Below are 55,903 nucleotides of genomic sequence, written 5' to 3'. Positions count from 1 at the left end.
GTCGGCCGACCAGGCCAGCCCGTTCGAGCTGCGAAACCCGTCGCTCATCGCCTCACCCCTGCCGTCAGAGGTGACGCGATACAAACGCGAAACCGGTGCGCTGTCTTTCCGCCCGTCCATGCTGCCGACCCAGAATGCCCCGTCGGGTCCGACCTTCCCGTCGTTCAGACGCGAGGTCGGGGCCTCGTCGAACCCGTCCCACAGCGTCCGAAGATCGCCCGTCGCAGGGTCGAACAGGGCCACGCTGCGCTGCAGGCCGACAACCAGCTGACCGCTTTCGCAGAGCCCCAGCGAGGCGACGAACGGAACCTCCAGCGCCCAGCTGTGACACTCTCCATCCAGAGAAACGGAATGGATCCGCCCCGCCGGAATGTCGCACAGAAAGATCACCTGCCGCCTGTCATCCCAGACCGGGCTTTCCAGAAGATCGCCGTCCAGATCGGCAATGCGGCGAAAGGGCAGACGCGCGTCTTCCATGTCAACGGCTCATCTGAAGACAGACGGCAGCCACAGCGACAGCGCAGGAATGTAGGTCACCAGAAGCAGCACGATCAGTCCGGCCGCATAGAACGGCCAGATGGAGCGCATCGCCTCCCATATGGTGATGCCCCCCACGGCGGCAGCCACGAACTGCACCGGCCCAAGCGGCGGCGTGTTGAGCCCGATCCCGAGGTTCAGGATCATGATGACGCCGAAATGCACCGGATCGACGCCAAAGGCCGCCACGACCGGAAGGAAGATCGGCGTGGTGATGATGATCAGCGGCGACATGTCCATGAACGTGCCCAGAACCAGAAGCACGATGTTGATCATCAAAAGGATGACGAACGGGTTGTCCGAAATCGTCTGCATCCAGTTCAGCGAGATCTGGGCCACATGCAGATAGGCCATCAGCCAGCCGAACGCCCCCGCCATACCGATGATCAGAAGGACCATCGCCGTCGTGCGCACCGCCTGTTGCGTGGCATGGATGAAGTCGCGCCAGCTCATGCTGCGATAGACGACCAGCGTGACCAGAAGCGCGTAAAGCACGGCGATGCAGCTGCTTTCTGTCGCGGTAAAGATACCCGAGCGCACGCCGCCGAAGATGATCGCGATCAGCAGAAGGCCCGGCAACGACATCAGGAAGAAATGCCCCACGCGGGCAAACCCCGGAAACGGTTCGGTCGGATAGCCGCGGCGGCGGGCGACGATATAGGCCGTGACCGACAGCGCCAGCGCCAGAAGAAGCCCCGGAATGATGCCCGCCGTGAACAGATCGGCGATAGAGATCTTTCCGCCGCCCGAGATCGAATAGATGATCATGTTGTGACTGGGCGGCAGAAGCAGCGCGATCAGCGCGGCCATGGAGGTGACATTCACCGCATAATCGGCACCATAGCCGCGTTCCTTCATCTGCGGGATCATGATGCCACCGACGGCTGCCGCCTCGGCCACGGCGGACCCCGAGATGCCGCCGAAAAGCGTGGAGGCGGCAATGTTCACCTGCCCCAGCCCACCGCGCACATGGCCGATCAGCGATCCGGCAAAGCTGACGATGCGGGCCGCGATGCCACCCCGGACCATCAGGTCACCGGCGAAGATGAAAAAGGGAATGGCCATCAGCGTGAAGACATTGATGCCAGCCGCCAGCCGCTGGAACACGACCAGCGGCGGAAGCCCCAGATAGACCACCGTCGCCAGGCTTGAAATGCCAAGGCAGAAGGCGATCGGCGTTCCGATCAGCATCAGCAGGGTGAAAATCCCGAACAGGACCAGATATTCCATGTCAGACCTCGGTCATCAGAATGTCGTCTGCATCGGGCTGACCGTCCCGCCCTGCCCCGCCGGCGATCCGCTTCACCAGATGCTCCAGCGCGAACAGGGACATCAGCACACCCCCCGCGAACAGCGGCATATAAGTGAACCCGCCGGGCAGACCGATGATCGGCACGCTGGAACCCCAAGTGCGTGCCATCAGCTGCCAGCCGTAGATCACCATGCAGACCGAGAACAAAAGCACCGCCGCATCCGACAGGATCTGCAGCCAGAGGCCGAACCGCGGGGGCAGGAAGTACATCAGCACCTCAAAACCCATGTGAAAGCTTTCGTGCACCCCGACGGCCGCGCCCAGAAAGATGAACCAGCTCATCAGCAGGATGGCCACCGGCTCGACCCACAGAAGGCTGTCGTTCATCACATAGCGCATGTAGACCTGCGCGAAGACGATGATGGTCATCGCGGTCAACCCAAGTCCGGCCAGCCAGAGGCTGGCGCGGCACAGCACGATATTCAGGCCCGACAATGCGGCAATGGCTTTGCGCACCGCCCCCTCCTCTTCCCCAGCAGCACCCGCAGCGCCGCCCGTATCGGTTGAAATGACCGCGACCCCGCCGGGGCCGCAGCCAACGGCGGTTACTGGGTGTCCTGGATCCGCTTGACCAGATCCTTGGCTTCATCGGTGGTGACATATTTGTCGTAGACGGGGACCATCGCCTCGATAAAGGCGGTCTTGTCCACGTCCTTGATCACCTCGGCCCCGGCCGCGATGACTTTTTCCTCCGACGCCTTTTCCTGCGCGGCCCAAAGCCCGCGCTGCACCGTCGCGGATGCCTCGGCCGCGGCGCGCAATACGGCCTTATCCTCGGGCGACAGCTTCTCCCACGAGGTTTTCGACATCGCGACAAGTTCCGGCACCATCAGATGCTGGTCCAGCGTGAAATACTTGGCCACCTCGAAATGGCCCGAGCTGTCATAGCTGGGGAAATTGTTTTCGGCCCCGTCGATGACCCCGGTCTGGATCGAGGAATAGACCTCTCCATAGGGCATCGGGGTGGCGTTGGCGCCAAGCGCGGCCATCATGTCGACGAAGACATCATTCTGCATGACCCGGAACTTCATGCCCTTCAGGTCGTCAACCGTCTGGATCGGCTTCTGGCTGTTGTAGAAGCTGCGCGAGCCGCCATCATAATAGGCCAGGACGATCAGGTCCTTTTCGGCGAAATCCTTGGCAATCTCTTTGCCGATGTCGCCGTCCATCACGGCATGAAGATGGTCTTCGCCGCGGAACAGATAGGGCAGCGACATCAGCTGGGTCACCGGAACGATGTCATTGAACGAGCCGAAGCTGGCGCGAACCATGTCGATGACGCCAAACTGGGTCTGTTCGATCGTGTCTTTCTCTTCGCCCAGCTGGGACGAGGGGAAGACCTCGATGCAGATGCGGCCTTCGGTCTTTTCCTTCACCTCGGCCGCCATCGCCTTCACACCCTCGACCGTCGGATAGCCGTCGGGGTGGGTGTCGGACGAGCGGAGCGTGATCTCGCATTCGGCGGTTGCGGCGCCTGCCAGTGCGGCGGTCGCCAGAAGTGCGGCAAGCGTGGTGTTCAGAACCTTCATTTCATCCTCCCATGATGAAGTCTGTCCGTCTGTGCTGGTCGCCGGTGAGGGTGGAAGAACATGCATCGCCTCCCAACGACTCATGGTTTTTTGATGGGTAGTCGACTAATATGCCAGTTGTCAACAATGGCCTCTCGGGCGATAGTCATGCTAACCCGCCCGCGCCCGCGCCGTAGAACGAGATCTGTTTCATGACCCTTGTCGCCTCTGATCAACCGATTGCCGCCCTGCCCCCGATCGGCGATCTTCGGCAGCCAACGGTGACGGATCTGGTCTTTGATGCGCTTTATGCCCGGGTGGTGAACCTGTCGCTGCCGCCGGGCGCCAAACTGTCCGAGGCCGAGGTCGCCGCGCAGATGGGCGTGTCACGCCAACCGGTCCGCGATGCCTTCTACCGGCTGTCGCAGATGGGGTTCATCCAGATCCGCCCGCAGCGGGCAACGCTGGTCACGCGGATTTCGAAAGAGGCGGTGATGAAGGCGATGTTCATCCGCTCCTCGCTGGAGGAGGCCTGCATTCGCACCGCGGTGACGAAGCTGACCGATGCGCATCTTGACGCGCTGGACGAAGTGGTCGACCGGCAGGACGCGGCGGTCAAGGGGGACCGGCGGTCCGAGTTCCACGCTTTGGACGACAGGTTCCACCACGACATCTGCAGCTTCTCGGGGTTGGGCTTTGTCTGGGCTTTGGTCAAAGAGAACAAGGGCCATATGGACCGCACCCGATTTCTGAGCCTGTCTGCGGGGGCGCCCTCGGCCCATGCCGATCATCTGCGCATCATGGAGGCGCTGCACGCGCGCGATACCGAAGCCGCGACGCTTTCGATGCGTCAGCATCTGGGAAAGATCGAAGGCATCCTGAACAGGCTGAACAGTGACCAGCCGGGAATTTTCTGCGACTGACGCAAGGAAGGGGCAGGTCGGTTCGGACCGGATCCTCGATCCAGTCCGGCGAACGGCCCCCGCTTCGACGGCGCAACCATGAACCCTCCGGCAGATGCCCGGGACGGGCTTCTGTCTGAGATGAAACCCATCTGCGCCTGCTGAACTGCCGCCAGGCAGCGGCGGATCGTGGAACGATGCGGCCAACGCCATACCCGTCCGCGGTCCCATCGGTTGCCACCCCGCCCGGAAAACCGCGGAGCGGAACGATTTATGAACGTATCATCGCAGCGTGAAGACACGCCTGATTCGCCATCAGGCTTGACGATGGGGCGGCAAGGCCGCGCAACCGGTTCCGGGCCCGGATCCGCTCATATTTCGTCTATATTTTGTGCATATTCGCCGTGATGTGCCCAATACTGGCACAATAAACATTTCGTCAATTTGGGAATTCTAGTGGTATACTGAAATTGCCTTTCGACTGCTGCGGCCCTGATGTCTGTATGATGTCGAATCCGACGCCGGAGATGCGCGCCCGACCCTCAGAAGTCTCTTGTCAGAACTGGATCGAATGTGACGCAAGACGAACGAATTCTTCCCGCCGCGCAGGGGATTGCTGTCCCTCTGCGCCGGGGCCAGTCGATCCGGGTGATCAACACCCATGGCACGCAGGTGGTGGACACATGGGTCCTGTCCGCCGATGACGCGCTGGACTATGGCGCGATGGAGCATACCCGCTCGGTCAACAGCGGGATCTATCTGGGCGAGGGCGACCGGATCGTCAGCATCCACCGCCGGCCGTTGATGACCCTGGTCGAGGACCGCTCTCCCGGCCGCCATGACACCCAGCTTTGCCCGTGCAGCGCCGAGATCTATGCCGAGCTTGGTCATGTGCCGCATCGCAGCTGCACCGACAATTTTCACGAGGCCATCGGACGGCTTGGCCTGTCGCTGCCCTTTACCCCCGCGTCGCTGAACCTGTTCATGAATGTGCCGATCGACGCGCAAGGCAAGGTGACACGGGTGCCCCCGACCAGTGCGCCGGGCGACAGTGTGACGCTGCGGGCCGAGACGGATGTCGTAGTGGTGCTGTCGGCCTGCCCGCAGGACATCACCCCGATCAATGGCGCGGAATGCACCCCGCGCGACGTGGCCTATCTGGTGCTGGAGGGGAAGGAATCGTGACGGACACAGCAGAAAAACCGCTTCTGCGCCTGCGCGGTATCGTCAAAAGCTTTGGCACGCTGCAGGTGCTGAAGGGCATCGACATGGATGTGACCGCGGGCGAGGTGGTGTCGATCATCGGGGCCAGCGGCTCTGGCAAGAGCACCTTCCTGCGTTCGATCAATGCCATCGAACCGGCAGACGGTGGCACGATGGAATTCCAGAACTTCAACTTCGACTTCAAGGCGCGTGCCCCGGGCCATCCGACACGGCGCCAGCTGCAGGCGCTGCGCGCGCAGATCGGGATGGTGTTCCAAAGCTATAACCTTTGGCCGCATCTTACAGTCCTGCAGAACGTGGTCCATGCCCCGGTCCGGGTGCTGGGCCGTCCGCGTGCCGAGGCGGTCGAAGTGGCCGAGGCATTGCTGGCGCGGATCGGGCTTTATGAAAAGCGCAACAGCTATCCGGCAAAACTGTCGGGCGGACAGCAGCAGCGGGTGGCCATCGCACGTGCATTGGCGATGAAACCAAAGCTGATGCTTTTCGACGAGGTAACTTCGGCGCTGGACCCCGAACTGGTGCATGAGGTTCTGACGCTCATGGCCTCTCTGGCGACCGATGGCATGACCATGCTTCTGGTCACGCATGAAATCTCTTTCGCACGGGATGTGTCGAACCGGGTCCTGTTCTTCGAAAACGGAGTGATCGCCGAGCAGGGGCCACCCGGCAAGGTGCTGGCCAATCCCGACAGCCCGCGGCTGCGGCAGTTCCTGCACCGCATTCTGCATGACGATCTGGCGAAATCCGCCACCACTGCGGAGGGCGCGGCATGAACCAGTTCTGGTCGGATGTGGCGGTCTACGGGCCCGGTTTCCTCAAGGCGTCGTGGCTGGTGCTGTGGATCACGGTGCTGACGATCCTTGTCAGCTGGGGCTGCGGGCTGGCGGCGGCGCTGGCGCAACGCTCTGCCCTGGCACCGGTCAAGGGTCTTGCGAACTTCTACATCTGGTTCATCCGCGGCACACCCGCCCTGATCCAGATCTTCATCATCTATTTCGGCATGCCGCAGCTTGGCATCCGCCTGTCCCCCTTCACCGCCGGGGTGCTGGCTCTGGGCTTCAACAGCGGCGCCTATGTGGCCGAGATCATCCGCGCCGGGCTGCAGGCCATTCCGCGCGGACAGACGGAATCGTCTCTGGCCTTGGGATTCAGCGGGTTCCAGACCATGCAAAGCATCATCCTGCCGCAGGTTTTCCGCATCATCCTGCCGGCCGTCACCAACGAGGCGATCTCGACCCTCAAGAACACCTCGCTTCTGTCGACGATCACGGTGGTGGAGCTGACGCTTTATGCCCAGACCCTGATCTCGGCGACATTCCGGCCCTTTGATTTCTACATCGCCGTGGCGGTGATCTATCTGGTGCTGACGACGGTGCTGACGCAACTCGCCAACTGGCTGGAGCGTCGGTACGGCAGGCTGAGCTGATGACCGCCCCGCCGATTGCACCCCTCTCGGCACCGCGTTTCCGGACCTGCCGCCTGCCGGCGCCGGTTCGGGCGAACCCCATCCCCTGCATGACGGTCCGGACCGGATCACCGCCCGGTTCGGAGCTTCCGTCATGGCCGCGCTTCGGACCACCCCGGCCGAGGCGCGGCGCGATAAGCGGTCAACGACAAAAATCCAACCCTGACAGAGAGACCATGAAATGACCCTGAAAACCCTGGCGCTTGGCGCCGTCGCCGCCATCACGATGGCTTTCGCAACCGCCGCCGTGGCCGAAGGAGAGCTGGAACTTCTGGTTCCGGGTGAACTGAGCGCGGCAACCGAAGGCACCTATCCGCCCTTCTCGATGCGCGCCCCGGATGGCGAGCTGGACGGGCTGGAAATCCGTGTCATGAAGGAAATCGCCCATCGGCTCGGGCTGGCATACAAACCCGTGCTGGTGAAATGGGAATCGGTGCTGATCGGGCTTGAGGCCGATCAATATGACATCGTAAGCGTGGCCATGGACATCACCGCCGAGCGGCAGGAAAAGGTGACCTTCGCCGATGGCTGGCTGGAATCGGGCGGCCGCGTGGTGGTGCGCAACGACAGCGACATCACCGGGCCCGCTGACGTGAAGGGCAAGGTCGTGGGGGCTCTGGTCGCCTCGAACTGGTCGAAGATCGCCGAGGAACTGGGCGCGGAAGTGAAGGTCTACAAGGCCGAATCCGACGCGATGCAAGATCTGGCCAATGGCAATGTCGATGCAATTATCACCGATGCGATTGCCGCGGCCTATGCGATCAAGGCCTCAAGCCTGCCGCTGAAACTGGTGGACGAGCCGGTGAGCGCGATCCAGAAGGGCTTTGCCATCAAGATGGGCAAGCCGAACCTGACCAAGGCCGTGAACAAGGCACTGGCCGAGATGGTGGCTGACGGCACCTATGCCAAGCTGACGAGCGAGATCGTCGGCTTCGACCCGGCGCCGAAAGAACCGATCCGCTCGATCCTCAAGTAAGCGCGCCTCTGGCGTGACCCATGGCGGGCGGCCCCGGCGGCCCGTCTTTTCCAGACCGAAAGTCCCAGCATCATGCGCTATTTTCCGATCGACGAATATCAGGACCGCTGGACCCGCGTGCTGATGCTGATGCAGGAGCAGGGGTTTGAGACCGCGGTGGTTTTTGGCCGGGGCGGCGGCACGACCGACAATTGTGGCGATATTCTTTACCTGACCAACCATTACTCGGTCAGCGGCGGGACGGATTCGCTGATCTGGTCGGCACGTTCCTTCTCGGGCGTGATCCTGCGGCAGGGCCGGGCGCCCCAGCTGCATATCGACGAGCCGGAGCCGAGGACCGATCTGGTTTCGGTCACGGACGTGCATTGCGACAACCATCCCTTCGTCAGCATCGGCCGGGCGCTGGTCGCGCAGGGCGTGCAGGGCCGCGTGGCCTTTTGCGGCAGCCAGTTCGTGCCGGTGAAATACTGGCAGCAACTGCTGGCCGAGACGCCGGGCATCGACTGGGTGGTCTGCGACGATCTGGTGCGCCGGGCGCGGATGATCAAAAGCCCGCGCGAGCTGGACGCCTATCGCATCGCGGGCGAGGCCGCGACCGAGGCGATGGACGTTCTGATGCAGGGCCTGACCGGCGGGATGACCGAACGGGAGGCCGCGGGCGAAGCGGCCCGCGTGGTGGTGCGGCGGGGCGGACGCCCTCAGGCCATCGGCACCAACCATGGCGACACCATGGATTACGACTACCGCTTTCCGCTGACCGGATCCAGCGGCGACACCCCCCGCCCGGGTGACATGGTGCGGGGAACCGTGCATGCGGCCTATTTTCAGGGCTATTACCTTGACCCCGGACGCACGGCGGTCGTGGGCCGGGCCACGGCCGACCAGCAGCGTCTGATCGGCGCGACGGTCAGAATCGTGCAGCACCTTTCGGCGATGATGCGGCCCGGCGTGCGGCTTCTGGATGTGGCGGCCGAGGGCGACCGGATGACACAGGAATTCGGCGGCGAGGTCTCTGCCCTGATGAAGAACTTCCCCTTTTTCGGCCATGGCATCGGCCTGTCCTTCGAACAGCCGCGGATTTCCACCGTCATGTCCCTACCGACCGATGTGGTGCGCGAGAACATGGTCTTCGGCGTCGAGGCCTTTCTGGCCAGCGAGGGCGTCGGCTCGGCCTTTGTCGAGGATATCCTGATCATCGGGCGTGACAGCAATGAATTGCTGACCCGCTCTCCCTATCACATCTGACCTGCCCCGCCGGGCAGGCCCTGGTCGCTGGTGCGGGCCCGGCAGGCCGCGACAAAGGCCTGCTGTGCGGCGGTGCGCGCGCCTGACAGCGTCCAGAGCACGCCAACCTGCCGTCCGCCCGCCCCGGGCAGCGGGTGGCGGCGCAGGCGCAGCCCTTCGGGCCAGGGTGGCGCCCAGTCGGGCACGATGGCAACGCCAAGACCTCGGCTGACCATACCCGCAATGGCATCAAGCGCATCAAGCTCCAGCATCTCGCGCACCTTGAGCCCGTTCTGCCGCAGGTATCGGTCGACGATCTGCCCGCCCCACTGGTTCCGGTCATAGCGGATGAAGGGTTGCGCGGTCAGGATCTGCCGCGAGTCGATGTCCGGCAGATCCTCGGGCACGATCAGGATCAGCGGCTCATGCCGCAGGGTCAGCCAGCCGGCCGATTTGTGCACCGGGAATTGCGGCTGCACCATCAGCGCGGCATCCAGCTCTCCGCCAATCACCGCCTGATAGAGATTCATCGAGGAATCCGGCCGCACATAATAGTCGATGCGCGGATACCGCAGCCGCAATCCGGCAATGATCTCGGGCAGAAGTCCGGTCAGCGAGGTGGCGATGGCGCCAAGCCGCAGCTGGCCTGCCGGTTCGTCCTGCGCCGCAATGGCGCGCAGATCGCGGGTACTTTCGATCAGGCGGCGGGCCGGATCAAGCACGGCCAGACCCGCCGCCGTGGGCCGCACCCGCCGCCCCGCCCGCAGCACCAGCGGCTGACCCAGATCCTGTTCCAGCGCGCGCAGCCGCTGCGCCAGTGCCGCCGGGGTAAGGTTCAGCCGCCGCGCCGCCTCGGCGATGGAGCCGCCGTCGACAACAGCCAGAAAGCTTTCCAGAAAGCGCGTGTCCATGAATGGTTTTTCTATCTTTTGAAAACACAAAAAGCCATTACTTGTTTTGATTAGATGGATATAGACCCGGTGCCGGAGCGGCCCCTTCAGGGGCCTGTGCAAGGGGCCACAGCATGTCGATTGAAACGAAATTCGCAAAACTCGGCACCGACAATGCGCCGGGGCAGGAAGTCCGCCAAAGCGCCGAAGGGCTCGCCGCACTGATGCAGGGCGAGGCTCTGACCGGCCGGCCGGTCGATTTCTCGCATGGCGATGTCGACGCGCATGAACCGACGCCGGGCGCGTTCGATCTGTTCTCGGCCGGGGTCGCGGCGGGCGGGGCGCAGGCCTATACCGAATATCGTGGCGACATCGGCATCCGCGAGATGCTGGCCCCCCGGCTGGCGGCTTTCACCGGCGCGCCGGTCGATGCAAAGGACGGGATGATCGTCACGCCCGGCACCCAGGGCGCGTTGTTCCTGGCGGTGGCGGCCACGGTCACACGGGGCGACAAGGTCGCCATCGTGCAGCCCGATTATTTCGCCAACCGCAAGCTGGTGGAATTCTTCGAAGGCGAGATGCTGCCGGTGCAGCTTGACTATGTGTCGGCCGACGAGACCCGCGCCGGGCTGGACCTGAGCGGGCTGGAAGCGGCGTTCCGGGCCGGGGCAAAGGTGTTCCTGTTCTCGAACCCGAACAACCCGGCAGGTGTGGTCTATTCGAAGGAGGAGATTGGCCAGATCGCCGCACTGGCGGCGCGCTACGGCGCGACGGTCATCGCCGATCAGCTCTATTCGCGGCTGCTCTATTCGGGCGTGACCTATACCCATCTGCGGGCCGAAGCAGCGGCAACCGACAATGTCGTCACGATCATGGGGCCGTCAAAGACCGAGTCGCTTTCGGGCTACCGGCTGGGCGTGGCCTTCGGCCCGGCCCGGATCATCGCGCGGATGGAAAAGCTGCAGGCCATCGTCAGCCTTCGCGCGGCGGGCTACAGCCAGGCTGTGCTGCGCGGCTGGTTCGATGAGCCGGCGGGATGGATGGCCGCACGCATCGCCGCGCATGAGGCGATCCGCGACGATCTTCTGGCCGTGCTGCGGGCCTGCCCGGGCGTCTTTGCCCGCGCACCGCAGGCCGGAAGCTATCTTTTCCCGCGCCTGCCGAAGCTGGCCGTCGCGCCCGCGGATTTCGTCAGGATCCTGCGGCTTCAGGGCGGCGTCGTGGTGACACCGGGCACCGAATTCAGCCCGCACAGTGCCGCCTCCGTCCGCCTGAATTTCAGCCAGGATCACAAGGCCGCGGTGGCGGCGGCCGAACGCATCGTCGCCTTGGTCGAGCGGTATCGGGCATGACCCCGCTGCCGCAGCCGGTTCCGCAGGGTGATTACATTCCGGCCCGGCGGCACGGCGGGATGATCCACACTTCGGGCATGACGCCGCGCCGGAACGGTGTGCTGCTGGCGCAAGGGCCGGTGCGGGCGGACGTTCCGATTGAGACCTATCGCGATGCGGTGGAACTGGCCTGCGGCAATGCGCTGGCCGCTGCGCAGGGCCTGCTCGCCCCGGGTGAGGTGCTTGCGGGCGTGCTGAGCCTGACGGTCTATGTCGCCGCCGAGCCGGGGTTTACCGCGCATTCGAAGCTGGCCGATTTCGCCTCGGCAGTTTTGCGGCGCGCCTTGGGAGAAGCCGGGATCGGCGCCCGTGCCGCCGTGGGGGTGGCAACGCTGCCCGGCAATGCGCCGGTGGAAATCCAGCTGATTGCCTTCGTCTGACCACCGGGAAAGATCACCCGGAATGCAGGGCGCAAGCGGATGCCCTCACGCCTTTCGGCGGGCACCCCCCTGCCCGAGATTGCCCTGACGGGCACCCGGTGCCCGGACCGAAACCGCACTGCCCACAGATTGCGGTGCGGCCGGACGGGTCCGCGCCGTGCTGCCTCTGATCCCGGCCTGCGGATGACGCGGTTCAGGCGCCCTGCCCAAGGGGCGCCTGAGTGAACATCCGCATGACGGTCGGGATGTGGCCCGCGCGGAATGTCCGGGCTGACACGCCCCCGCTCAGATCGCGGCCGCGCGGCGGGTTTCGATGTAATAACGGCGCAGGTCGCGGGTCAGCGCACCGGGGGTGCCGGTTCCGATGGTCTCGCCGTCGATGGCCACCACCGGCACCACAAAATTCGTGGCCGAGGTGATGAAAGCCTCCCGCGCCGTCTTGGCCTCCTCTGGTGTGAAGGCACGCTCCTCGACCCGTATCCCGTGCTCGGCTGCCAGCGACAGAACCGAGGCGCGCGTCACCCCGGGCAACAGCGCATGCGACAGGTCGCGCGTCACCAGCACGCCGTCTTTCGTGACGATATGCGAGGAGGCAGCACTTGCTTCGGTGACAAAACCATCCTCGACCAGCCAGGCATCGTCGGCCCCGCGCGCCATGGCCTCCATCTTGGCCATGCAGGGATAAAGAAGCTGCACCGTCTTGATGTCACGGCGGCCCCAACGCAGATCAGGCAGAAGCGCCACCCTGATCCCCGCTTCGGCGGCCTTGTTCTGCAGCACATTCTTCGCCTGGGTGAACATCAGGAGCGTCGGCGGCGTGCCCGCAGGCGGATAGACAAAGTCGCGGTCCGCCGCCCCGCGGGTCAGCTGAAGGTAGATCATCCCCTGATCCATGCCATTGCGGGCAACGATCTCACGATGCGCGGCCAGAAGCTCCGCCTCGTCCAGCGGCAGGGACAGGCCCAGTTCGCGGGCGGAACGCTGCAGCCGCGCGGCATGGCCTGCGTAATCCACCAGCTTGCCGTCCAGCACACAGGTCACTTCATAGATGCCATCGGCCATCAGGAAACCACGGTCAAAAACCGAAATCCTGGCCTCGGCTTCGGGCAGCCAGTCGCCGTTCAGATATACGATGCGGGTCATTTTGCAGGTCACTTCATTCCAGAGATGCAGACGTCAGGGGGTGATGAAAGGCGCGATCGTGACGCCATTCGCCTCAAGCGCGCTGCGCAGGCGCCGGGCAATCTCGACCGCGCCCTTGGTGTCGCCATGGATGCACAGCGTCTCGGGCGTGACGGGCAGTTTTTTCCCGCCCGTGGTGGGAATCTGTCCGTTCACGACCATTTCCAGCACCTGATCAAGGCTTTGTGCCGGGTCGTGGATCACCGCGCCGGGCTGGCTGCGCGGGGTCAGCTCTCCCTGATCGGTGTAGCTGCGGTCCGCATAGATCTCGCAGGCGATTCTCAGGCCCGCCCTCTCGGCCGCGCGGAAGGTTTCGGAATAGGGCAGCGTCACGAAGACAAGGCCGGGGTCCACCGCCCTGATCGCCCGCACGCATAGCGCCGCAAGGTCGGGGTCCACGGCCGCCATATTGCCAAGCGCGCCATGGGTTTTCACATGGGTCATCGGATGGCCTTCCAGCGCGGCCATGCCCTGCAGGGCCACGATCTGGAAAATCAGCTGCGTTTCAAGGTCTTCCGGACGCTCACCTGATATGCGCCGCCGTCCGAATCCGTAAAGGTCGGCAAACGAGGGATGCGCCCCGACCGCCACCCCCTTGGCCTTTGCCATACGGATGGTGCGCCGCATCACCACCGGATCGCCGGCATGAAATCCGCAGGCAATGTTTGCCGTGGTCACAAGGTCCAGCATCGCCTCGTCGTCACCGATGACGAAAGCCCCAAAGCTTTCGCCCATGTCGCAGTTCAGGTCGATCGTCCGCGTCATCTTCTCTCCTGTCGCCTGCTTTTGGGGCAGTTCCGCCCGTCAGCCGCCTTATTTTGCCATCTTTCAGCGTCCGATTGACAGAAGATGCTGCTGCGCTTCATATTAGAATACAGTTGGTATACTGAAATTCAAGTTCGTTCTATCCAACCAAACCCGCGAAAGGGAAAACATGAAACAGGGAAATCACTTCTTCTTCGGCGCCGCCTTTGCCCTTGCAACGGCCACCACCCCGGCCTGGGCCGAGACACAATGGGACATGTCGATCGTCTGGCCGGAAGGCAACTTCCACACCCAGAACGCCATGGCCTTTGCCGAGGCGGTGAAAGAAGCGACCGATGGCGAGGTGATGATCACCGTCCATTCCGGCGGCTCGCTTGGCATCAAGGGGCCCGAAGGCATGGCCGCCGTGCGTGACGGCCTTGTGCCGATCGCCGAGGTCCTGCTCAGCCAGCAGGTCGGCGAAGCGCCGCTTCTCGGGATCGAGACGCTGCCCTTCCTTGCGCCCTCGCTGCCCGAGCTGGCCCTGCTGCACAAATTCTACCGCCCGAAGCTTGACGAAGTTGCGGCCGGGATGAACCAGAAGATCCTGTATATGGTGCCTTGGCCGGGTCAGGCGGTCTATTCGCCGAACCAGATCGACACGCTGGCCGATCTGAAGGGCCTGACCATCCGCGTCGTCGATGCGAACGGCAATGATTTCTTCGCGGCCCTTGGCGCCACGCCGATCCAGATGCCCTGGGGTGAGGTCGTCCCCTCACTGGCCGCCGGCACGATCAAGGGCGTGACCACATCGTCTTCTTCGGGCGTCGACGGCTCCTTCTGGGAATTCACGCCCCATATGAGCACCTTCGACTGGCAGGCCTCGTCCAACATCATGTCCGTCAACCTCGACGCGTGGAATGCCCTCCCGCGGGAAACCCGCGACAGGATCGAGGAGACCGCCGCGACGATGGAGGCGCAGTTCTGGCAGAACAGCCGGGCCGAGGATGAGAAGAAGCAGGCCACGCTGCGCGAACACGGCATGACGATCACCGCGCCTTCGCCGGAACTGAAGGCCGAGCTTCTGGAAAAGGCCAAGCCGCTTTGGGAGGCGTTCAAGACCCGTGTGCCGGAATCGGCGCCGGTCATCGACGCCTATCTGTCGATGCGCGGCTGACCCGCCCGTGCCGGGCCGCGACGGGGCTTAGGCCCCGTCTACGCCCAGGTTTCACCAGCCCGCATCCGGGCTGACACCCCCATGACGCACGATAGGGTCACATGTCTTCATCCCATTCCACACGCTTCCGCCGGACCATCGCCGCGATCGACAGCCTGACCGAGCTTGGCGGCATTCTGGGCGCACTGTGCCTGCTGGGCATCCTCGCGCTTATCGCGGCCGAACTGATCTCACGCAACATCTTCGCCTATTCGCTGCATTTCTCCTGGGATCTTGCAGGCTATCTGATGGGCGGCTGCTTCCTCTTGGCCAGCGCCAGCGCGCTGAAGGGCGGCAGCCATGTCCGCGTCACCGCACTGGTTGAGGTTCTGCCCCGCGCAGTCAGCCGCAGGCTTGACCTTTTCGCCTGCCTTCTCGGCCTCGCGATCTGCGGCTATCTCGCCTGGGCGCTGATCGAGATGGCCTGGCTTTCGGGCCAGCGCGGCTCGACCGCGGCGACGTCGTTCCGTGTGCCGCTGGTCTATCCGCAGGGCGCCCTGGCCCTGGGTGCGGCCATCCTGACGCTGCAATGCCTGGCCCAGGTCCTGCGCCAGTTGCGCGGCGAGGCGATGGCCACCGGCCCCGGTCTGGACTAGGGGGCGCGGAATGGGAAAGATCATCGCCACCCTGCTTGGCCTCATGACGTTGCTTCTGGGCAGCGGTCTCTGGATCGGGCTTGGCCTCATCGCCATCGGCGCGGGGCTTGTCGCCCTGTTCCGCCCCGGGATGCCGGGTCTCAAACTGCTGGCACAGCAGGCCTATAACGTTGTCGTCTCGCCCGAGCTGCTGGCCTTGCCGCTGTTCATCCTGATGGCGGAGATCCTGTTCCGCACCCGGATTTCCGAGGCGCTTTTCACCGGCCTTTCGCCCTGGCTGCGCCGGGTTCCGGGGCGGCTGAGCCATCTGACCGTGCTGGGCTGCACGCTCTTCGCCTCGGTCTGCGGCTCTTCGGCCGCCACCACGGCCACCGTCGGCCGCATCGCTGCGAAAGAGCTGATCGACCGTGGCTACAACCGCGATCTTGTCACCGGATCGCTGGCCGGGGCGGGCACGCTGGGTTTTCTGATCCCGCCGTCAACCATCATGATCATTTACGGGGTCATGGCAGAGGAATCGATCCTGCGGCTGTTCATCGCGGGCATCGTGCCGGGGCTGCTGCTGGCCGCGGCCTATATGGGATATCTTGCCCTGCGGGCCTGGATCGACCCTTCGGTCGTGGGTGCCGCGCCCCCGCCGACCAGCTTTGGTGAAAAACTGCGCGCATTGCGCGGACTGGGTCCACTGCTCCTGCTGATCGGCGGCGTCATCGGCTCCATGTATGGCGGCATCGCCTCACCGACCGAAGCAGCAACCGTGGGCGTGGCCTTTGCCATGCTCATCGGCTTTGCACAGCGCACGCTGACCCTGCGCAACCTGATGACCGCCGCCCGGCAGGCCGCCGAAAGCTGTGCGATGATCGGGCTGATCATGATCGGCGCGGTCTTCCTGTCGACGGTGATCGGCTATCTGGGGGTGCCGCGCGCCATTGCCGAGACGATCCAGAGCTGGGGCATGTCGCCCCTGATGCTGATCGTCGTGCTGCTGGTGTTCTACATCCTGCTTGGCACGGTGATGGAGGGTCTGGGCATCATCGTGATGACCCTGCCCATCACGCTGCCGCTGGCGCTTGCGGCGGGCTATGACAAGATCTGGTTCGGCATCTTTCTGGTCATCGTGGTCGAGATGGCGCAGATCACCCCGCCCGTCGGCTTCAACCTGACCGTGATCCAGCGGCTGACGGGCGACAGCATGGCACGGATCACCCGCGCAACCATGCCCTTCTTCTTCATAATGGCGGGGTTCGTGATGGTGATTGCTGTCTTCCCCGAGATTATCGACTTCCTGCCCAAGCTCTTGCGTGACTAAACAGAAAGGACCGGCGGCAAAGTATTCTGTCGCCGGTCCGCAGCGCCCCGGAATGCAACCCTGATGATCGACCCGATGCCCCCCACCCTTCTGTCCTGCGGCGATTGCGCGCTGGTCCTGCAGCTTGGTGAGACGGTGGATGCCACCGTCAATGCGCGTGTCATCGCGCTGGCGGCGTGCCTTGAATCTTCTGTTCAGGCCGGCGTGATCGCCGGCATCGTGGATATCGTGCCCACCTATCGCTCGCTCCTCGTGCGCTATGATCCCGAACAGGTGCGGGGCGCGGCGCTTGGTCAGCAGCTGATGGCGCTTGCCGCCCGCCCACTGGATCACAATGCCACGGGCCGTCGCTGGCGCGTGCCCTGCCTTTATGGTGGCGCAGTTGGTCAGGACCTGGACGAGCTGGCTGAAATGAAAGGGCTTTCCCGGGACGAGCTGATCGCCATCCATTCCCGCGTCGACTATCGTGTCTACATGATCGGATTTGCTCCGGGCTTTGCCTATCTCGGCGGCCAGCCCGAGATCCTGCACACCCCCCGCCTGCCCAAGCCGCGCCAGATGATCCCGAGCGGTGCCGTGGGGATCGGCGGCCAGCAGGGCAGCATCAATTCCGTCGCCGGTCCGTCGGGCTGGCGTTTTCTTGGCCGGACGCCCGTGCGGTCCTTCGATCCGGCCCGGACCGAACCCTTCCTGTTCCGTGCGGGGGACAATATCCGTTTCTTCCCCATCACCGAGGCCGAGGCGCAGACGCTCGACGCACGGACTGCGGCGGGAGAGATGATCATCGCCCCGGAGGAAGCGGCATGACGCTTGAGATTGTTTCTGCCGGACCGATGCTGACCGTGCAGGATGCCGGACGTTTCGGACTGCGCCATCTGGGTGTTTCCTCCGCAGGCCCGATCGACCGCGCCGCCATGGCACTGGCCAATGTGCTGGTGGAGAACGACCCCGCGGCCGCCGCGCTGGAATTTGCCGGCCCCGCGGGCAGTTTCCGCTGCACCCGTCCGCTGCGCTTTGCCGTGGCCGGGGCCGATTGCACGATCCGCATCGACAGCCGGGTGGTCCCAGCGGGGGAAAGCCATCGGCTGAACCCGGGCGAGACGCTCACCATCGGCCTTCCCGACAGCGCGACCTGGGCCTATCTCGCCCTGTCGGGCGGGATTGCAACCCTGCCCGTCCTTGGCTCGCGCGCCACGCATCTGCGGTCGGGCCTTGGCGGGATCGGCGGGCGGACACTGCGCGCAGGCGACATCCTGCCCCTTGGCGAGGACAGGCCCGGTGCGGCATGCCTGCGCCCCGAAAGCCGCCTTGTGGCCGCGCATCCTTTCCCTGACCGTGGCCCCATCCGCCTGATCCTTGGCCCGCAGGACACGGCCTTCGCCCCAGAGGTCATCGCGCGGCTTACCGAATGTCCGTTCACGGTCACACCGCAGCGGGACCGCATGGCCATGGTGCTGGGCGGCACCACACTGCCCGCCGCCGCAGGCCATGACATCGTTTCAGACGGCACCGTCCCCGGCTCGATCCAGGTTCCCGGTTCGGGGATGCCTCTGGTCCTTCTGGCCGAAAGCCAGACCACCGGCGGCTATCCGAAGATTGCGACAGTCGCTTCGGTTGACCTTGCCCGGCTGGCGCAGCTGCCCGTGGGCAGCGAGGTCCGCTTTGCCCTGATCACCGCCGCCGAAGGGGAGGCGCTGTGGATCGAACGGCAGGCCCGCCTGCGCCGCATCCTCGCCGCGCTTGCCCCCAAGGCAGAAGGCGTGCTGACCTCGGATTATCTCTTATCCTGTGACCTTGTCGGCGGCATCTTCGACCCGGAGGAGGTGATGCGCCCGATCATGCCACGCAGCCAGATGGAGCAAGCCGGATGAACAACGGCCCTGCCCTGCCCCCCGCCCCTGCCGCGCCCCGCGCCCTTGCGGAAGAGGCGCATCAGCGCATCATCTCGATGATCTTCGAAGGGGTGCTGAAATCCGGTGATCTGTTGCAAGAGGCCGCTTTGGGCGAAGTCTTCGGCATGTCGCGCACCCCCGTGCGCGAGGCGATCAAACGGCTGGAATCCGAAGGCCTCGCCGTGGTCGAGGGCCGCTTCACCCGCGTGCGCACCGTCACCCCGGCCGATGTCGAGGAGGTCTTCTTCCTCCGGCTGGAGCTTGAGCCGCAGGCCGCCCGCTTTGCGGTGCGGCTGCCCCCGGCCCAGATCGACGCGATGGAGGCCAAGGTCCGCAAGCTCATGGTCTCGGACCCGACCGTGAACGACCTGCACCGCCAGACGGATTATGAATTTCATGCCCTGCTGGGCCGCGAATTCGGCAATTCCGCAGTGACGCAGACCATCGCCGCATTGCACCGGCGCACCTGCGTCTTCGACCATACCCAGGTGCCAGAGCGGTTCCTGGTCGGCTGTCAGGAACACCTCGACATTCTTGACGCCGTGCGCAGCGGCAATGCCGATACGGTCGAGGCCCTGCTGCGCGTCCATCTGGAACATGCCCGCGATGCCGTGCTGAACCGCCTTCGGCGCGGAGGTGCGGCATGAAATGCCTGATCGTCCAGCCGATCCACGAGGCCGGGCTGGCGGCCCTGAGGGCAGCGGGGATCACCCCGGTCCTGTCGCCTGCGCCCGACATGGCAACCGTGGCCGGTCTGATCCCCGGCATGGATGCGGTCATCACCCGCGATGCGGGTCTTGATGCCGGGGCCTTTGCCGCCTCTGACCGGCTGCAGGCGGTGGTGGTCCATGGCGCGGGCCATGATCCGGTCGACAAGCCCGCCGCGGCGGCGCGAGGCGTGATCGTCGCCACCACACCCGGCGCAAACGCCCGTTCGGTCGCCGAATTGGCCGTCGGTCTTGCGCTTGCGGTCGCCCGCCGCATCCCCGCCGCCGACCGCGCCCAACGCGAGGGCCGCCCCGGCTTTCGGGAAAGTACCAGCTTTACCGAATTGCGCGGCAAGACCGCGCTGATCATCGGCTGGGGCGCGATCGGCCGCGAAACCGCGCGGATTCTTGCGGCTGCCTTCGACATGCGCATTCTGGTCCATTCCCCGCGCGTCGCCCGGATCGAAGGCGGAACCCGGGTCGCCACCCTGGCCGAAGGGCTGGCTGAGGCCGATCTTGTGTCACTGCACACGCCCCTGCGCCCGGAAACCCGCAATCTCATGGATGCCTCCGCCCTTGCCGCCATGAAACCGGGTGCCATCCTTCTCAACCTCGCCCGTGCCGGGCTGGTCGATGAAGAGGCCCTGCGGGACGCGCTTGCCTCGGGCCATCTTGGCGGTGCCGGGCTGGATGTGTTCTCTCCGGGGGCCGCAACCGGCCCGCTGGCCGCGGAAAACGTCGTCTTCACCCCGCATCTGGGCGGCACCACCGAAGAGGCCCTACGCCGGGTCGCGCTGGAAGCCACCCGCCATGTCATCGCGGCCCTTTCGGGGCATATCCCCGAAACCACGATCAATCCCGAAGTCCGAAAGCCCCAGACAGAATGACCGCGCTTGCCCCCCTTTCCCATCCGGTCGCTGCCACGATCCGTGCCACGATCCAGCGCGTGCTGACGCAGGTGAACGCGCTGTCCGCCGGTGGCCCGGGCTGGACCCGCCCCTCGTATTCCGATCTTGAAAGTCAGGCCCATGCCTTGATCGAGGCCGAGGCCAAAGCGCTGGACATGCAGGTATGGCGCGATGCCGCCGGCAATCTCTTTGCCCGTCTGCCGGGACAGGATCCGTCCCGCACACCGCTTTACTGCGGGTCGCATCTTGATACCGTGGCCGAGGGCGGTGCCTATGACGGGCAGGCGGGGGTCGCCGGGGCGCTGGCCCTTGCTGCCGCCCTGCGCGCAACCGGCACCACCCCCGCCGCCGATTTCATCCTGACGGTGACCCGGGCCGAGGAAAGCGTGTGGTTCCCGGTGTCCTACATCGGATCGCGCGCGGCTCTGGGCCGACTGGCGCCCGAAGACCTGACCGCAAGGCGTGTCGACACCGGCCGCACCCTTGCCGACCATATGCGCGACCAGGGCTTTGACCCCGAAGCGATGCTGCGCGCCACACCGCCCGCGCCGGCCCGTTTCCTTGAATTTCATATCGAGCAGGGCCCGGTTCTGGACCGTGCCGCAGAACCTTTCGCGTTGGTGTCAGCCATCCGCGGCGGGCTGCGCTACCGCGCCGCGCACATCACCGGCGCCTGGGCACATTCCGGCGGTGCCCCGCGGGAGGGCCGCGCCGATGCCGTCGTGGCTTTCGCAGATCTGGTGATGGCGATGGACCGGGTCTGGGAGCGTTTTCTGGCACAGGGCGCCGATCTGACCGTCACCTTCGGGCGCGTCGATGCCGCCAGCCCCGCCCATGCCATGGCCAAGGTCGCGGGCAGCCTTGATTTCTGCCTTGACCTGCGCTCGGACGATCCTGCCACGCTGGATGCGGCCGACCACGCCTTCCGCGCCGAGATCGCCCGCATCGAAGCCGCCCGTCCCGGCGTCACCTTCGACCTTGGCGCGCAAAGCCGGTCGGCCCCGGCCCGGCTTTCGGACCGGATGCTCGACTGGGTCGCCGGGGGTGCTGCCCGGACCGGCGCCACACCCCGCCGGATGCTGTCGGGCGGTGGCCATGATGCCGCGGCCTTTGCCGCTGCGGGATGGGACAGCGTGATGGTGTTCCTGCGCAACTGGAACGGCAGCCATTGCCCCGATGAAGGCATGGACCCCGCGGACCTTGCCCTTGCGGTCGAGGCTGTTCTTGCCGCGCTTCTGGACGAGGCCGCCGCATGAGCAGCGAAACCCTGGCCCAGAGCGCCTATCGCCAGTTGCGCGACGACATCGTCGAGGGCCGCATCGCCCCCAACACGATCCTGTCCGAACGCGAACTGGCCGACCGGCTGGGCATCTCGCGCACGCCGCTGCGCTCGGCACTGTCGATGCTGGAACGCGAACAGGTGATCGAGCGTATGGGCAATGGCGCGCTTCTGGTGCGGCGCGTCTCGGTCGAACATCTTCTGGATATCTTCCAGCTGCGCCAGATCCTTGAACGGGCCGCCGCCGCCCGCGCCGCCGAGTTCGGCATGACCCCCGCGCTGGAGGAGGCCCGCGTCCGCCAGATGCGGTATCTGGAAGAAGGCCGCACCAATTTTGAAACCTTCTGGCAGGATGACGGCGATTTCCACCAGTCCGTGGCCGCGGCTGCCCGGCTCTCGCTTCTGCCGGGGCTTCTGGCGGAACAGCGGGCGATCGTGCGGCGCAGCACGGTGATCCGGAACGACACGACCTTTGCCGATCAGGCGCTGGAACATGTTGCGGTGATCGACGCCATTGCCGCCCGCGATCCGCAGGCCGCGCTTGCCGCCATGTCACGCCATTTCGACCAGATGCGCGCCCGCACCCTGAGCTGGCTTGACAGGAACTGACCCGATGACCCTTTCCGATCCCTTGCGCGGCCGTGAGGCCGTCTTTCCCGAGGCCGAATTCGCGGCCCGCCTTGATGCCCTGCGCCATGCCCTGCTGCCCACAGGGGCCGAGGCGCTGGTGCTGTTCGGGCCCGAAAACATCTTCTGGGCCACCGGCCGCCAGACTGCGGGCTATTTCGCATTCCAGGCCCTGCTGGTCCCGCTGTCCGGCCCGCCGGTCCTGCTGGTGCGCCAGCTGGAAACCACCGGCGCGCGCTGTGCGACCTGGCTTTCCGACATCCGCGCCTGGCAGGACGGCGAGGACCCCGCCCTTGCCTTGGCCGGGCTGATCCGCACGCTCAATCTGCGGCATGTCGCGCTGGAGCGGAACAGCTGGTTTGTCAGCCACACGCTTGCCACCCGGATCGAGACGCTGCTTTCGGACCTGCGCCTTTCGGATGGCAGCGGTCTGGCCGAGGGTCTGCGTGCGGTGAAATCCGCTGCCGAGCTTGCGGCCATCCGCAAGGCCGCCACTTACGCCCAGGCCGGGCTTTCTGCCGCCATCGACACGTGCCGCAGTGGCGTGACCGAGAATGACGTGGCCGCCGCCATGGTTTCCGCCGCAATCTCTGCCGGGTCCGAGGCCATGGCGATGGAGCCGCTCATCTCAACCGGTCCGCGCTCGGGCGTGCCCCATGCCACCTGGCGCCGCCGGCCGCTGGAACCGGGCGACGGGGTTTTCCTTGAGCTTGCCGGCAGCCATGACCGTTACCATTCTGCGCTGATGCGCAGCGTCTGGATCGGCCCGCCCCCGCCGCAGGCCCAGACCATGATGGACACGGCCGAACGCGCGCTGGACGCGGCCCTTGCGGCGATGGAACCCGGCCGCCCCTGTTCCGCCCCGCATCTGGCCGCGCAGCGTGTGATTGACCACGCAGGAATGACCGAGGCTTTCCGAAAGCGTATCGGCTATTCCATGGGGGCCGCCTTCGCGCCCGATTGGGGCGAGGGGGCGATCCTGTCGCTGTTCACCGGGATCGACCGGCTGCTGGAACCGGGCATGGTCTTTCATCTGCCCGCCACCCTGCGCAGCTATGGCGCGTTCACGGTCGGCGTCTCGGAAACCGTGATCGTCACCGCAACCGGGATCGAGGTCCTGTCCGACCTGCCCCGCCAGATGACGATCCGTTAGATCCTGCCGACGCGCAGACAAGATTGACCCCCATGCCGGCGTCCCTTGCGACGCGGCGACCGGGGTTGCAGCTCAGCCGTTTGCCGCATCGTGGAATGCAGGATGGCGGCTGCGTCAGCAGGCCATGCCATTCTGCATGACCCGAACAGGCTGGACTTGCACCAAGGCGAACCCCATTCTGACCATATTTTGAAACTGAATCATTGTCTGTTCCGCCCTGATGATCCGCGTCCCACCGGAGTTGGGGCCCGACAGCACGGGGGGACGTGTCGTGGTTTCTTACGCACATTCGGGCAGCAAGGATGACCGTAGCGACTGGCAGCTTCTGGACGATCATGCCCGGGCCGTGTCCGAACTGGCCGCCCTGCGGGCAAAGCAGCTTGGACTGTCCGAAGCGGCGCGGCTGACGGGTCTGTTCCATGACTTCGGCAAGCATGATCCGGCCTTCGACCGGGTGTTGCAGGGCAAGTCGGAACGGGTGGATCATTCGACGGCCGGGGGCATGCTGCTGATCGCCCGGTCGCCCGATCAAAACCGCTTTGCCGCCGATCTTCTGGCGCAGGCAATCCTTGGCCATCACGCGGGGCTGCCGGACAGCATTGGCGATGCCTCGCTTTCAGCACGGCGCGAGGCCTATGTGGACCGCGTCCCCTCCGGCGTGACGGCGGCGGCCGTGGTGGACCTGCTGCCCGCCGCGCGCGAGCTGGTGGCGAAGGTCCGCCGCGAGACCATGGGTTTCGATCTGTCGCTGGCCGGGCGGATGGTGTTTTCCTGTCTGGTCGATGCCGATTTCCGCGACACCGAGGCGTTTTATGGCAAGATCGACCCGCAGGCGCGCGACTGGCCCCCGCTGGCTGAGGTGCTGCCCGGGATGCAGGCGGCGTTTGACCAGCGCATTGCGGGCTTTCCCGACGGCGACCTGAACCGGCTGCGGAGTGAGATCCTGCGCCACATCCGCGCGAAGGCCGCGCTTCAGCCCGGCCTCTTCACCCTGACCGTTCCCACCGGGGGCGGCAAGACGCTGGCTTCGCTGGGCTTTGCGCTGGACCATGCGCGGATCCATGGCCACCGGCGGATTATCTATGCGATCCCCTATACCTCGATCATCGACCAGACGGCGGCCACCTTCCGGGGGATGTTCGGAGAGCGGCTGGTGCTGGAGCATCACTCGGCCATCGACAGCGAAAAGCCGGGGGCAGAGGGCCGGGACAAGCTCCGGCTGGCGATGGAGGACTGGGCGGCGCCTTTGGTCGTGACAACCAATGTGCAGCTGTTCGAAAGCCTGTTCGCGGCCCGCCCCTCGCGCTGCCGCAAGCTGCACAACATCGCGGGCAGCATCATCATTCTGGACGAGGCCCAATGCCTGCCCCGCGGCCTGCTGGCGCCGACGCTGAAGATGATTGAGGCGCTGGCGGCGCATTATGGCTGCACTATCGTGCTGTGCACCGCCACCCAGCCCGCCTTTGACAGCGCCGAACTGGACCGGGAGCGGAAGATCAGGAACCTGCCCGCCATCGGCCTGCCGCTTGAGCAGAAACGGGAGTTGGCGCCCGATCCGGAGGGCCTGTTCCGCCAGCTGCGCCGGGCGCGGGTGGTCGATGGCGGCCCGATGGATGACGCGGCGCTGGCGGCGGCGCTTCAGGATGCGCCGCAATCCATGGTGATCGTGAACAGCCGGGTCCATGCGCTGTCGCTGTTCCGCAAGGTGCAGGACCAGCCCGGCGCCCTGCACCTGACCACCCGGCAATACCCCGCCCACCGGCGCGAGATCATTGCCGGAATCCGCCAGCGGCTGCAGGACGGCGCCCCCTGCCGCCTGATCGCCACCAGCCTGATCGAAGCCGGGGTCGATCTAGATTTCCCGAAGGGATGGCGGGCCGAGGCGGGGTTGGACAGCGTGATTCAGGCTGCTGGCAGGGTAAATCGGGAAGGACTCCGCCCGCTGGACGACAGCACCCTGACGCTGTTTTCTGCCCCCGATCATCCCGCCCCGGCCGAGGTGCAGACGCTGGCCAAGGCCATGCGCGCCACGCTGGCGGCCTTCGGCGCGCCCGCTCTGGGTGACCCGGAAGCCATCCGTCATTGGTTCCAGGAAGTCTATTGGCGCGCCGGAGCAGATCAGCTGGACCGCGAGAGCATTCTGGAAAAGTTCCGCTTTACCCGAAGCAGCCCGGTGGATTTCGCCTACCGGACGGTGGCCGCGGCCTATCGCATGGTGGACAGCCCGCTTCTGCCGGTGATCATCCCCTGCGACGGCTCTGCCGAGGCCATCCGTCAGCTGGATTTCGAACATGTCCCCTCGGGCAAGATCGCCCGCGCGGTGCAGCCCTATACCGTGCAGATCCCCTCCCGTTACCGCGAGAAGTTGCGCGCCAACGGCAAGGGCGATTTCGCGGCCCCCAGACATCGGGGCGACCAGTTCTTCGTGCTGACCGAAACCACGCTGTACCGCAGCGATATCGGCCTGTTCTGGGAAGGGGCGGATGAGTTGAGCGAGGACCAGATGTTCATGTGACAGCGCCCGGTCCATGACGGACCGGGCGCCGATGGTCTGCGAACCTCTTAGTCAATGTTTCTATCCGCGCAGCACCGGCGCCACGACATTTCAGACCGGGACCAGCGTTCCGGTCCATGGCTCTATTGTGCCAAATCATTAACTTCTTATTCAATGAAAAATTTGTTGCTGGACCATTCACCTCATGGCACATTTTTTTAGCTTCGATTCTCCCTCAGGTGGTCGTTCAATAGTTTGAGGAATTCCATGTCCTACGGTATCCGATTGCACGTCCGCGGGCGGCATGCCCTTTTCACGCGCCCCGAACTGAAGGTGGAACGCGCGTCCTATGACGTGATGCCGCCCTCGGCCGCACGCGGGATATTGGAGGCGATCCACTGGAAGCCCGCCATCCGCTGGGTGATCGACCGCATCCATGTGCTGGAGCCGATCCGGTTCCAGTCGATCCGCCGGAACGAGGTGGGCCACAAGGCCCCGGCGGGCAAAATCAAACAGGCGATGAACCGGGGCGACCTTGGCGGGTTGCAGCTTCTGGTCGATGAGGACCGGCAGCAGCGCGCCTCGACCGTGCTGGTCGCGCCCGCCTATGTGATCGAGGCGCATTTCGTGCTGACCCCGCGGGCCGATGCCACGGACAGCGAAGGCAAGCATCTGGACATCTTCAACCGCCGTGCCGCCCGGGGACAGTGCTTTCACCAGCCCTGCCTTGGCACCCGAGAATTCGCCGCCGATTTCACCCTGATCGCCCCCGGCGCCCCCCTACCCCCGCGCAATCCCGATGCCATCGGCCCCGAGCTGGGCTTCGGAACGCCGCGCGATCTGGGCTTCATGCTCTGGGACATCGACCACGCCAAAGCCGGCCGCCCGTCACTGCTGTTCCGCGCAGGACTGCGCGACGGCGTGATGGAGGTACCGCAACCCGGCAGCGCGGAGATCAAGCAATGAGCCTGCTCGCCTCTCTTGTGACCGCCTATGACCGCCTGCCCGACGCCCCGCCCTATGGTTTTTCATCCGAGAAGATCGGCTTCTGCGTAATCCTGAATGCGGATGGCACCATCGCCGAAGTCGCCGACCTGCGCGCGCCGGACAAGAAACGCACCCCGCGGGGCGTGATGGTGCCGCAGGCCAAGAAGCGCACCGTCGGGATCGCGCCGAACTTCCTGTGGGACAAGACGTCTTACGTTCTGGGCGTCACATCCGAGAAAGACATCAGCCCCCGCCCCGAAGACACGCCTGAAGCCGCTGTCGCCCGGGAGAGGGAGCGCAACAAGCGCCTGTCGCGGGTGGCCGAAGAACATGCGGCATTTCGGGAGCGACATCTCGACTGGCTGGCCGACAGCGACGATGAGGGGCTTTCTGCCCTGCGCCTGTTTCTATCGCTCTGGTCCCCGGAACAGATTGCCTCTCCCCTCTGGTCCGAGGATCTGCGCGACCAGAACCTTGTGTTCCGTCTGGCCACCGAACCCGGCTTTCTGCATGACCGCCCCGCCGCGCGGGCCCTCTGGCGCAGGATCGGGGCCGAGGGGGCATCGGACCCGCAGACCTGCCTTCTGACCGGCGAAAGCGCGCCGGTCGCCCGGCTGCACCCTTCGGTCAAGGGTGTCTGGGGCGCGCAAAGCTCCGGCGCCAGCCTTGTGTCCTTCAATCTGGATGCCTTCACCTCCTACGGCCACGAACAGGGCGACAATGCCCCGGTGTCCGAAGCCGCAACCTTTGCCTACACCACCGCGCTGAACCTGTTTCTGGCAGACAAGACCCACCGCCTGCAGATCGGCGACACCTCGACCGTGTTCTGGGCCGAGGCGGGGAATACCAGGGTCGCCGAAGAAGCGGACCTTTGGGGGGGCGTGATGCTCGGTGCTTCGAGTTTTTCGGGTGATGCCGAAAAAACGGCTGAGGCGCAGATCAGGGAGAAGCTCGCGGCAATGCGTGACGGCAAACCTCTGCGCAGCATTGCTCCACATTTGGCTGAAGGCGTACGGTTCTGGGTGCTGGGTCTTGCGCCTAATGCTGCCCGGCTTTCAGTGCGCTACTTCTGGCAGGATGACTTCAGCATCCTTGCTCAAAACTATGCCGACTGGTTGCGTGATGTGGCGTTGGAACCCGTCGCCGACCGGCCCATTTTTTCGATCCGCGCGGCCAGCCTGCGCAGTGCCCCGGCGGAACGCAAGAACGGCAAACTGACCTTTGACGCCGAGCGCGTCTCGCCACTTCTGTCTGGCGAGTTGACACGCGCCATCCTGACCGGCGGACGCTTCCCTCGGGCACTGCTTGGATTGCTGCTTTTGCGCATCCGCAGCGATCATGTGCTGGATCGGATCCGCCTCTCTCTCATCAAAGGGCTGATCCTGCGCGACATGCGCCTGGAACGGCGTCTTCCCCTTCGCCCTGATGGCACCGTGATGGAGGATTACCTCGTGCGACCTGACCCGAATGACCCGGCCCCCGCCCGCCGTCTGGGACGCCTTTTTGCGCTGATTGAAAGAGCGCAGGCCTCGGCGCTTGGAGATGGCATCAACACAACAGTGACTGACAAGTTCCTGAGCGCGGCATGTGCTACCCCTGCCCGGCTTTTCCCCATGCTCATCAAGAACGCCCGCGATCACCACATCAAACGGTTGCGCAATGGCCATTCGGATGCGGACTGGATCACCGACAGCGAGCATGCCCGACGCATCGCCTTTGGGCTTGAACGCGACATCGGCCTTGCTTGGGCAGATCTGGGAGGAGAGGTCGCCGCACAACATTCTGCCGAAGAACAGGGCCTGTTCCTCGTTGGCTACTACCAGGAAAAATACGCAAAACGCGGTAGCGCTACTCCCGAAGCGACCGATACTGTTGACCAAGAGGATTGATCAGATGACTGCCCTTCAGCACCGCCACGATTTTGTCTTTCTGTTTGACATCAAGAATGGGAATCCGAACGGCGACCCTGATAATGGGAACATGCCACGTACGGATCTTGATACGCAGAAAGGACTGGTGACCGACGTCGCCCTTAAACGGAAAATCCGCAACTATATCGATCTCAAACATGGGGGTGAGCCACCCTATGCGATTTACATGCGCGAAAAGGCTGTTTTGAATACTGTGCATGATCAGGCCTACAAAGCCTTGGATTTAAAACCCGAAACCAAGAAACTTCCAAAGGACGCAGACAAGGCACGCGAACTGACCCGCTGGATGTGCGACAATTTCTATGACATCCGCAGCTTCGGCGCCGTGATGACAACAGAAGTCAATGCAGGTCAGGTACGCGGCCCGGTGCAACTGTCATTCTCAGAATCGATTGACGCCATTCTTCCGCAGGAAGTGACGATTACCCGGTCCTCGGTGACGAACGAAAAAGACGCCGCCAAAGAGCGCACCATGGGGCGGAAATACATTGTACCCTATGGCCTTTATCGCTGCCATGGCTTCGTGTCGGCCAATCTCGCAGGCGATGCGACCAAGGGAACCGGGTTTTCCGAAGACGATCTGGCGCTGTTGTTCGAAGCCTTGTGCAACATGTTTGAACATGATCGCTCGGCTGCGCGAATGGAAATGAACGCCCAAGCGCTGATCGTTTTCCGCCATGAGAGCGCTTTGGGCAACGCCCCGGCGCAATCGCTTTTCAAGCGGGTGAAGGTTGAGCGAAACAACGGCGTGAAAGTGCCTCGCAGCTTTGACGACTACAATGTGACTGTCGATCAAGACAATTTGCCCACTGGTGTATCGGTCCTGTTCCCCTGCAACCTGTAATCGGGTCATGGAACCCATCCCCCTTTCTGCCATTCAGCATGCCGTCTATTGCCTGCGGCAGGCGGCGCTGATCCATCTGGAGCGGCTTTGGGCCGAGAACCGCTTCACGGCCGAAGGGGATGTGCTGCATGCGGTGGCCGACAAGGGTGGCGCGCGGCGCATTAAGGGGGTGCGGCGGGTGTTGTCCCTGCATCTGGGATCGACGCGGCTGAACATCGCCGGGGTGGCGGATCTGGTGGAATTCGCCCCCGACGGCACCGCGCTGCCCGTGGAATACAAACGCGGCAAGCCCAAGCTGCACCGGGCCGATGAGGCGCAGCTTTGCGCGCAGGCGCTGTGTCTGGAAGAGATGACCGGCCGCCCCGTTCCCGAAGGCGCGCTGTTCTACGCTGAAACCCGGCGTCGGGTGGCGGTTCCCTTCGACGCAGAGCTTCGCGCCCTGACCGAGGCCACCATCGCCGATCTGGCCCGCGTTCTGGCATCCGGGGAAACCCCGCCACCCACGCCCCAGAAATCGCGCTGCCGGGCCTGTTCGCTGGCCGAACTCTGCCGTCCCGAGGTCTTTGGCCGCCCCGCCCGCGCCTGGCGCGACCGGATGATCGCAAAGTCGCTGGAAGGCGCAGGTCCATGAAGAAGCTGCTGAACACGGCCTATGTCACCTCGGAAGGGGCTGCCCTGCGGAAGGACGGCGAAAATCTGGTGGCCGAGATCGAGGGCACCGAAAAATCCCGTGTGCCGTTTCATATGCTCGCCTCGGTCGTGGTCTTCGGCCCGGCGCTTCTCACCCCCGCCCTGATCGGGGCCTGCGCCGAGCGGGGCATCACCCTTGTGCTCCTGGATCGCGCGGGCCGCTTTCAGGCCCGCGTCGAAGGCCCGGCGCAGGGCAATGTCCTCCTCCGTCGCGCCCAGTATCGCCACGCCGAAACCGGGGACGAGAAGGGGACCGACATCGTGCGTTCCTTCGTGCTGGGGAAAGTTGCCAACCAGCGCGCCGTGCTGCGCCGGGCGATGCGCGATTATGAGACCACCCCCGCGCTGGACGAAGCCTCTGACCGGATGGCGCATATCCTGCGCCGCGTGCAGCTCATGGACAAGACCGTTGATCAGCTGCGCGGCTCGGAAGGCGAGGCGGCCAATCTCTATTTCGCGGTCTTCGACCAGCTGATCCGCAGCCCCGATGCCGAACTGCGCTGGACCAGCCGCTCACGCCGGCCGCCGCTGGATGCGATGAATGCGCTGCTGTCTTTTCTCTATACGCTGCTGACCCATGACTGCCGGTCGGCCTGCGAGGGCGTGGGCCTTGACCCCGCCGTCGGCTTTCTGCACCGCGACCGTCCCGGCCGCCCCTCGCTGGCGCTGGACCTGATGGAGGAGCTGCGCGCGCCTTTGGCCGACCGTCTGGCCCTGTCGCTGGTGAACCGCCGCCAGCTGCGCGCCGGGGATTTTCAGCAGATGGACAGCGGTGCCGTCCTCTTGACCGATGAGGGCCGCAAGACCGTTCTGACCGCCTGGCAGGAGCGGAAACGCGAAGACCGCCAGCACGCCTTCCTTGACGAGAAGGCGCCCCTCGGCCTCGTGCCGCATCTTCAGGCCCAGCTTCTGGCCCGCCACCTGCGCGGCGACCTTGACGCCTATCCGCCCTGGTTCTGGAGCTGAGATGCTGGTTCTTGTCACCTATGACGTCAACACGCTGGAGCCGGGCGGCAAGAAACGCTTGCGCCATGTGGCCCGGGCCTGCGAAGATTACGGCCAGCGCGTGCAATTCTCGGTCTTCGAGATCGAGGTCGATCCGGCGCAATGGACGCGGCTGAAAGCCCGGCTGGAAGGCGTGATCGACCCCGCCCATGACAGCCTGCGCTACTATTACCTCGGCGCCAACTGGGAGCGCCGGATCGAACATGTCGGCGCCAAACCCGCCACGGATCTGAACGGTCCGCTGCTCATCTGAGCGCGCCCGCGAACCCCAAGCGTGACAGCTTTTCCCGGCAGGTTCGCACCCGACCCAGCTCTTTGAAATCGTAAAACATTTTAGCGCACCGGGGCTGCAAGCCCTGTTGTCGGGGAAAACCATCCCGAGGTTCGCGGTTAGATGCCGATTTCCTTTTGCACTCCAATATCATACCCCCCTAACAGTCGCCCCCACCCAGGGGCGCGGATCGAAACCTGACTGGCGCGCAATGGGCCGCCGTCATGCCGCTGTCGCCCCCACCCAGGGGCGCGGATCGAAACCGCGCGGCACCGAAATGGAGCCCGACCCCGGTCGCGTCGCCCCCACCCAGGGGCGCGGATCGAAACACCCAAGGGTGGCCCGAGGCCGTCAGCGTGGCACCGGTCGCCCCCACCCAGGGGCGCGGATCGAAACAAGCGCACCGCGAGGCGCAGGCTGCGCGCCTCGCGTCGCCCCCACCCAGGGGCGCGGATCGAAACACATCGATCCGGATCGACACAGAATCGTTGCCGAGTCGCCCCCACCCAGGGGCGCGGATCGAAACCCGAAAACAGGTGGCGGAAACGCCAATCCGTCAACGTCGCCCCCACCCAGGGGCGCGGATCGAAACCGCATCCGGCGGCGGGGTGAGGGCGGCGGCGGAAAGGTCGCCCCCACCCAGGGGCGCGGATCGAAACAATGCTCCGGCAATTGGGGCGTTGGTTGAAAATGGTCGCCCCCACCCAGGGGCGCGGATCGAAACGCAGAAATGGGCGGCCAGACGATTGGCATTACCTGTCGCCCCCTCCCAGGGGCGCGGATCGAAACGTCACGCCGCGGTCGATCCCGCTCGCGTCGCCCCCACCCGGGCGCGCGGGTGGGATGGCCTTGCCGGTGGCATCGGATCCCGGCCTCGGGGGTCGGGGCGATGACTGACCTCTGCGGCCGGGTTATGCGTTGCGCCGGAAGAACTCGGTCGGCTGATGGTTCTGTGACAGGAGCCAGTCGACGAAATGCCGGGTCGGTGTCGCGACCGATTTCAGCGTGGGCCAGACCAGATAGAAGGACGAGCCGGTCTCCACCTCGGTCATGAAGGGGCGGATCAGGCGGCCACTCTCCAGCTCTCCCTCCAGGATGTCCAGCTGACCCACGGCCAGCCCCAGCCCGTCACGCGCCGCGCCATAGGCCAGAAGCGAGCTTTCGAAGATCATGCCCGGCCCGTCGGGCAGGGTGCGCCCGGAGGCCCCGGCCCAGAGATCCCATTCCCGGCGGCGGTATTTCGCATGCAGCAGCGTGGCGCGGGTGAAATCCTGTGGGCTGGAAAACCCGTTGAACCGTTCGGCATAGGCCGGGCTGCAGACCACGTCGATGCGTTCGTCAAACAGCTTGCGGCTGCGGGAATCGCCCCATTCCCCCTGCCCCAGCTGGAAGGCCAGATCCAGATGGGTGCCGCGGAAATCCAGCGGCTGCACCGTGGTGTCCAGCCGGACGGTATGGCTGGGATAGGCCTCATAGAAGCGCGACAGCCGCGGCGACAGCCAGTAATGCACCAGCGTCGGATAGATCCGCAGATGGACCACCATTTCGCGTTCGTTCTGCAAGACGCGATGCGTCGCCATCTCCAGATCGTGGAACAGGCCGATGATCTCGCGGCTGAAGGATTTGCCCACCTCGGTCAGCTTGACCGATCGCGCCCGGCGTTCGAACAGCTGGACGCCCAGATAGCTTTCCAGAATGGCGATCTGGCGGCTGATCGCGACCTGGCTGATGCCCATGTGGTTCGCGGCGGCGGTGAAAGTATGGTACTGCGCCGCCACGGCAAAGGCGCGCAACGGGTTCAGCGGCAGGTTGCGGTATTGCTCAGCCATAACTTCTGGTTTCCCATGCTAGACCACAAGCATCGTTATCTTTGGTTCCGGCTTCGGTCAAAGTGAGATTGATCGACGGAGGGGGCCTTAGTCAGCACATGGATTTCAAACTCACGCAGGAGCAGCAGCTCTTCTTCGATTCTGTGCGCCGCTTTGCCGTGGCCGAGCTGGCCGAGGGCGCCGCGCAGCGGGCTGCGGCCCGGGAATATCCGTGGGATGTGGCGCAGCAGTTCGCCCGGATGGGCCTTCTGGGCATCACCTTCCCCGAGGCGGACGGCGGGGCCGGCGGCTCTCTGGTCGATGCGGTTCTGGCCATCCGTGCCGTGGCCGAGGTCTGCCCCCGGTCGGGCGATGTGATCCAGGCCTGCAACTTCGGTCCGATCCGCACTTTCGTGGAATATGCGACACCGGACCAGAAAGAGCGGTTCCTACCCGGCCTGCTGGCCGGCAAGGCGCTGATCTCTCTGGGCATGTCAGAGCCGGATGCCGGATCCGCGGTCACCGAGCTTACCAGCGCGCTGACCCCGGATGGCGACGGATTCCGGCTGACCGGGTCGAAAATCTTCGGCACCAACAGTGTCGAGGCCGGGGTTTATCTGGTCTATGCCCGCTTCGGGCCGGGAACGGGCGGCATCGGCTCGGTCCTGGTGGAACGCGGGATGGAGGGGTTCACCATCGGCCGCCCGTCCGAGTTCATGAACGGCGAGTCGTGGTCGCCGCTCTATTTCGACAACGTGTTCATCCCGAAGGCGAATGTCCTGCTGGGTGCGGGCGGGTTCAAGAAGCAGATCGCCGGGTTCAACGTCGAACGTCTGGGCAACTCGGCGCGGGCGGTGGCGGTGGGGCGGCATGCCTTCAACCTTGCGCGCGACCATGCGCTGGTGCGGCGCCAGTTCGGCCGCCCGCTGGCCGAATTCCAGGGCCTGCAGTGGAAATTCGCCGATATGGAGCTGAAGCTGACCGCGGCCGAACTGCTGCTGATGCGCGCTGCGGTGAATGCGGCCGATGCGGGCGGGCTGCCCTCGGCGCAGGATACCGCGCTGGCCAAGCTGGCCTGCAACGAAGCCGGGTTCTTTGCCGCGAATGAGGCGGTGCAGATTCTGGGCGGCCTTGGCTTCTCCGAGGAAAGCACCGCGCAATACTGCCTGCGGCGCACCCGCGGCTGGATGATCGCCGGTGGCTCGCTGGAAATCCTGCGCAACCGCATTGCCGAGGGCATCTTCGACCGCCGCTTCGACCAGCGCGGGGGCGCAAGGTCGTGACAGGGTTTACCGATGCCGAACTGCGGCAGGCGCTGATCGCGCCGCAAAGCGTGGCCTTGGTGGGCGTGTCGGGCACGCCGGGCAAGCTGACCGCGCGACCCTTGGAGTTCCTGCAGGCCAACGGCTGGCAGGGGCGGATTTGCCCGGTCAACCCCACGCGTCATGAGATTGGTGGGCTGAAGGCGTGGAAGCGCGTCTCGGACATCCCGGGCGGGGTGGATCACGCCTATCTGCTGCTGAATGCCGAACCCGCCATCGAGGCGCTGGAGGATTGCGCAAAGGCCGGGGTCAAGGTCGTCTCGGTTCTGGCCGATGGCTTTGCCGAGGCGGGCGAGGAGGGCCGGGCGCGGCAGGCGCGGCTGATGGAGATTGCGGATCGCGCGGGCATCCTGCTGATCGGGCCGAATTCCACCGGGGTTGTGGCCACCGCCACGGGCTTTGTCTGCACCACCAACGCGGCCTTCCGCGCAGAAGGTATGCGCAAGGGACGGCTGGCCGTCCTGTCGCAAAGCGGCAGCGTGATCGGCACCATGCTGTCGCGCGGCGCGGCCGATGGCGTGGGTTTTTCGGCGCTGATCTCCACCGGGAACGAGGCGGGCGCGGGCGTGGGGCGGCTGGGGCAGCTTCTGCTGGACGATCCGGGCACCGATGGCTTCATCCTGTTTCTGGAAACCATCCGCGACCGCGACGCGCTGGCCGAATTCGCCCGCGGCGCGCAAGCCCGCGGCAAGCCGGTCGTGGCCTATATGATCGGCCGCAGTGAAGAGGGACAGGCCTTGTCCGTCTCGCACACCGGGGCGCTGACCGGCGCGGCGCGGTCGGTCTCGGCCTTCCTGACCTCGGTCGGCATCTGCGAGGTCGAGATGTTCGAATCGCTGATCCCCGTGGCCGCCACCCTGTCGCGTGTGGCGCGGCAGGCGGAGCGGCCGCGGGCGGTGACGGTGGTGTCCACCACGGGTGGCGGCGGGGCGATGGTGGTGGACCAGCTGGCGCTGCGCGGCGTGCCCATTGCCGGGCTGTCCGCTGTATCCCGCGACCGCCTGTCGGCGCAGGGCATTCCGCTGGGCCATGGCAAGCTGGTGGATGTGACGCTGGCAGGCACCCGCTATGCGGCGATGAAAGATGTCGTCCGCACCCTTACGGCCGATCCGGAAACCGGGCTTCTGCTGGTGGTCATCGGATCGTCGGCGCAGTTCAACCCCGAGCTTTCGGTGGCACCCATCGTCGATGCCCATGCCGAGGCGGCACCGGGCGCGGCACCGGTCTTGGCCTTTCCACTGCCGCATGCGCCCGAAAGCCTGTCGATGCTGGAGGCAGGCGGCGTCCCCGCCTTCCGCAGTGTCGGCCCCTGTGCCGAGGCGATTGCGGCTTTGTTCCGCGATCCGCCTGCCCCGGCAGTCGACACCGATCTGCCCACAGAGACGCAGGCCCGCATCGCCGCCTTGCCCGAAGGCCCGCAGGATGAGGCGACTTCGGCGGCGGTGCTGGCCACGCTTGGCCTGCAAGGCCCTGCCGCGGTGGTTCTGTCCGCGGAGGGCACGCTTCCGGCCGATCACGGCTTGCGCTGGCCCGTGGTGGTCAAGCTCATCTCGCCCGACCTGCCGCACAAGACCGAAGCCGGGGCGATCCGGGTGGGCGTAACCGACCCCGCCGCGCTGGCCGAGGCGATCGCCGCGATGAAGCAATCTGCCGCCGCCTACCGGCCCGGCTACCGGCTGACCGGCATTCTGGTGCAGGAAATGCGCCGCGGTCTGGGCGAGGTGCTGGTGGGCCTGACCCGCGATCCGGTGGCCGGGCCGATGGTCACGCTGGCCATGGGCGGGATCATGACCGAAATCTACCGCGACAGCGCGGTGCGCCCGGCGCCGGTCGATCCGGCCACCGCACGGGACATGATCGCCGAGGTCAGGGGCATGGCGCTGTTCTCAGGCTACCGCAACCGCCCGCGCGGCGATCTGGACGCGCTGGCACAGGCGGTGGCCGATCTGTCGCGGCTGGCCCTTGCGCCAGAGATTGCCGAGGCCGAGGTCAATCCGCTGCTGATCCTGCCCGAGGGAGAGGGCGTGATCATGCTGGACGCATTGCTGAACGTGGCCGTCCCCGGGGCGTGATCCGCGCTCTGCCGCCGCTGCGGCAGCGCCGGGACCGGGAACGGAAAAGGGGGGAGGGGAAACAATGATCATCAGGGATATGCGCGATGTCATCGGCGGCGGGCTACTGGTCTGCACCGGCATCGCCGCCGGGGCCGCGGCCATCGGCTATGGCATCGGCACGCCCAGCCAGACGGAGCCGGGGTTCTTTCCGCTGCTCCTGTCGGGTCTTCTGACGCTAAGCGGCGGTGGCATCCTGTGGGGCGGCTTTGATCGCACCGGCACCGCCACGCCCGAACCGCCCCTGCGGCCAAGCCTTTGGCACCTGTGGTGTCTGGTGGTGATCGCCTCGGGCTTTGTCCTCTTCGGCCTTCTTCTGCCGGTGGCGGGGCTGTTCCTGACCTGTCTCGTGTCGATCACGGCCATCGGGGCGGGGTCGCGGCTGCTGTCCCCGCTGGCCGCGCTGGCGACCTCGGCGGTGCTGGCCGCCATCGCGGTGGTGCTGTTCCGCTATCTGCTGGACCTTCAGGTTCCGGCCTGGCCTTGGGGAGGCTGAGATCATGTGGGACAACATCCTGATGGGCTTCAGCCATGCCGGGACGCTGGTCAATCTGGGCTATGCGCTGGCCGGTGCGCTTCTGGGCACGCTGATCGGCGTGCTGCCCGGGCTGGGGCCACTGGCCACCATCGCCATCCTCCTGCCCTTCACCTATGGGCTGGAGCCGTTGTCCGCGCTGATCATGCTGGCGGGCATCTACTACGGATCGGCCTATGGCGGATCGACCACCGCCATTCTGATGAGCCTGCCGGGAGAGACCGCCTCGACCGTCACCGTATTGGACGGCTACCAGATGGCACGGAAGGGCCGGGCGGGGGTGGCGATTGCCACCGCGGCCATCGGCTCTTTCTTCGCGGGGACCGTGGGCACGCTGCTGATCGCGGCCTTTGCCGCCCCGCTGACCAAGGTGGCGCTTGGCTTCGGTCCGAAGGATTACTTTGCGCTGATGACGCTGGGACTGGTGGGGGCGGTCTCGCTGGCCTCGGGGTCAATGCTGAAATCGGTGTCCATGGTGCTCTTGGGTCTGCTTCTGGGGCTGGCGGGGACGGATTCCAACACCGGCATGCTGCGCTATACGTTCGGGCTGATGCCGCTGTGGGACGGGATCGACTTCATCGTTCTGGCCGTGGGTCTGTTCGCCTTCGGCGAAATCTTCTCGACCCTTGCGGGCGGCACCACACCGGATGCGAAATCCAGTCCGATCAACCGGCTTTGGCCCGGGCGCGAGGATTTCCGGCGCATGGCGGCCCCCATCCTGCGCGGCACCGGCATCGGCGCCATCCTGGGCGTGCTGCCGGGGGCGGGAATCTCGATGTCCTCCTTCATCTCCTACAGCGTGGAAAAGCGGGTCTCGCGCCACCCGGGGGAATTCGGCAAGGGCGCCATCGAAGGGGTGGCCGGGCCGGAATCCGCCAACAATGCCGCGGCGCAGACCGCCTTCATCCCGACGCTGACGCTGGGCATTCCCGGCAGCCCGGTCATGGCGCTGATCCTTGGGGCGCTGATGATCCACAACATCCAGCCCGGGCCGAATGTCATCACCTCACGGCCCGAACTGTTCTGGGGCTTGATCGCCAGCATGTGGATCGGCAACCTGATGCTGATCCTGCTGAACCTGCCCTTGGTGGGGATCTGGGTCAAACTCCTCAGCGTGCCCTACCGGCTGCTGTTCCCCGGCATCGTGATGTTCAGCTGCATCGGCGTCTATGCCTCGGGCTTCGCCTCGTTCGACCTCTATCTGACCGCGGTCTTCGGGGTGATCGGCGTGGTGCTGAAGCTGTTGCGCTTCGAACCGGCGCCGCTGGTTCTGGGCTTTGTCCTTGGTCCGATGCTGGAAGAGAACTTCAACCGGGCGCTGGTCCTGTCGGATGGTTCTTTGCTGACCTTCATCGACAGTGCGGTGCCGGCGGTGATGCTGGGTCTGGCGGTGGTGCTGGTGGTGCTGATGCTGCTGCCCAAGGCGCGTGCCAACCGCGACGACATGTTCGCGGACGAGTGACGCCTGCGACAGGAAAACGACGGGCGGGCGTGGCACGGGCCGCGCCCGTTCCTGTCTGCGGGGAAAGGATTCATCCGATGCGCGCGATCGTGCGGTTCACCGGGCCGGAGCGGCCCTGGCTTCTTCTGGTGCATGGCATGCTGACCAATGCCCGCCACTGGCAGCCCAATCTGGCCGCGCTGGCCCCGCGGTTCAATCTGGTCCGGATCGACCTGCCCGGGCATGGCACCAGCCCGCCGCCCGCCGATCCCGGCGCGCTCACGCTGGCGGCTCTGCTGGACGGGATCGAGGCTTTGCGGGCGCATCTGGAGATCCCGCGCTGGTTTGTCTGTGGGCAAAGCTTCGGGGCCGGGCTGACCCTGCACTATGCCCGCCGCCATCCTGACCGGGTGATCGCGCAGGCCTTCACCAATGCCCGCGTGATCCTGCGCGCTGCCGACAATCCGGAGGAGGCCGCCGCCCGTGCGCGCCGTCTGGATCTTTTGGCGCGCGACGGGGTGGAGGCGCTGCGGCGCGAGGTGTTCCACCCCCGCCACGCCCGCCGCTTTCCCCCCGGCCTGCGCGCGGCTTTGTCCGAGGATGCCGACCGGATCGACCTTGCAACCTATTTCCGCCTGATCGCGCATGTGGGGCCGGAAATCTCGCTGCGCCATCTGCCGGATTCGGCGCCGGCGGTGCCGACGCTGCTGATCAACGGGCGGCATGAGCGTGCCTTCCAGCCTGACCGCGCCGCGCTGGCCGCACTATGGCCAAATCTGGTTGTCGCCGATCTGGACGGCGGCCATTCGGTCAATATCGAGAATCCGGACAGGTTTTCCGCCGCGCTGACCGGATTTTTTGCTCGGGCGGCGGCGCCCGTCACGCGGCACATCCTATAACAAAACATTAGGCATGGGTGAGCGGAGCCAAGTTGCGCCTTTGCCTCAAACCCCTATTCTCGGGGGTCAGAGGGAGAGGACAGCGCGACGCAATGGCCATGCCGCTGCGGACCTGTCCACCGGCACGGGCCCGGGGGGGAACATGAACAGCATCGAACGATCGCCGCTGATCCAGTGGCAGGACTATCTGCGCGCGGGCCATCTGGCCTATCAGTTCAGCCCCGACACCGGGCGCGCAGTGTTCTATCCGCGCCTCGTCTGCCCGCATGGCGGAAAGGCGCCGCTGGAATGGCGGGTCAGCGCCGGGCTCGGGACGGTCTATTCCATCTCTCGCGTGCATCCGGTGAAGGGCGATCCCTATCCGGTGGCGCTGATCGACCTTGATGAAGGCTTTCGCATGATGTCCACCGTCGATGGCGCCACAGGAGAGCCGGAAGAGATCGGCCGCCGGGTCCGGGTGACCCTGCGCCCCGCCGCCGCCGAAGGCGCGGCACCGCTGCCGGTGTTCATCTGGGAGGGCGCAGCATGAGGGCGGCCCCCCTGCGCGGCGGCAGCGCGATTGTCGGCGTGGCCGAAAGCGACCTTGGCACCGTGGCCCCGGGCACCAGCCCGCTGGATCTGATGGCGCAGGCGGTGACTGCCGCGCTGGAGGATTGCGGCCTGTCGCTGGCCGAGGTGGACGGCGTTTTCTGCGCGGCCAGCCAGCTGCGGATGCCCACGCTGTCGCTGTGTGAATACATGGGGTTGCAGCCGAAATACTTCGATTCCAGCTTCATCGGCGGGGCATCGTTCCAAAGCCTTGCCGCCCATGCCGCGCTGGCGCTGGAGGCCGGGCTCTGCAATGTCGCGGTCATCGCCTACGGATCGACGCAGCGCAGTGCGCGGGGCAGTTTCACCCCGCAGCGCGACATGAACGAATACGATGCGCCCTATGCGCCGCGGCTGCCGGTGACCGGCTATGCCATGGCGGCGGCCCGGCACATGCATCTTTACGGCACCACCCGCAGCGATCTGGCCGATATCGCGCTGGCCGCGCGGGGCTGGGCGCAGCTGAACCCCAAGGCCTTCGACCGCCGCCCGCTGACGCGCGAGGATGTGCTGGCGGCGCCCATGGTCTCGTCGCCTCTGGGGGTCAAGGATTGCTGCCTTGTCACCGATGGCGGGGCCGCTGTCGTGATGGTGCGGGCCGACCGCGCCGCCAGCCTGCGCAAGGCGCCGGTCTATCTTCTGGGCACGGGGGAGGCACAGCAGCACCATTCCATCAGCCAGATGCCCGACCTGACCGTCACCGGCGCCGCCCAATCCGGCGCGCAGGCCTATGCCATGGCCGGGCTGACAGCCGCGGAGATTGACCTGGTGCAGGTCTATGACGCCTTCACCATCACCACGCTTCTGTTCCTGGAAGACCTCGGCTTCTGCCCGAAGGGTGAGGGCGGGCGCTTCGTGCAGGATGGCGGCATCGCCCCCGGCGGGCGGCTGGCCGTGAACACCTCGGGCGGGGGGCTGTCCTACTGCCACCCCGGCATGTTCGGCCTGTTCACCATGGTCGAGGCCACCCGGCAATTGCGGGGCGAGGCCGGGGACCGGCAGGTCGCCCGCCACGACACTGCCATCGCCCATGGGAACGGCGGCGTTCTGGCCGGACAGGCCACGCTGATCCTTGGCACGCAATCCACACTCTGACGAAACGGACCCAGACATGACCGCCCAGCTTCTGAAAGACAAAGTCATCCTCGTCACCGGCGCGGGCCGCGGGGTCGGCCGCGAGATCGCGCTTTGCGCCGCCCGAAACGGGGCCAAAGTCGTGGTGAACGATCTGGGCGCCTCGCTGACCGGCGAAGGCACCGATGCCTCACCCGCGCGGGAAGTGGTGGACCTGATCGTGGCCGAAGGCGGAAAGGCCGTCATCAACGGCGATTCCGTGGCCACGGCCGAAGGCGCGCAGGCCATGGTCGGCACCGCTTTGTCGTCCTTTGGCCGGATCGACGGTGCCGTTCACAGCGCAGGCATCCTGCGCGACGTGATCTTCCACCGCATGACTCCCGCCGATTTCGAGGCGGTGCTGCGGGTCCACCTGTTCGGCGCCTTCAACATCAGCCATGCCTGCGCGCCGCATTTCAAGGCGCAGGAGGGCGGGGCCTTCGTCCACATGACCTCCACCTCCGGCCTGATCGGATCGTTCGGGCAGGCGAATTATGCGGCGGCGAAAATGGGCATCGTCGGCCTCAGCCGGGGAATTTCCTTTGATATGGCGCGGTTCAAGGTGCGGTCGAACTGCATCGCGCCGCATGCCTTCAGCCGGATGATCGAAAGCATCCCCGGCAAGACCCCCGAAGAGCAGGAGCGCGAGATGGAGAAACGCCGGACAAAGACCCGTGCCGACCAGATCGCCCCCCTGGCGGCGTTCCTCTGCTCGGACGCGGCGGCGGGGATCACCGGCCAGATCTTCGGCGCCCGCGGGAACGAGGTCTATCTCTACAACCAGCCGCGTCCCATCCGCACCATGCACCGCGACGATGGCTGGACGGTCGATGCCCTGGCCGAACGGCTCCCAAATGCCTGGGCATCGGCCTTCACCCCGGCCGAGCGGACCAAGGATGTGATCGGCTGGGATCCTATCTGAACAGGGAGGGCGGGCGATGCCGCTGAATGTCGATGCGCTGGAAGGCTGGCGGTTCCCGTCGCTGTCCCAGAGCTATACCGAAACCGACAGCCTGCTTTACGCCGTGTCCCTGGGCTTTGGCCAGGACCCGCTGTCCGCTCAGGACCTGCCCTTCGTCTTTGAAAAGGGGCTGAAGGCGGTGCCCACCATGGCGACGATCCTGTGCCATCCGGGCCGCTGGACCGCCGCGCCCGAACTGGGCGTCACGCTGGCCAAGGTGGTGCATGGCGAACAGCGGGTCTTCCTGCACCGCCCGCTGGCGCCCGAGGGACGGCTGGTTGCCCGGGCCCGCGTCGCCGCGGTCGAGGACAAGGGCGAGAAGGGGGCAGTGATCCATGCCGCGCGGACGATGTTCGATGCGGAGACCGGCGCGCCGGTGGCTTCGGTCCTGCATTCCACCTTCTGCCGGGCGGATGGCGGCTTTGGCCGCAGCTTCGGCCCTGTGCCGGACGCCACCCCCTGCCCCGACCGCGCCCCCGATGCCGAGGTCGATGTGGTCACCCGCCCCGAGCAGGCGCTGATCTACCGGCTGAACAATGACCGCAACCCGCTGCATGCCGATCCGGCCTATGCGGCCAAGGCGGGGTTCGACCGGCCGATCCTGCACGGGCTGTGCACTTACGGGCTGGCAGTGCGGGCGCTGCTGCCCACGGCCGCGGGGGGCGATGTCGCGGCCATCCGCTCGGTCGAATGCCGGTTCTCGCGCCCGGTCTTTCCGGGGGAAACCGTGCGGTTCCAGATCTGGACCGGGCCGGACCGCGCCCATTTCCGCGCCCGGGTCGAGGCGCGGAATGTCACCGTGCTTGACGCGGGGCGCGCGCTTCTGGGCGATGGCCACGCCGCACCCGATTATGCCGTGCTGGAGGAAACCGCATGACCCTGCCCCTGCCGTTCCGCGGCCGCCTGCGCCTGCCGGTCATCGCCTCGCCCATGTTCCTTGTCTCGGGGCATGAACTGGTCATCGCCCAGTGCAAGGCGGGGATCGTCGGTTCTTTCCCCTCGCTGAATGCGCGCCCGGAAAGCGAGCTTCAGGTCTGGCTGGACATCATTGCCGAAGGGCTGGCCGCGCATGATGCCGCCCATCCCGACACGCCCGCCGCACCCTTTGCGGTGAACCTGATCTCGAACAAGTCGAACCGGCGGTTCGACCATGACGCGCAGGTCTGCGTGGACAACAAGGTGCCGCTCCTTCTGACCTCGCTGTCGCCGCCGGGCGATCTGGTGCAGGCCGCGCATGGCTATGGCGGGCTGGTGTTCCATGACGTAACCACGGTCCGCCATGCCGAAAAGGCGCTGGAACAGGGGGTGGACGGGCTGATCCTTGTCTGCAACGGCGCGGGCGGGCATGCGGGGACGGCCAATCCCTTTGCCTTCGTCGCCGAGGTGCGGCGGTTCTGGTCCGGCCCGCTTGTGCTGGCCGGGGCCATCGGCACCGGCGCGGGCGTCCATGCCGCACTGAGCCTTGGGGCCGATATGGTCTATATGGGCAGCCGCTTCATCGCCGCCGAAGAAAGCCGCGCGCCGCAGGATTACCGCGACATGGTGGTGAACTCGGCACTGAAGGATGTGGTCTATACCCCGTTCTTCAGCGGCCTGCCCGCCAATTACCTGCGACCCAGCATCGTGGCCGCCGGGCTGGACCCCGAAGAGGTGGCCAATGCCAGCCGCGACAAGGACCGTTACAAGGCGGGCGGGCGCTCCGAAGCCAAGGCCTGGAGCGACATCCGCGGCGCCGGGCAGGGCATCGGCCTGATCCGCACGGTGCAGCCGGTCTCTGCCATTGTCGACGAACTGGCGGCGGAGTTCCGCGCTGCCGAAGACGCTTTTGACCGTGCACGGGCCGACCGTGCCACCGTGCTGCGAAAGGATCACCCGTGATGGGCATTCGTCTGGAAAAGATCGACGGCATCGGCCGCATCACGCTGGACAAGCCGGGCCGCAAGAATGCGCTGACGCCCGAAGAACGCTACGAACTGGCCGGGATGCTGCACGACCTGCGGTTTGACCCCGAGGTCCGCGTCATCCTGCTGCGCGGCGAGGGCGGCGATTTCTGCGCCGGGGCCGATGTGTCGCAGATGGGCAAGGACACCCAAAGCAGCGCCCGCGCCCGGATGCAGCGCGGTGTGGCCGGTGTGGCGCGCGAAATGGCCGCGCTGGAGAAACCCGTCGTCTGCGCCGTGCGCGGTGTGGCGGTGGGCTTCGGCTGGTCCCTGGCACTCGCCTCGGATGTTGTCATCGCCTCGGACACGGCGCGGTTCTCGATGATCTTTTCAAAGCGCGGGCTGGCCCCGGATGGCGGGGCGGTGCATTTCCTGATCCGCCATATCGGCCAGCTGCGGGCCAAGGAACTGGCGTTTTCCGCGCGCATCCTTGGCGCGGCCGAGGCGCTGGAGATGGGGCTGGTCAGCCGCGTCGTTCCCGATGACCGGATCGAGGAGGAGGCCGAGGCCTATTGCCGCCATCTGCTGACGCTGCCCACGCTGGCGCTTGGCATGACGCGGCACCTGTTCGAGGTGGCGACCTCGACCGATCTGGACACCTATCTGGATGTCGAAGCCTATACCCAGTCCTTCCTGAACCAGAGCGAGGATTACAAGGAGGCGATCAAAGCCTTCATGGAAAAGCGCCCCGGCGTCTATCACGGCCGCTGACCCATGCCGAACCCCGACTGGAACCTGATGCCGGAGCCGGAGTTCCGGCAGGCGTTGCGGCAGGTTATCGACAGCGATTGCCCGCCCGCGCTGCGGCATTATCCACACCGCTACCCCGCCTCGGTCACGATGCCGTGGTATCAGGCGCTGCACCGGCGCAACATGATCGCCCCCGGCTGGCCGGTGGATTATGGCGGCATGGGCCTGCGGCCCGACCGGCATCTGATCTTTATCGAGGAGATGGAGGCCGCCGGAACCCCTTGGCTGCATGATGCCGGGGTGCGCAACCTTGGTCCCGCGATCATCGCCTGGGGCACGGAGGCGCAGAAGGCGCGCTATCTGCCCGCGATGCATGCGGGAGAGCATATCTGGTGTCAGGGCTATTCCGAACCCGCCGCCGGATCGGACCTTGCCAGCCTGCAATGCGACGGCCGGGTCGAGGGCGACCGCCTGATCATCACCGGCCAGAAGATCTGGACCACCTCGGCCCATGTGGCGACGCATATGTTCGGGCTGATCCGCACCGCACGCGGCGGGGCAAAGCAGGAGGGCATCAGCTTTGTCCTGATCGACATGGCGCTGCCCGGCATCACCGTGCGCCCCATCGAAAACCTCTCGGGCCATCCTGATTTCTGCGAGGTGTTCTTCGATGCCGTCTCCGTTCCGCTGGACTGCATTCTGGGAGAGCGGGACAAGGGCTGGGCCGTGGCGCGGTCCTTGCTGGGGTTCGAACGGATCTGGGCCGGATCGCCGCGGCGCGCGCTGAAGGTGCTGATCGCGCTGCGGCGCGAGGCGGCGGCGCGGGGCCTGCTGGCCGACAGCCTGTGGCGCGACCGGCTGGCTCAGGCGATTTTCGACACGCAGGATGCGCAGGATATGTACGCGGGTTTCGCCGATCTGGTCCGCACCGACGGCAAGGTGGGCACGGAAATATCCGCACTGAAGATCTGGTCCACCAGCGTGTTCCAGACCGTCTCGGAACTTTTGCTGGAGATGACCGGCACCGATGCGGCGATGCTGGGCGAAGGGGCCGCGGATCTGCTGGCACCCTATTGGGAAAGCCGGGCACCGACGATCTTCGCCGGCACGAATGAGGTTCACCGCAACATCCTGGCCCGGCAGGTGCTGAACCTGCCCGCGGCGGAGCGTCGGACATGAGCCGTCTGGACCCAGAGACCGCAGCCATGCTGCGTGACGCCGTGGCCCGCCATGCGGAACGCCATGGCGATGGCCCGGCGATCCGGGCCGCGCGGGACAGCACGACCGGCCCGCAGGCGGCGGATGCGACCACGATGGCGGAACAGGGCTGGCTGGCGCTGGCCCTGCCAGAGGCGGCGGGCGGCATGGGTCTTGGCCTTTCCGCCGCCGCGCTGGTGGCCGAGGGGCTGGCCGGGTGCTTTACCGCCGATCCGTTCCCCGCGCTGTTTCTGGCCGGGCGCTGCCTTGCCTTGGCCGGGGGCGACACCGCCTTGTGCGAGGGGCTGGCCGGGGGGACCTTACCTCTGGCGCTGGCCTGGCAAGAGGGGGCGGAGGATTTCGCCCACCCGCAGCCGCGGGACATGCGGTGGGCAGGCGGGCGGCTGACCGGAACCAAGGGCTGGATCGCTGGGGCCCCGGGGGCGCGGCAGATGCTGGTCACCGCGCAGGATGACGGGCAGACCGTGCTGGCAATGATCGCCGTGGATGCGCCGGGCGTCACGCTGACCTTCGACCGCCGCGCCGATGGCGCGCCCCTTGGCCGGTTGCGGCTGGACGGGACCGAAGCCGTCCCCCTTGCCGCCGGGCCGCAGGCCGCCGCCGCGCTGCGCCGGGCGCTGGATGAAACCTCGGTCCTGATCGGGGCCGAGCTGATGGGCCATATCGACCGGATGATGGATCTGACGCTGGAGCATCTGAAGACCCGCCGCCAGTTCGGCCAGCCCATCGGCGCCTTTCAGGCGCTGCAGCACCGCGCCGCCGACATGTTCGTGCGGCAAAGGCTGGCGCGGGCGGTGCTGACCGCCGGTCTGGAACGGCTGGATGCGCTGCCGGATGACCCCGTGGCTTTCGGCATGCAGGCGGCCCGGCTGCGCGCGCGGTTGAACGACACCGCGCTGTGGGTGATGCGCGAAAGCATCCAGCTGTTCGGTGCCATGGGCATCACCGAGGAAAACGACCTGAGCCTGCATGTGAAACGCTGCCTCGCCCTGACCGGATGGCTGGGCAACAGCACCGCGCAGCGCCGCTATTTCATGGATCTGGCCGCGCCCGCCGGGCAGTGGGCCGAAGGGAGGATTTAAGATGGACGTGAAGACCGACAGCACGGGGCTGGATGCCCTGTTCCGCCCCGAAAGCATTGCGGTGATCGGCGCCTCGGATGACCCGCGCAAGATCGGCGGGCGGCCGATCCGCTACATGATCGCCTCGGGCTCGGCGGTGAAGGTCTATCCCGTCAACCCGACCCGGGCCGAGGTTCAGGGGCTGCGCGCCTATCCCACCGCCGCGGCGATCCCGGACCGGGTGGATCAGGCGATCATCGCCGTGCCCGCCCGTCAGGCCGAGGCGGCGGTAGCCGATGCCTGCGCCGCGGGGGTGCGGTCGATCGTGATGTTCAGCGCGGGCTTTGCCGAAGCGGGCGAAGAAGGTGCCGCCGCACAGGCGCGGATGCTGAAGATGATCCGCGAGTCCGGCGCGCGCCTGCTGGGCCCGAATGCCATGGGGTCGTTCAATACGGCGGATCGGGTGTTCTCGACCTTCTCCACCGCGATGGACCGCGGCACCCCCGCCGTGGGCCGGGTGGGCATGGTCAGCCAAAGCGGGGCCGTCGGCTCTTATCTGCAGAATCTTGTCATCAGCCGCGGCATGGCGATTTCCAAATTCGTCGCCACCGGGAACGAGGCTGATGTTCAGGCCGCCGAATGTCTGGAATGGATGGCGCAGGACCCCGATACCGATGTGCTGATGCTCTATATGGAGGGCTGCCGCAACGGTCCGGCGCTGATCCGGGCTTTGCGCACCGCGCGGCGGATGAAAAAGCCGGTGGTCGTGTTCAAATCCGGCCGGACCGAGGCGGGACAGACCGTGGCCGCCTCGCATACCGGGGCGCTGGCCGGATCGTTCCAGGTGTTCGAAACCGTGCTGCGCGAGGCGGGGGCGTGGTCCTGCGCCACCCTGACCGAGATGGTGGATGTGACCTATGCCTGCGCCAAGGGCATCCTGCCGCCCGACCGGACGCTGGCCATCGTCACCGTCTCGGGCGGGGTGGGGGTGATGTCCACCGATGCCGCCATGGAAAGCGGGCTGGAGCTGCCCCCCGTCTCGGATGCCACGCTGGCCGCGATCCAGACCGAACTGCCGCTGGCGGTCGGGCTGAACCCGGTGGATACCACGGCCCAGACCGTGGGGGACCGCGCCATGCTGACCCGCGCGGTGGAACGGGTGCTGCGCGACCGGCCCTATGGATCGGCCATGCTGTTCTTTGCCAATGCGGGCCGGAATGCGCGCGACATGGAAATTCTGGCCGAACCCCTGCGCGCGCTGCGGGCCGAGTTTCCGGCGATGCAGCTGGCGCTTTGCGTGCAGACCACCCCGGAGTATCGCCAGCAGCTGGAGGATCTGGGCTATCTGGTCTTTGAAGACCCGGTGTTCTGCGTGAAGGCGCTGGCCGCCGCGGCCAGCCTGTCCGATGTGCGCCGCCAGCCGCTTGTGGTGCCCGAGGTCGGCACCCTGCCCCCCTTCCCGTCCGAAGGTGCACTGGATGAGGCGCGGTCCAAGGAACTCCTGTCCGCGGCGGGTCTGCCCTTTGCCGCCGAACATGTGGCCGCCAGCGCCGACGAGGCCGCAGCCGCAGCCGCAGCCATCGGCGGGCCGGTCGTGCTGAAGGTGCTCTCGGCCGAAATCGCCCACAAATCCGAGGTCGGCGGCGTGGCCCTGAACCTCTCGGGCGAGGCGGCGGTGCGCGCGGCCTTTGCCGAAGTGACCGGGAACGCCGCCCGTGCGATGCCCGGCGCCCATATCCGCGGCGTCACCGTGGCGCCGATGATCACCGGCGGCACCCAGACCATCATTGGCGCCCATTGCGACCCGACCTTCGGCCCGGTGGTGATGTTCGGTCTGGGCGGCATCTATACCGAAGTGCTGAAGGACACGGTGCTGCGCACCGCCCCGGTCAGCCATGACACGGCGCTGGAGATGATCCGCGCGATCCGCAGCTTTGCGGTGCTGGACGGCGCGCGGGGCCAGCCCAAGGCCGATCTGGAGGCCATTGCCGCAGCCATCGTGCAGGTGTCGCAGTTCATCGCCGCCCGGCCCGATGCCATCGAAAGCGTCGAGATCAACCCGTTCATAGCCCTGCCGCAGGGCGGGCTGGGGGTGGATGCGCTGATCCATCGGCAGGGCGGGGCCGGGGAAGCGGCAATGTCATAACCCAAGCTTGGCGAGGCAGAACCGAAGGTCAGTTGTTCGCTGAACCCCTGCCGGACCTAATCGGAACCGCAAGCTTTCTGGGGAGGAGAAAGGCATGCTGTTACCTGAAGACACGCCCCGCCGCATGGGGCGACGGGGGGTCATGGCCGCAGGCCTTGCGGCGGTGGCGGCCCTGCCCGTCACACTGGCCGCGCCCCACCCTGCCCGCGCGCAATCCGCGGCCGGGGCGGGCCGGACCTTCGTGCTGATCCATGGCGCCTGGCATGGCGGCTGGTGCTGGAAACCCGTGCGCGAACGGCTGGAGGCGCTAGGCCACCGGGTGCTGACGCCCTCGCTGACCGGGCTGGCGGACAGATCGCATCTGATGAGCCGCGACATCGTCCTGCAGACCCATATCGACGACATCGTGAACCTTTACCGCTGGGAAGACCTGTCAGATGTGACCCTTGTGGCGCATTCCTACGGCGGCTGGCCGGTTTCGGGGGCGCTGGATGCGGTGCAAGACCGGACGGCCGCGGTGGTCTTTGTCGATGCCTTCGTGCCCGAGACGGGACAGGCCGGGCGCGACCTGACCTCGCCCCGGATCCGCCAGATCCTGGACGAGTCGCTGGCCAAGGGAGAGGCCGCCCGCCCCGCCCCGGATGCCGCGGTGTTCAAGCTGGCGCGCGCCGAAGATGCCGAATGGGTCAACGCCCGGATGACGCCACAGCCGAACGGCGTGGCCGTGACACCGATCACCCTGACCGGGGGCCGCGAAGCAGTGGCGCGCAAGGTCTATGTGCGCGGCACGCTTTATCCGAACGACTCGTTCGACCGCTATGCCGCGGCCGCGGAGACCGGCCCCGGCTGGACGGCAGCGCGCCTTGATTGCGGTCATCACGTCATGCTCGATCAGCCGGATGCGCTGACAGAGATCATCCTGTCCGCCTAAGGCCGCGGATCATCCATCATCCCGCCAGCAGCCCGGACGACGGCAGCGGCGGCAACACCGGGAGACCCCTCAGATGAAAACACTTTTCCGCACCTTTGCAATGGCCTGCGCCCTTGCGGTGGCGGGCACGGCCCAGGCCGACATCGCCTCGCAATCCAAGATCGAGATCGTGGTGCCGTTCAACCCCGGCGGATCGACCGATCCCTTCGTCCGCTATCTGGCGGATGCGCTGCAGCAGAAGCTGGGCAAGCCGGTGATCGTGGTGAACAAGCCCGGCGCCGGCGGCGTGGTCGGCACGGCCGAAGTGGCGCGCGGCCCCGGCGACGGATCGGTGCTGCTGTTCTCCAGCTCGTCCTTCCTGACGGCACCTGCGGCCAATGCCAATGCGGGCTATGATCCGATCAAGGATTTCAAGGCGATCTCCGTCCTCGGGTTCAACGAATTCATGGTGATCGGCTCGATCTCGGCCGGGATCACCTCGCTTGAAGATCTGTTCGCCAAGGCGCAGGCGGGCGGGGTCGTCATGTCCACGGCGGGCGTCGGCTCATCCACCCATTTCGTGGGAACGATGGTGTCGAACGAGCTGGGGCTGAAGCCGCGCGTCCTGCACATGAAATCCTCGGGCGAGGCCATGCTGGAGGTGATTGCAGGCCGGGCCGATTATTATGTCGGCTCGGTCGGCTCATCGGCCCCCTATCTGACTGACGGACAGGGCGTGGGCATCCTTTATCTGGGCGAGGGCCGCCGGCCCGAATTTCCGGACGTGCCCGCCGCCGCCGAAAAGGGCTATCCCGAGGTGGAGGCGTCGCAATGGTTCGGCTTCTTCGCTCCGGCCGGGGTCAGTGACGAGGATGTCGCGATGCTGAACCGTCTGACCGCGGAAATCATGCTGACCGACAAGGGCAAGGAATTCACCGCCTCGCAGAGCGTTCGGTTCGAGGACTGGGATGCCAAGGCGTTTCAGGACTACATGAACACCGAATATGCCAAGTGGCAGGCTCTGGTCGCGGCCGGTATGGAATAAGCCCCCGCCTTTGTTGCACAAACTGTCCGGGCCGCGCGGCACCTGCGCGGCCCGGCATTCCGTTCCGAAGGCAGGCCCGTCATGACTGAGGTTGAACCGCCCCCACGCCGGGCCGTGTTCTTGCGGGTCTTTCCGCTGATTGCGCTGCCGATCCTGCTGAGCATGGTCGATCAGAGCATCGTCGCCACCGCCCTGCCCGAGATTGCCCGCACGATGGAAGGCGGCAGCGCAGTGGTCTGGGTGATGGTCACCTATCTGATGGCCGCAGCCCTGTCCGCCCCGGTCTTCGGCCGGATCGCCGATGCGAAGGGGCGGCGCGAAATCCTTGTTGTGGCCGTTCTCCTTGCCATGTCGGGCAGCCTGCTGTGTGCCATGTCCCAGAACTTTGCCATGCTGCTGGCCAGCCGTGCGCTGCAGGGGATGGGGGGCGGCGCCATGCATTCGGTGGCCATGGCACTGGTCAACCAAAGCGTTCCCGCCCGGGAAAGGGCCCGCTATCAGGGGTTCATCGCAAGCCTGTCGATCACCGCCAACATGGCCGGGCCGCTGGTCGGCGCCGTGCTCAGCCATCATCTGGGCTGGCGGTCGGTCTTCCTGCTGACACCGCCTTTGGGTCTTGTGGCGATCTATCTGGTGCTGCGCCTGCCGCGCAGCGCGGCGAAAGGACAGCGGTTCCGGTTTGACCTGACGGGCTTTGCATTGCTGGCCGTGACGGTGGTGTCGCTTCTGACCTTCCTGTTCCTGCTGCGTCCGCCGCTCTCTGCCGTGCCGGTGGCCCTGCTGGCCCTGCCCGCGGTGACGGTTCTGGCCGCGGCGGTCTTTGTCCGGACCGAGCGCCGCGCGGCAGCGCCGCTGGTCCCCCCGGCGTTGCTGGTTCATCCCGCCCTGTGGCGGGCCAATCTGCTGGCCCTGTGTCAGGGCGCGCAGGTCGGTGCGCTGATCGCATTCGTGCCGCTGTATTTCAGCACCGCCCGCGGGGTGGCGCAGCAGGATCTGGGCTGGGCCATCCTGCCCATGACCATCGGCCTTGGCCTGGGCGCCACGATCTGGGGTCAGGTGGTCGGGCGCAGCGGCCGCACTGCCGCCATCACCATGACCGGCATGGTGCAGACGGCGGCGTTGCTGGCGGGGCTGACCCTTCTGTCGGGTGGTCTGGGCAACGGGACCGTCTCGGTCCTGCTGGGGGCGGTGTCCTTCGGCATCGGCAGCATCATGGTCGTCGTGCAGGTCACCGTCTCGGCCACCGCGGGCGAGGGCTTTCTGGGCATCGGTGCCGGTCTGGTGAACCTTTGCCGCAACATCGGTGCCGCGCTTGGCACCGCGCTGGCCGGCGTGGCGCTGTCGATTGCGCTGGACCGACTGGCCGGTCCCGGTCAGGCCGGTGCACTGGCGGCATATGAACCAGCCATCATATCGCGCGCCTTCGCCGTCGTCTTCGCAACGGTCTGCGGCTTTTCCGTTCTGGCCTTCGCACTGGCCGCCACGCTGCCGATGCGGCGGATTTCATGATGCAGCCGGGGCCGGGCGCGTCTATCCCTCTCCCGCCGCGCCCCTCATGAACCGTCCCGGCGGCTGGCCGGTGTGGCGGCTGAACGCCGTGCTGAAGGTGCTGGCCGAGCCATAGCCGACGCGCGCGGCCACCGCCTCCAGCGCAATGCCGCCGCGGCGCATCAGATCCCGGGCAACGGCCATCCGCCATGCGGTCAGATATTCCATCGGCCGCGTCCCGACGAGCCGGGTGAACCGCTCGAAAAAGGCGGAACGCGACATGCCCGCCTCGCCTGCCAGATCGGGGATGGTCCAGGGATGCGCGATGTCACGATGCAGGCCGCGCAGCGCCGCTGCGATGCGCGGATCGGCCAGCCCGCGCAGCAGGCCCGGTTGCGCGGTTTGCGCCGGTGCGGCACGCAAAGCCTCGATCAGCAGGATCTCGACCAGTCTTTCAAGGATCAGCTGGCTGCCCGCCTCGTCCCGCGCGGCCTCGTCCCCCAGCATGAGGACAAGCTGGGTCAGCCGGGGAATGCCGCGGATGTGGATCATTCGGGGCAGCAGCGTCACCAGCAGGGCGGCATCGGGCATGCCGAAGGCGAACCAGCCGCCGACCTGCCGCATCTCATCCGGGCCGGTCTGGCGGCCATACCGCACCTCATGCTGCGGCGGCGCGGAACTGGCGGCGATCCGCTGCACAGGCCCGGGCGTCAGGCTGGAGATGCTGAAGGTCGGCGTGGCGGGCAGCAGCACGAAATCGCCTGTCTCGATCACCACCGGATCTTCGCCCTCGACCGCAAGACGGCAGCTGCCCAGCGTCATCGCCGCAAAAGCGGGGCGGCCGAAATCGGCATATTGCACCGCCCAGGTCCCGGCACCGCTGATCCCTTTCGAGAAGACGGCCTGCGGGCGCAACAATTCGATAACCTGGGTAAGGGGGTCGGACATTCAGGACTATCGCAAACCTATTCCGGATCATGGATTGATGATCGTCCTGATCATGCGCGTTACATCCGTCCTGTCAACCAGAACAGGAAAACGCCATGAACACCGTCCTCATCACCGGAACCTCTTCGGGCTACGGCCTTGAAACCGCCCGTCACTTCCACAGCAAAGGCTGGCGCGTCATCGCCACCATGCGGACCCCGCGCGCCGGGCTGCTGCCCGAAGGCACCGAGGTGCTGGCGCTGGATGTCACCGACCCGGCCAGCATCGTCGCCGCCATCGACGCCGCAGGCCCCATCGACGCGCTGGTCAACAATGCGGGCATCGGCCTTGTCGGCGCCTTCGAGGCCGCCCCTATGGATTACATCCGCAAGATATTCGACACCAACACCTTTGGCACAATGGCGATGGTGCAGGCGGTGATCCCGCAGATGCGGGCGCGCCGCGCGGGGGTTATCGTCAACGTCACCTCCAGCGTGACGCTGACCTCGATGCCACTGGCCGCCGCCTATACCGCCAGCAAGCAGGCCATCACCGGCTTCACCGGATCGCTGGCCCATGAGATGGCAGCCTTCGGCCTACGGGTGAAGCTGGTCGAGCCCGGCTATGCCCCGACCACGCGCTTCTCTCAGAACATCGACTTTGCCATCGAGGACATGATCCCCGCGCCTTACGCCGATTTCGCCCGGCCCATCTTTGCCGCTTTCGCCAATCCGCCGCTGGTCACGCAGGAACGCGATGTGGCCGAGGCGGTCTGGCAGGCGGTGACCGACGGAACGGATCAGTTGCACTATCCGGCAGGTCCGGATGCCGTGGCACTGGCCCGGGCCGGATGAACGGTCAGCAATCCAGCAGTGACCGGCGGACGGCCCGGGTCAGGAGACCCCTGCCGCATCCGCCGGTTCCCGGACGTGCCGGGCCGCAGAGGCGATTTCGACGAACCGGCGTTCGGCCTGCGCAATCGTATGTTTGCGGAACACCATATTCAGCGGAACGTGGAAGGTCGTGTCGCTGTGCAAGGGCCGGAAAACCACATCGGGGTTCTGGAACGCCGACAGGGCTTTGGGCAGGATCGTCAGCCCGAACCCGCCCGCCACCATATGGATGGCCGAAAGGATGCGCGGGGTTTCGTCAGTAACACGCGGCACAAAGCCCTGCTGAAGGCAGGCCTTCTCCAGCTGGTTCCAGATGCCGGATGCATTGACCTGCCGGAACCGCACAAAATTCTCTTCCGCAAGATCGGCCAGATGGATCTGTTCGGCCGCGGACAGCGGATGCCCCGCAGGCAGGGCCACAAGCACGGGTTCCATATCGACACAGATGGACTGCAGATCCGTGTAGGATTCGGTATCGGCCCGGACGAAGGCCACGTCCAGCCCCTCCTGCTCGACCGCGATCAGCAGATCGTGGTTGGCGCCCTCTTCCACCTTCATGGTGACCAGCGGAAATGCCTCGCGGTAGTTGCGGATGATCCGCAGCGTGCGCTGATGGATCGAGGCCGAGCTGGTCATGCCGATCCGCAGCGTGCCTTCCTTGCCCAGATCGAATTCCCGCACCCGCTGCATCGCATCCTTGGCGGCGGCAATGACCTTGCGCGCCTCACCCAGAAACAGCTTGCCCGCAGCATTCAGCTTCACGCTGCGGGGGCTGCGCAGGAACAGCGTCACGCCAAGTTCCTGTTCCAGCGCCTGAATTTGCTGGCTTAGCGGCGGCTGCTGGATACCAAGGCGCTGCGCGGCCCGGGTGATATTCTCCTCTTCCGCGACCGCCACGAAATATCTCAGATGCCGAAGCTCCATGCCGCGCGCCCCTCTCCCGACGTTCGAGCATATCTGTTACCTTACAGAAACGCCGATTACAGGATTAGCATATATGCAGCGGATGCCCACGCAAGGGAAACCTTGGATCAGGGGACGTTGTTGCACTTATCGGTGATGCGGATTCACGTCGTGAATCCTGAGCGTTAGATTCGGTCCATGCCGAAGCCTTCCTCTGCCCGCTACCGCACGACGAACTGGCCCGCCTACAATGCGGCCCT

The 55,903-nt window shown here is 65.9% G+C and carries 53 protein-coding genes and 1 CRISPR repeat array (1 of these 54 cut by a window edge); of the genes, 43 read left to right on the top strand and 10 right to left on the bottom strand.

Annotated features, from left to right (window positions below; genetic code table 11):
• The 4 genes from ACO2Q5_RS16365 to ACO2Q5_RS16350 all read right to left on the bottom strand — a co-directional run.
• Positions 1-477, bottom strand: the 5' portion of a protein-coding gene (locus tag ACO2Q5_RS16365) for an SMP-30/gluconolactonase/LRE family protein (protein WP_423292987.1). It extends 399 nt beyond the left edge of the window; the window shows 477 of its 876 coding nt (coding positions 1-477); its start codon is at positions 475-477; the stop codon falls past the left edge of the window.
• A 9-nt stretch (positions 478-486) separates the two neighbouring features.
• Positions 487-1,767: a TRAP transporter large permease gene (locus ACO2Q5_RS16360; RefSeq protein WP_423292985.1), complete on the bottom strand. Its 1,281-nt coding sequence runs from the start codon at positions 1,765-1,767 to the stop codon at positions 487-489.
• 1 nt (position 1,768) lies between these two features.
• Positions 1,769-2,305 (bottom strand): TRAP transporter small permease, encoded by a 537-nt coding sequence (locus tag ACO2Q5_RS16355; RefSeq protein WP_423292983.1) that lies wholly within the window; start codon positions 2,303-2,305, stop codon positions 1,769-1,771.
• A gap of 89 nt (positions 2,306-2,394) precedes the next feature.
• Positions 2,395-3,378, bottom strand: coding sequence for a TRAP transporter substrate-binding protein (locus tag ACO2Q5_RS16350; RefSeq protein WP_423292981.1), 984 nt, complete (start codon positions 3,376-3,378; stop codon positions 2,395-2,397).
• 191 nt (positions 3,379-3,569) lie between these two features.
• On the opposite strand from ACO2Q5_RS16350, the gene ACO2Q5_RS16345 reads away from it, so the two are divergent.
• From ACO2Q5_RS16345 to ACO2Q5_RS16320, 6 genes are all read left to right on the top strand, one after another.
• Positions 3,570-4,280, top strand: a complete 711-nt coding sequence (locus tag ACO2Q5_RS16345; RefSeq protein WP_423292979.1) for a GntR family transcriptional regulator — start codon at positions 3,570-3,572, stop codon at positions 4,278-4,280.
• 552 nt (positions 4,281-4,832) lie between these two features.
• The gene (locus tag ACO2Q5_RS16340; protein WP_423292977.1) at positions 4,833-5,444 is read left to right on the top strand and encodes a DUF1989 domain-containing protein; all 612 of its coding nucleotides are present in this window, start codon (positions 4,833-4,835) and stop codon (positions 5,442-5,444) included.
• On the top strand, positions 5,393-6,256 hold the full coding sequence (locus tag ACO2Q5_RS16335) for an amino acid ABC transporter ATP-binding protein (RefSeq protein ID WP_423292975.1): 864 nt from the start codon (positions 5,393-5,395) through the stop codon (positions 6,254-6,256). The genes ACO2Q5_RS16340 and ACO2Q5_RS16335 overlap by 52 nt, the downstream gene beginning before the upstream one ends.
• A complete protein-coding gene (locus ACO2Q5_RS16330) occupies positions 6,253-6,909 on the top strand; it encodes an amino acid ABC transporter permease (protein WP_423292973.1) in 657 nt (218 codons plus the stop codon). Before ACO2Q5_RS16335 ends, ACO2Q5_RS16330 begins: the two co-directional genes overlap by 4 nt.
• A gap of 220 nt (positions 6,910-7,129) precedes the next feature.
• Positions 7,130-7,924: a transporter substrate-binding domain-containing protein gene (locus ACO2Q5_RS16325; protein WP_423292971.1), complete on the top strand. Its 795-nt coding sequence runs from the start codon at positions 7,130-7,132 to the stop codon at positions 7,922-7,924.
• Between the two features lie 72 nt (positions 7,925-7,996).
• A complete protein-coding gene (locus ACO2Q5_RS16320; RefSeq protein ID WP_423292969.1) occupies positions 7,997-9,169 on the top strand; it encodes a M24 family metallopeptidase in 1,173 nt (390 codons plus the stop codon).
• On the opposite strand, the gene ACO2Q5_RS16315 is transcribed toward ACO2Q5_RS16320, so the two are convergent.
• Entirely contained in the window at positions 9,160-10,059 is a 900-nt protein-coding gene (locus tag ACO2Q5_RS16315; protein WP_423292967.1) for a LysR family transcriptional regulator, read from the bottom strand. The two genes, ACO2Q5_RS16320 and ACO2Q5_RS16315, sit on opposite strands and share 10 nt — an antisense overlap.
• A gap of 113 nt (positions 10,060-10,172) precedes the next feature.
• Here ACO2Q5_RS16315 and ACO2Q5_RS16310 point away from each other — a divergent pair, with 113 nt between their 5' ends.
• Positions 10,173-11,390, top strand: a complete 1,218-nt coding sequence (locus ACO2Q5_RS16310; RefSeq protein WP_423292965.1) for a pyridoxal phosphate-dependent aminotransferase — start codon at positions 10,173-10,175, stop codon at positions 11,388-11,390.
• A complete protein-coding gene (locus tag ACO2Q5_RS16305) occupies positions 11,387-11,809 on the top strand; it encodes a RidA family protein (RefSeq protein WP_423292963.1) in 423 nt (140 codons plus the stop codon). Before ACO2Q5_RS16310 ends, ACO2Q5_RS16305 begins: the two co-directional genes overlap by 4 nt.
• Before the next feature lie 285 nt (positions 11,810-12,094).
• Here ACO2Q5_RS16305 and ACO2Q5_RS16300 read toward each other — a convergent pair whose 3' ends face one another.
• Both ACO2Q5_RS16300 and ACO2Q5_RS16295 read right to left on the bottom strand, forming a co-directional pair.
• On the bottom strand, positions 12,095-12,952 hold the full coding sequence (locus ACO2Q5_RS16300; RefSeq protein ID WP_423292961.1) for a D-amino-acid transaminase: 858 nt from the start codon (positions 12,950-12,952) through the stop codon (positions 12,095-12,097).
• Positions 12,953-12,985: 33 nt separating this feature from the next.
• Positions 12,986-13,756 (bottom strand): LamB/YcsF family protein, encoded by a 771-nt coding sequence (locus tag ACO2Q5_RS16295; protein WP_423292959.1) that lies wholly within the window; start codon positions 13,754-13,756, stop codon positions 12,986-12,988.
• Positions 13,757-13,925: 169 nt separating this feature from the next.
• Between ACO2Q5_RS16295 and ACO2Q5_RS16290 the strand changes: the two genes are divergently transcribed.
• The 17 genes from ACO2Q5_RS16290 to cas2 all read left to right on the top strand — a co-directional run bounded on the left by ACO2Q5_RS16290 (position 13,926) and on the right by cas2 (position 31,626).
• Entirely contained in the window at positions 13,926-14,912 is a 987-nt protein-coding gene (locus ACO2Q5_RS16290; RefSeq protein ID WP_423292957.1) for a TRAP transporter substrate-binding protein, read from the top strand.
• A gap of 101 nt (positions 14,913-15,013) precedes the next feature.
• Positions 15,014-15,547 carry a TRAP transporter small permease subunit gene (locus ACO2Q5_RS16285; protein ID WP_423292955.1) on the top strand — a complete coding sequence of 178 codons (534 nt, stop codon included), beginning with the start codon at positions 15,014-15,016 and terminating at the stop codon, positions 15,545-15,547.
• 10 nt (positions 15,548-15,557) lie between these two features.
• Positions 15,558-16,856 (top strand): TRAP transporter large permease, encoded by a 1,299-nt coding sequence (locus tag ACO2Q5_RS16280; RefSeq protein ID WP_423292953.1) that lies wholly within the window; start codon positions 15,558-15,560, stop codon positions 16,854-16,856.
• A gap of 75 nt (positions 16,857-16,931) precedes the next feature.
• Complete coding sequence (gene pxpB, locus ACO2Q5_RS16275; RefSeq protein WP_423292951.1) at positions 16,932-17,663, top strand: 5-oxoprolinase subunit PxpB; 732 nt, start codon at positions 16,932-16,934, stop codon at positions 17,661-17,663.
• A complete protein-coding gene (locus tag ACO2Q5_RS16270; RefSeq protein WP_423292949.1) occupies positions 17,660-18,727 on the top strand; it encodes a biotin-dependent carboxyltransferase family protein in 1,068 nt (355 codons plus the stop codon). Before pxpB ends, ACO2Q5_RS16270 begins: the two co-directional genes overlap by 4 nt.
• Positions 18,724-19,395 (top strand): GntR family transcriptional regulator, encoded by a 672-nt coding sequence (locus tag ACO2Q5_RS16265; RefSeq protein WP_423292947.1) that lies wholly within the window; start codon positions 18,724-18,726, stop codon positions 19,393-19,395. Before ACO2Q5_RS16270 ends, ACO2Q5_RS16265 begins: the two co-directional genes overlap by 4 nt.
• On the top strand, positions 19,392-20,342 hold the full coding sequence (locus ACO2Q5_RS16260) for a hydroxyacid dehydrogenase (RefSeq protein ID WP_423292945.1): 951 nt from the start codon (positions 19,392-19,394) through the stop codon (positions 20,340-20,342). Before ACO2Q5_RS16265 ends, ACO2Q5_RS16260 begins: the two co-directional genes overlap by 4 nt.
• The gene (locus ACO2Q5_RS16255; RefSeq protein WP_423292943.1) at positions 20,339-21,619 is read left to right on the top strand and encodes a hydantoinase/carbamoylase family amidase; all 1,281 of its coding nucleotides are present in this window, start codon (positions 20,339-20,341) and stop codon (positions 21,617-21,619) included. The genes ACO2Q5_RS16260 and ACO2Q5_RS16255 overlap by 4 nt, the downstream gene beginning before the upstream one ends.
• Positions 21,616-22,251 (top strand): GntR family transcriptional regulator, encoded by a 636-nt coding sequence (locus ACO2Q5_RS16250; protein ID WP_423292941.1) that lies wholly within the window; start codon positions 21,616-21,618, stop codon positions 22,249-22,251. Before ACO2Q5_RS16255 ends, ACO2Q5_RS16250 begins: the two co-directional genes overlap by 4 nt.
• A 4-nt stretch (positions 22,252-22,255) precedes the next feature.
• Positions 22,256-23,422 carry a M24 family metallopeptidase gene (locus tag ACO2Q5_RS16245; RefSeq protein WP_423292939.1) on the top strand — a complete coding sequence of 389 codons (1,167 nt, stop codon included), beginning with the start codon at positions 22,256-22,258 and terminating at the stop codon, positions 23,420-23,422.
• Positions 23,423-23,693: 271 nt separating this feature from the next.
• The gene (locus ACO2Q5_RS16240) at positions 23,694-25,937 is read left to right on the top strand and encodes a CRISPR-associated endonuclease Cas3'' (RefSeq protein WP_423292937.1); all 2,244 of its coding nucleotides are present in this window, start codon (positions 23,694-23,696) and stop codon (positions 25,935-25,937) included.
• Between the two features lie 246 nt (positions 25,938-26,183).
• Positions 26,184-26,882, top strand: coding sequence for a type I-C CRISPR-associated protein Cas5c (gene cas5c / locus ACO2Q5_RS16235; RefSeq protein WP_423292935.1), 699 nt, complete (start codon positions 26,184-26,186; stop codon positions 26,880-26,882).
• Complete coding sequence (gene cas8c / locus ACO2Q5_RS16230; protein ID WP_423292933.1) at positions 26,879-28,792, top strand: type I-C CRISPR-associated protein Cas8c/Csd1; 1,914 nt, start codon at positions 26,879-26,881, stop codon at positions 28,790-28,792. The genes cas5c and cas8c overlap by 4 nt, the downstream gene beginning before the upstream one ends.
• Positions 28,793-28,796: 4 nt before the next feature.
• Positions 28,797-29,678: a type I-C CRISPR-associated protein Cas7/Csd2 gene (gene cas7c / locus ACO2Q5_RS16225; protein ID WP_423292932.1), complete on the top strand. Its 882-nt coding sequence runs from the start codon at positions 28,797-28,799 to the stop codon at positions 29,676-29,678.
• A 7-nt stretch (positions 29,679-29,685) separates the two neighbouring features.
• Positions 29,686-30,309 carry a CRISPR-associated protein Cas4 gene (gene cas4 / locus ACO2Q5_RS16220; RefSeq protein ID WP_423292930.1) on the top strand — a complete coding sequence of 208 codons (624 nt, stop codon included), beginning with the start codon at positions 29,686-29,688 and terminating at the stop codon, positions 30,307-30,309.
• On the top strand, positions 30,306-31,334 hold the full coding sequence (cas1c, locus tag ACO2Q5_RS16215) for a type I-C CRISPR-associated endonuclease Cas1c (protein ID WP_423292928.1): 1,029 nt from the start codon (positions 30,306-30,308) through the stop codon (positions 31,332-31,334). The genes cas4 and cas1c overlap by 4 nt, the downstream gene beginning before the upstream one ends.
• 1 nt (position 31,335) lies before the next feature.
• Positions 31,336-31,626 (top strand): CRISPR-associated endonuclease Cas2, encoded by a 291-nt coding sequence (cas2, locus tag ACO2Q5_RS16210; protein WP_423292926.1) that lies wholly within the window; start codon positions 31,336-31,338, stop codon positions 31,624-31,626.
• A 184-nt stretch (positions 31,627-31,810) separates the two neighbouring features.
• Positions 31,811-32,433: a CRISPR direct-repeat array (repeat unit 31 nt; unit sequence GTCGCCCCCACCCAGGGGCGCGGATCGAAAC).
• Positions 32,434-32,555: 122 nt separating this feature from the next.
• Here the strand turns inward: cas2 and ACO2Q5_RS16205 are convergent.
• Positions 32,556-33,473: a LysR substrate-binding domain-containing protein gene (locus tag ACO2Q5_RS16205; RefSeq protein ID WP_423292924.1), complete on the bottom strand. Its 918-nt coding sequence runs from the start codon at positions 33,471-33,473 to the stop codon at positions 32,556-32,558.
• Positions 33,474-33,571: 98 nt separating this feature from the next.
• On the opposite strand from ACO2Q5_RS16205, the gene ACO2Q5_RS16200 reads away from it, so the two are divergent.
• The 17 genes from ACO2Q5_RS16200 to ACO2Q5_RS16120 all read left to right on the top strand — a co-directional run bounded on the left by ACO2Q5_RS16200 (position 33,572) and on the right by ACO2Q5_RS16120 (position 52,941).
• Complete coding sequence (locus ACO2Q5_RS16200; RefSeq protein WP_423292922.1) at positions 33,572-34,735, top strand: acyl-CoA dehydrogenase family protein; 1,164 nt, start codon at positions 33,572-33,574, stop codon at positions 34,733-34,735.
• Complete coding sequence (locus ACO2Q5_RS16195) at positions 34,732-36,846, top strand: acetate--CoA ligase family protein (RefSeq protein ID WP_423292920.1); 2,115 nt, start codon at positions 34,732-34,734, stop codon at positions 36,844-36,846. Before ACO2Q5_RS16200 ends, ACO2Q5_RS16195 begins: the two co-directional genes overlap by 4 nt.
• A gap of 64 nt (positions 36,847-36,910) precedes the next feature.
• Positions 36,911-37,381 carry a tripartite tricarboxylate transporter TctB family protein gene (locus ACO2Q5_RS16190; protein WP_423292918.1) on the top strand — a complete coding sequence of 157 codons (471 nt, stop codon included), beginning with the start codon at positions 36,911-36,913 and terminating at the stop codon, positions 37,379-37,381.
• A 4-nt stretch (positions 37,382-37,385) separates the two neighbouring features.
• Positions 37,386-38,882 carry a tripartite tricarboxylate transporter permease gene (locus tag ACO2Q5_RS16185; protein WP_423292916.1) on the top strand — a complete coding sequence of 499 codons (1,497 nt, stop codon included), beginning with the start codon at positions 37,386-37,388 and terminating at the stop codon, positions 38,880-38,882.
• 77 nt (positions 38,883-38,959) lie between these two features.
• Entirely contained in the window at positions 38,960-39,760 is an 801-nt protein-coding gene (locus ACO2Q5_RS16180) for an alpha/beta fold hydrolase (protein ID WP_423292914.1), read from the top strand.
• Between the two features lie 142 nt (positions 39,761-39,902).
• Positions 39,903-40,289: a Zn-ribbon domain-containing OB-fold protein gene (locus ACO2Q5_RS16175; RefSeq protein ID WP_423292912.1), complete on the top strand. Its 387-nt coding sequence runs from the start codon at positions 39,903-39,905 to the stop codon at positions 40,287-40,289.
• Positions 40,286-41,443: an acetyl-CoA acetyltransferase gene (locus ACO2Q5_RS16170; RefSeq protein WP_423292910.1), complete on the top strand. Its 1,158-nt coding sequence runs from the start codon at positions 40,286-40,288 to the stop codon at positions 41,441-41,443. Before ACO2Q5_RS16175 ends, ACO2Q5_RS16170 begins: the two co-directional genes overlap by 4 nt.
• A gap of 16 nt (positions 41,444-41,459) precedes the next feature.
• Complete coding sequence (locus ACO2Q5_RS16165) at positions 41,460-42,383, top strand: SDR family oxidoreductase (protein WP_423292908.1); 924 nt, start codon at positions 41,460-41,462, stop codon at positions 42,381-42,383.
• 16 nt (positions 42,384-42,399) lie between these two features.
• Positions 42,400-43,299 (top strand): MaoC/PaaZ C-terminal domain-containing protein, encoded by a 900-nt coding sequence (locus tag ACO2Q5_RS16160; protein WP_423292906.1) that lies wholly within the window; start codon positions 42,400-42,402, stop codon positions 43,297-43,299.
• Positions 43,296-44,300 carry an NAD(P)H-dependent flavin oxidoreductase gene (locus ACO2Q5_RS16155; RefSeq protein WP_423292904.1) on the top strand — a complete coding sequence of 335 codons (1,005 nt, stop codon included), beginning with the start codon at positions 43,296-43,298 and terminating at the stop codon, positions 44,298-44,300. The genes ACO2Q5_RS16160 and ACO2Q5_RS16155 overlap by 4 nt, the downstream gene beginning before the upstream one ends.
• Entirely contained in the window at positions 44,300-45,073 is a 774-nt protein-coding gene (locus tag ACO2Q5_RS16150) for an enoyl-CoA hydratase/isomerase family protein (RefSeq protein ID WP_423292902.1), read from the top strand. Before ACO2Q5_RS16155 ends, ACO2Q5_RS16150 begins: the two co-directional genes overlap by 1 nt.
• 3 nt (positions 45,074-45,076) lie before the next feature.
• Positions 45,077-46,231, top strand: coding sequence for an acyl-CoA dehydrogenase family protein (locus tag ACO2Q5_RS16145; protein WP_423292900.1), 1,155 nt, complete (start codon positions 45,077-45,079; stop codon positions 46,229-46,231).
• Positions 46,228-47,352, top strand: a complete 1,125-nt coding sequence (locus tag ACO2Q5_RS16140) for an acyl-CoA dehydrogenase family protein (protein WP_423292898.1) — start codon at positions 46,228-46,230, stop codon at positions 47,350-47,352. The genes ACO2Q5_RS16145 and ACO2Q5_RS16140 overlap by 4 nt, the downstream gene beginning before the upstream one ends.
• 1 nt (position 47,353) lies before the next feature.
• The gene (locus ACO2Q5_RS16135; RefSeq protein WP_423292896.1) at positions 47,354-49,477 is read left to right on the top strand and encodes an acetate--CoA ligase family protein; all 2,124 of its coding nucleotides are present in this window, start codon (positions 47,354-47,356) and stop codon (positions 49,475-49,477) included.
• A gap of 94 nt (positions 49,478-49,571) precedes the next feature.
• Complete coding sequence (locus tag ACO2Q5_RS16130) at positions 49,572-50,408, top strand: alpha/beta fold hydrolase (RefSeq protein WP_423292894.1); 837 nt, start codon at positions 49,572-49,574, stop codon at positions 50,406-50,408.
• A 73-nt stretch (positions 50,409-50,481) separates the two neighbouring features.
• A complete protein-coding gene (locus ACO2Q5_RS16125) occupies positions 50,482-51,432 on the top strand; it encodes a Bug family tripartite tricarboxylate transporter substrate binding protein (protein ID WP_423292892.1) in 951 nt (316 codons plus the stop codon).
• Between the two features lie 81 nt (positions 51,433-51,513).
• Positions 51,514-52,941 carry an MFS transporter gene (locus ACO2Q5_RS16120; protein ID WP_423292890.1) on the top strand — a complete coding sequence of 476 codons (1,428 nt, stop codon included), beginning with the start codon at positions 51,514-51,516 and terminating at the stop codon, positions 52,939-52,941.
• Between the two features lie 21 nt (positions 52,942-52,962).
• Here the strand turns inward: ACO2Q5_RS16120 and ACO2Q5_RS16115 are convergent, their stop codons facing one another.
• Positions 52,963-53,868 (bottom strand): AraC family transcriptional regulator, encoded by a 906-nt coding sequence (locus ACO2Q5_RS16115; protein ID WP_423292888.1) that lies wholly within the window; start codon positions 53,866-53,868, stop codon positions 52,963-52,965.
• Between the two features lie 95 nt (positions 53,869-53,963).
• Here ACO2Q5_RS16115 and ACO2Q5_RS16110 point away from each other — a divergent pair, with 95 nt between their 5' ends.
• Positions 53,964-54,701 carry an SDR family oxidoreductase gene (locus tag ACO2Q5_RS16110; protein ID WP_423292886.1) on the top strand — a complete coding sequence of 246 codons (738 nt, stop codon included), beginning with the start codon at positions 53,964-53,966 and terminating at the stop codon, positions 54,699-54,701.
• Between the two features lie 39 nt (positions 54,702-54,740).
• On the opposite strand, the gene ACO2Q5_RS16105 is transcribed toward ACO2Q5_RS16110, so the two are convergent.
• Positions 54,741-55,664, bottom strand: coding sequence for a LysR substrate-binding domain-containing protein (locus ACO2Q5_RS16105; RefSeq protein WP_423292884.1), 924 nt, complete (start codon positions 55,662-55,664; stop codon positions 54,741-54,743).
• Positions 55,665-55,903: the final 239 nt, after the last annotated feature.

The organism is Neotabrizicola sp. VNH66 (assembly GCF_049445895.1).
Lineage (GTDB): Bacteria > Pseudomonadota > Alphaproteobacteria > Rhodobacterales > Rhodobacteraceae > Pseudogemmobacter.
Note: the sequence above shows the minus strand (reverse complement) of the source record. Positions and strands in the feature narration are given on the sequence as shown.

Bases quoted from the DNA above. Each gene is read 5' to 3' on its own strand.
- ACO2Q5_RS16360 (WP_423292985.1), bottom strand. From the start codon at position 1,767: ATGGAATATCTGGTCCTGTTCGGGATTTTCACCCTGCTGATGCTGATC.
- ACO2Q5_RS16350 (WP_423292981.1), bottom strand. From the start codon at position 3,378: ATGAAGGTTCTGAACACCACGCTTGCCGCACTTCTGGCGACCGCCGCA.
- ACO2Q5_RS16345 (WP_423292979.1), top strand. From the start codon at position 3,570: ATGACCCTTGTCGCCTCTGATCAACCGATTGCCGCCCTGCCCCCGATC.
- ACO2Q5_RS16335 (WP_423292975.1), top strand. From the start codon at position 5,393: ATGCACCCCGCGCGACGTGGCCTATCTGGTGCTGGAGGGGAAGGAATC.
- ACO2Q5_RS16330 (WP_423292973.1), top strand. From the start codon at position 6,253: ATGAACCAGTTCTGGTCGGATGTGGCGGTCTACGGGCCCGGTTTCCTC.
- ACO2Q5_RS16325 (WP_423292971.1), top strand. From the start codon at position 7,130: ATGACCCTGAAAACCCTGGCGCTTGGCGCCGTCGCCGCCATCACGATG.
- ACO2Q5_RS16320 (WP_423292969.1), top strand. From the start codon at position 7,997: ATGCGCTATTTTCCGATCGACGAATATCAGGACCGCTGGACCCGCGTG.
- ACO2Q5_RS16315 (WP_423292967.1), bottom strand. From the start codon at position 10,059: ATGGACACGCGCTTTCTGGAAAGCTTTCTGGCTGTTGTCGACGGCGGC.
- ACO2Q5_RS16310 (WP_423292965.1), top strand. From the start codon at position 10,173: ATGTCGATTGAAACGAAATTCGCAAAACTCGGCACCGACAATGCGCCG.
- ACO2Q5_RS16305 (WP_423292963.1), top strand. From the start codon at position 11,387: ATGACCCCGCTGCCGCAGCCGGTTCCGCAGGGTGATTACATTCCGGCC.
- ACO2Q5_RS16300 (WP_423292961.1), bottom strand. From the start codon at position 12,952: ATGACCCGCATCGTATATCTGAACGGCGACTGGCTGCCCGAAGCCGAG.
- ACO2Q5_RS16295 (WP_423292959.1), bottom strand. From the start codon at position 13,756: ATGACGCGGACGATCGACCTGAACTGCGACATGGGCGAAAGCTTTGGG.
- ACO2Q5_RS16290 (WP_423292957.1), top strand. From the start codon at position 13,926: ATGAAACAGGGAAATCACTTCTTCTTCGGCGCCGCCTTTGCCCTTGCA.
- ACO2Q5_RS16285 (WP_423292955.1), top strand. From the start codon at position 15,014: ATGTCTTCATCCCATTCCACACGCTTCCGCCGGACCATCGCCGCGATC.
- ACO2Q5_RS16280 (WP_423292953.1), top strand. From the start codon at position 15,558: ATGGGAAAGATCATCGCCACCCTGCTTGGCCTCATGACGTTGCTTCTG.
- pxpB (WP_423292951.1), top strand. From the start codon at position 16,932: ATGCCCCCCACCCTTCTGTCCTGCGGCGATTGCGCGCTGGTCCTGCAG.
- ACO2Q5_RS16270 (WP_423292949.1), top strand. From the start codon at position 17,660: ATGACGCTTGAGATTGTTTCTGCCGGACCGATGCTGACCGTGCAGGAT.
- ACO2Q5_RS16265 (WP_423292947.1), top strand. From the start codon at position 18,724: ATGAACAACGGCCCTGCCCTGCCCCCCGCCCCTGCCGCGCCCCGCGCC.
- ACO2Q5_RS16260 (WP_423292945.1), top strand. From the start codon at position 19,392: ATGAAATGCCTGATCGTCCAGCCGATCCACGAGGCCGGGCTGGCGGCC.
- ACO2Q5_RS16255 (WP_423292943.1), top strand. From the start codon at position 20,339: ATGACCGCGCTTGCCCCCCTTTCCCATCCGGTCGCTGCCACGATCCGT.
- ACO2Q5_RS16250 (WP_423292941.1), top strand. From the start codon at position 21,616: ATGAGCAGCGAAACCCTGGCCCAGAGCGCCTATCGCCAGTTGCGCGAC.
- ACO2Q5_RS16245 (WP_423292939.1), top strand. From the start codon at position 22,256: ATGACCCTTTCCGATCCCTTGCGCGGCCGTGAGGCCGTCTTTCCCGAG.
- cas5c (WP_423292935.1), top strand. From the start codon at position 26,184: ATGTCCTACGGTATCCGATTGCACGTCCGCGGGCGGCATGCCCTTTTC.
- cas8c (WP_423292933.1), top strand. From the start codon at position 26,879: ATGAGCCTGCTCGCCTCTCTTGTGACCGCCTATGACCGCCTGCCCGAC.
- cas7c (WP_423292932.1), top strand. From the start codon at position 28,797: ATGACTGCCCTTCAGCACCGCCACGATTTTGTCTTTCTGTTTGACATC.
- cas4 (WP_423292930.1), top strand. From the start codon at position 29,686: ATGGAACCCATCCCCCTTTCTGCCATTCAGCATGCCGTCTATTGCCTG.
- cas1c (WP_423292928.1), top strand. From the start codon at position 30,306: ATGAAGAAGCTGCTGAACACGGCCTATGTCACCTCGGAAGGGGCTGCC.
- cas2 (WP_423292926.1), top strand. From the start codon at position 31,336: ATGCTGGTTCTTGTCACCTATGACGTCAACACGCTGGAGCCGGGCGGC.
- ACO2Q5_RS16205 (WP_423292924.1), bottom strand. From the start codon at position 33,473: ATGGCTGAGCAATACCGCAACCTGCCGCTGAACCCGTTGCGCGCCTTT.
- ACO2Q5_RS16200 (WP_423292922.1), top strand. From the start codon at position 33,572: ATGGATTTCAAACTCACGCAGGAGCAGCAGCTCTTCTTCGATTCTGTG.
- ACO2Q5_RS16190 (WP_423292918.1), top strand. From the start codon at position 36,911: ATGATCATCAGGGATATGCGCGATGTCATCGGCGGCGGGCTACTGGTC.
- ACO2Q5_RS16185 (WP_423292916.1), top strand. From the start codon at position 37,386: ATGTGGGACAACATCCTGATGGGCTTCAGCCATGCCGGGACGCTGGTC.
- ACO2Q5_RS16180 (WP_423292914.1), top strand. From the start codon at position 38,960: ATGCGCGCGATCGTGCGGTTCACCGGGCCGGAGCGGCCCTGGCTTCTT.
- ACO2Q5_RS16175 (WP_423292912.1), top strand. From the start codon at position 39,903: ATGAACAGCATCGAACGATCGCCGCTGATCCAGTGGCAGGACTATCTG.
- ACO2Q5_RS16170 (WP_423292910.1), top strand. From the start codon at position 40,286: ATGAGGGCGGCCCCCCTGCGCGGCGGCAGCGCGATTGTCGGCGTGGCC.
- ACO2Q5_RS16165 (WP_423292908.1), top strand. From the start codon at position 41,460: ATGACCGCCCAGCTTCTGAAAGACAAAGTCATCCTCGTCACCGGCGCG.
- ACO2Q5_RS16160 (WP_423292906.1), top strand. From the start codon at position 42,400: ATGCCGCTGAATGTCGATGCGCTGGAAGGCTGGCGGTTCCCGTCGCTG.
- ACO2Q5_RS16155 (WP_423292904.1), top strand. From the start codon at position 43,296: ATGACCCTGCCCCTGCCGTTCCGCGGCCGCCTGCGCCTGCCGGTCATC.
- ACO2Q5_RS16150 (WP_423292902.1), top strand. From the start codon at position 44,300: ATGGGCATTCGTCTGGAAAAGATCGACGGCATCGGCCGCATCACGCTG.
- ACO2Q5_RS16145 (WP_423292900.1), top strand. From the start codon at position 45,077: ATGCCGAACCCCGACTGGAACCTGATGCCGGAGCCGGAGTTCCGGCAG.
- ACO2Q5_RS16140 (WP_423292898.1), top strand. From the start codon at position 46,228: ATGAGCCGTCTGGACCCAGAGACCGCAGCCATGCTGCGTGACGCCGTG.
- ACO2Q5_RS16135 (WP_423292896.1), top strand. From the start codon at position 47,354: ATGGACGTGAAGACCGACAGCACGGGGCTGGATGCCCTGTTCCGCCCC.
- ACO2Q5_RS16130 (WP_423292894.1), top strand. From the start codon at position 49,572: ATGCTGTTACCTGAAGACACGCCCCGCCGCATGGGGCGACGGGGGGTC.
- ACO2Q5_RS16125 (WP_423292892.1), top strand. From the start codon at position 50,482: ATGAAAACACTTTTCCGCACCTTTGCAATGGCCTGCGCCCTTGCGGTG.
- ACO2Q5_RS16120 (WP_423292890.1), top strand. From the start codon at position 51,514: ATGACTGAGGTTGAACCGCCCCCACGCCGGGCCGTGTTCTTGCGGGTC.
- ACO2Q5_RS16115 (WP_423292888.1), bottom strand. From the start codon at position 53,868: ATGTCCGACCCCCTTACCCAGGTTATCGAATTGTTGCGCCCGCAGGCC.
- ACO2Q5_RS16110 (WP_423292886.1), top strand. From the start codon at position 53,964: ATGAACACCGTCCTCATCACCGGAACCTCTTCGGGCTACGGCCTTGAA.
- ACO2Q5_RS16105 (WP_423292884.1), bottom strand. From the start codon at position 55,664: ATGGAGCTTCGGCATCTGAGATATTTCGTGGCGGTCGCGGAAGAGGAG.